The organism is Psychrobacter sp. AOP7-A1-24, assembly GCF_052376235.1.
In the GTDB taxonomy this organism is placed as follows: domain Bacteria; phylum Pseudomonadota; class Gammaproteobacteria; order Pseudomonadales; family Moraxellaceae; genus Psychrobacter.
In genome coordinates, this window is sequence record NZ_JBQSVM010000011.1 from 1 (window position 1) to 57,671 (window position 57,671).

Annotated in this window: 46 protein-coding genes (1 of these 46 running past the window's edge); 23 read left to right on the forward strand and 23 right to left on the reverse strand. The window is 43.4% G+C overall.

Annotated elements, in window-relative coordinates; genetic code table 11:
* Positions 1 to 31 precede the first annotated feature (31 nt).
* Complete coding sequence (locus tag ACT3QQ_RS05545; RefSeq protein WP_444522117.1) at positions 32 to 1,783, forward strand: multidrug ABC transporter permease/ATP-binding protein; 1,752 nt, start codon at positions 32 to 34, stop codon at positions 1,781 to 1,783.
* A gap of 208 nt (positions 1,784 to 1,991) precedes the next feature.
* Here ACT3QQ_RS05545 and ACT3QQ_RS05550 read toward each other — a convergent pair whose 3' ends face one another.
* Positions 1,992 to 3,497, reverse strand: a complete 1,506-nt coding sequence (locus tag ACT3QQ_RS05550) for a PepSY-associated TM helix domain-containing protein (protein ID WP_444527222.1) — start codon at positions 3,495 to 3,497, stop codon at positions 1,992 to 1,994.
* A gap of 431 nt (positions 3,498 to 3,928) precedes the next feature.
* Here ACT3QQ_RS05550 and ACT3QQ_RS05555 point away from each other — a divergent pair, with 431 nt between their 5' ends.
* Together ACT3QQ_RS05555 and ACT3QQ_RS05560 are read left to right on the forward strand one after the other, a co-directional pair.
* A complete protein-coding gene (locus tag ACT3QQ_RS05555) occupies positions 3,929 to 6,109 on the forward strand; it encodes a TonB-dependent siderophore receptor (protein WP_444522115.1) in 2,181 nt (726 codons plus the stop codon).
* A 69-nt stretch (positions 6,110 to 6,178) separates the two neighbouring features.
* Complete coding sequence (locus ACT3QQ_RS05560; protein ID WP_444519791.1) at positions 6,179 to 6,925, forward strand: siderophore-interacting protein; 747 nt, start codon at positions 6,179 to 6,181, stop codon at positions 6,923 to 6,925.
* A gap of 68 nt (positions 6,926 to 6,993) precedes the next feature.
* Here the strand turns inward: ACT3QQ_RS05560 and ACT3QQ_RS05565 are convergent, their stop codons facing one another.
* The 4 genes from ACT3QQ_RS05565 to hppD all read right to left on the reverse strand — a co-directional run bounded on the left by ACT3QQ_RS05565 (position 6,994) and on the right by hppD (position 11,153).
* Complete coding sequence (locus tag ACT3QQ_RS05565; RefSeq protein ID WP_444527223.1) at positions 6,994 to 8,409, reverse strand: Na+/H+ antiporter NhaC family protein; 1,416 nt, start codon at positions 8,407 to 8,409, stop codon at positions 6,994 to 6,996.
* A gap of 96 nt (positions 8,410 to 8,505) precedes the next feature.
* A complete protein-coding gene (locus tag ACT3QQ_RS05570; RefSeq protein ID WP_444522113.1) occupies positions 8,506 to 8,847 on the reverse strand; it encodes a 4a-hydroxytetrahydrobiopterin dehydratase in 342 nt (113 codons plus the stop codon).
* A gap of 138 nt (positions 8,848 to 8,985) precedes the next feature.
* The gene (gene phhA, locus ACT3QQ_RS05575; protein ID WP_444527224.1) at positions 8,986 to 9,921 is read right to left on the reverse strand and encodes a phenylalanine 4-monooxygenase; all 936 of its coding nucleotides are present in this window, start codon (positions 9,919 to 9,921) and stop codon (positions 8,986 to 8,988) included.
* A gap of 131 nt (positions 9,922 to 10,052) precedes the next feature.
* The gene (gene hppD / locus ACT3QQ_RS05580) at positions 10,053 to 11,153 is read right to left on the reverse strand and encodes a 4-hydroxyphenylpyruvate dioxygenase (protein WP_444527225.1); all 1,101 of its coding nucleotides are present in this window, start codon (positions 11,151 to 11,153) and stop codon (positions 10,053 to 10,055) included.
* Between the two features lie 161 nt (positions 11,154 to 11,314).
* Between hppD and ACT3QQ_RS05585 the strand changes: the two genes are divergently transcribed.
* The 5 genes from ACT3QQ_RS05585 to ACT3QQ_RS05605 all read left to right on the forward strand — a co-directional run bounded on the left by ACT3QQ_RS05585 (position 11,315) and on the right by ACT3QQ_RS05605 (position 17,119).
* Positions 11,315 to 12,262, forward strand: a complete 948-nt coding sequence (locus ACT3QQ_RS05585; protein WP_444527226.1) for a LysR substrate-binding domain-containing protein — start codon at positions 11,315 to 11,317, stop codon at positions 12,260 to 12,262.
* 157 nt (positions 12,263 to 12,419) lie between these two features.
* Entirely contained in the window at positions 12,420 to 13,616 is a 1,197-nt protein-coding gene (locus ACT3QQ_RS05590; protein WP_444527227.1) for an amino acid aminotransferase, read from the forward strand.
* Between the two features lie 282 nt (positions 13,617 to 13,898).
* Positions 13,899 to 15,200 carry a fumarylacetoacetase gene (gene fahA, locus ACT3QQ_RS05595; RefSeq protein WP_444527228.1) on the forward strand — a complete coding sequence of 434 codons (1,302 nt, stop codon included), beginning with the start codon at positions 13,899 to 13,901 and terminating at the stop codon, positions 15,198 to 15,200.
* A gap of 146 nt (positions 15,201 to 15,346) precedes the next feature.
* Positions 15,347 to 15,922, forward strand: a complete 576-nt coding sequence (locus tag ACT3QQ_RS05600) for a VOC family protein (RefSeq protein WP_444519783.1) — start codon at positions 15,347 to 15,349, stop codon at positions 15,920 to 15,922.
* Between the two features lie 144 nt (positions 15,923 to 16,066).
* Positions 16,067 to 17,119 (forward strand): TRAP transporter substrate-binding protein, encoded by a 1,053-nt coding sequence (locus ACT3QQ_RS05605; RefSeq protein ID WP_444527266.1) that lies wholly within the window; start codon positions 16,067 to 16,069, stop codon positions 17,117 to 17,119.
* Positions 17,120 to 17,185: 66 nt separating this feature from the next.
* On the opposite strand, the gene ACT3QQ_RS05610 is transcribed toward ACT3QQ_RS05605, so the two are convergent.
* Positions 17,186 to 18,040, reverse strand: coding sequence for an IclR family transcriptional regulator (locus tag ACT3QQ_RS05610; RefSeq protein ID WP_444527229.1), 855 nt, complete (start codon positions 18,038 to 18,040; stop codon positions 17,186 to 17,188).
* Positions 18,041 to 18,201: 161 nt separating this feature from the next.
* On the opposite strand from ACT3QQ_RS05610, the gene maiA reads away from it, so the two are divergent.
* Entirely contained in the window at positions 18,202 to 18,852 is a 651-nt protein-coding gene (maiA, locus tag ACT3QQ_RS05615; protein ID WP_444527267.1) for a maleylacetoacetate isomerase, read from the forward strand.
* Positions 18,853 to 18,884: 32 nt separating this feature from the next.
* Here the strand turns inward: maiA and ACT3QQ_RS05620 are convergent, their stop codons facing one another.
* On the reverse strand, positions 18,885 to 20,522 hold the full coding sequence (locus ACT3QQ_RS05620) for an ATP-binding protein (protein ID WP_444527230.1): 1,638 nt from the start codon (positions 20,520 to 20,522) through the stop codon (positions 18,885 to 18,887).
* A gap of 14 nt (positions 20,523 to 20,536) precedes the next feature.
* Positions 20,537 to 21,223 carry a response regulator transcription factor gene (locus ACT3QQ_RS05625; RefSeq protein ID WP_444527231.1) on the reverse strand — a complete coding sequence of 229 codons (687 nt, stop codon included), beginning with the start codon at positions 21,221 to 21,223 and terminating at the stop codon, positions 20,537 to 20,539.
* 367 nt (positions 21,224 to 21,590) lie between these two features.
* Between ACT3QQ_RS05625 and ACT3QQ_RS05630 the strand changes: the two genes are divergently transcribed.
* Entirely contained in the window at positions 21,591 to 22,106 is a 516-nt protein-coding gene (locus tag ACT3QQ_RS05630; RefSeq protein ID WP_444527232.1) for a Spy/CpxP family protein refolding chaperone, read from the forward strand.
* 139 nt (positions 22,107 to 22,245) lie between these two features.
* Here the strand turns inward: ACT3QQ_RS05630 and ACT3QQ_RS05635 are convergent, their stop codons facing one another.
* The 3 genes from ACT3QQ_RS05635 to ACT3QQ_RS05645 are packed head-to-tail and all read right to left on the reverse strand — an operon-like array spanning position 22,246 to position 26,865.
* Positions 22,246 to 23,124 (reverse strand): exonuclease domain-containing protein, encoded by an 879-nt coding sequence (locus ACT3QQ_RS05635; RefSeq protein ID WP_444527233.1) that lies wholly within the window; start codon positions 23,122 to 23,124, stop codon positions 22,246 to 22,248.
* Positions 23,125 to 23,168: 44 nt separating this feature from the next.
* Positions 23,169 to 24,755 (reverse strand): hypothetical protein, encoded by a 1,587-nt coding sequence (locus ACT3QQ_RS05640; protein WP_444527234.1) that lies wholly within the window; start codon positions 24,753 to 24,755, stop codon positions 23,169 to 23,171.
* A 55-nt stretch (positions 24,756 to 24,810) separates the two neighbouring features.
* A complete protein-coding gene (locus tag ACT3QQ_RS05645; protein ID WP_444527235.1) occupies positions 24,811 to 26,865 on the reverse strand; it encodes a hypothetical protein in 2,055 nt (684 codons plus the stop codon).
* Positions 26,866 to 27,183: 318 nt separating this feature from the next.
* Here ACT3QQ_RS05645 and ggt point away from each other — a divergent pair, with 318 nt between their 5' ends.
* The 5 genes from ggt (at position 27,184) to cysE (ending at position 35,591) form a co-directional block, all read left to right on the forward strand.
* The gene (ggt, locus tag ACT3QQ_RS05650; RefSeq protein WP_444527236.1) at positions 27,184 to 29,151 is read left to right on the forward strand and encodes a gamma-glutamyltransferase; all 1,968 of its coding nucleotides are present in this window, start codon (positions 27,184 to 27,186) and stop codon (positions 29,149 to 29,151) included.
* A 295-nt stretch (positions 29,152 to 29,446) separates the two neighbouring features.
* Positions 29,447 to 33,166, forward strand: coding sequence for a DNA polymerase III subunit alpha (gene dnaE / locus ACT3QQ_RS05655; protein ID WP_444527237.1), 3,720 nt, complete (start codon positions 29,447 to 29,449; stop codon positions 33,164 to 33,166).
* A gap of 72 nt (positions 33,167 to 33,238) precedes the next feature.
* Positions 33,239 to 33,619: an Hpt domain-containing protein gene (locus ACT3QQ_RS05660; protein WP_444519774.1), complete on the forward strand. Its 381-nt coding sequence runs from the start codon at positions 33,239 to 33,241 to the stop codon at positions 33,617 to 33,619.
* Positions 33,619 to 34,506, forward strand: a complete 888-nt coding sequence (locus ACT3QQ_RS05665; protein WP_444527238.1) for an RNA methyltransferase — start codon at positions 33,619 to 33,621, stop codon at positions 34,504 to 34,506. The genes ACT3QQ_RS05660 and ACT3QQ_RS05665 overlap by 1 nt, the downstream gene beginning before the upstream one ends.
* A gap of 215 nt (positions 34,507 to 34,721) precedes the next feature.
* Positions 34,722 to 35,591 carry a serine O-acetyltransferase gene (gene cysE, locus ACT3QQ_RS05670; RefSeq protein ID WP_444527268.1) on the forward strand — a complete coding sequence of 290 codons (870 nt, stop codon included), beginning with the start codon at positions 34,722 to 34,724 and terminating at the stop codon, positions 35,589 to 35,591.
* Positions 35,592 to 35,745: 154 nt separating this feature from the next.
* On the opposite strand, the gene ACT3QQ_RS05675 is transcribed toward cysE, so the two are convergent.
* The 6 genes from ACT3QQ_RS05675 to pheA all read right to left on the reverse strand — a co-directional run bounded on the left by ACT3QQ_RS05675 (position 35,746) and on the right by pheA (position 42,765).
* Complete coding sequence (locus ACT3QQ_RS05675; RefSeq protein ID WP_444527239.1) at positions 35,746 to 36,294, reverse strand: 2-amino-4-hydroxy-6-hydroxymethyldihydropteridine diphosphokinase; 549 nt, start codon at positions 36,292 to 36,294, stop codon at positions 35,746 to 35,748.
* The gene (gene folB / locus ACT3QQ_RS05680; RefSeq protein WP_444527240.1) at positions 36,269 to 36,694 is read right to left on the reverse strand and encodes a dihydroneopterin aldolase; all 426 of its coding nucleotides are present in this window, start codon (positions 36,692 to 36,694) and stop codon (positions 36,269 to 36,271) included. The genes ACT3QQ_RS05675 and folB overlap by 26 nt, the downstream gene beginning before the upstream one ends.
* A 44-nt stretch (positions 36,695 to 36,738) precedes the next feature.
* Entirely contained in the window at positions 36,739 to 37,701 is a 963-nt protein-coding gene (rarD, locus tag ACT3QQ_RS05685; protein WP_444527241.1) for an EamA family transporter RarD, read from the reverse strand.
* Positions 37,702 to 37,900: 199 nt separating this feature from the next.
* The gene (locus ACT3QQ_RS05690; RefSeq protein ID WP_444527242.1) at positions 37,901 to 40,234 is read right to left on the reverse strand and encodes a bifunctional prephenate dehydrogenase/3-phosphoshikimate 1-carboxyvinyltransferase; all 2,334 of its coding nucleotides are present in this window, start codon (positions 40,232 to 40,234) and stop codon (positions 37,901 to 37,903) included.
* 110 nt (positions 40,235 to 40,344) lie between these two features.
* On the reverse strand, positions 40,345 to 41,487 hold the full coding sequence (gene hisC / locus ACT3QQ_RS05695) for a histidinol-phosphate transaminase (RefSeq protein ID WP_444527243.1): 1,143 nt from the start codon (positions 41,485 to 41,487) through the stop codon (positions 40,345 to 40,347).
* Positions 41,488 to 41,592: 105 nt separating this feature from the next.
* A complete protein-coding gene (gene pheA / locus ACT3QQ_RS05700) occupies positions 41,593 to 42,765 on the reverse strand; it encodes a prephenate dehydratase (RefSeq protein WP_444522091.1) in 1,173 nt (390 codons plus the stop codon).
* A gap of 458 nt (positions 42,766 to 43,223) precedes the next feature.
* Here pheA and ACT3QQ_RS05705 point away from each other — a divergent pair, with 458 nt between their 5' ends.
* Both ACT3QQ_RS05705 and ACT3QQ_RS05710 read left to right on the forward strand, forming a co-directional pair.
* On the forward strand, positions 43,224 to 44,165 hold the full coding sequence (locus ACT3QQ_RS05705; RefSeq protein ID WP_444522090.1) for a transaldolase: 942 nt from the start codon (positions 43,224 to 43,226) through the stop codon (positions 44,163 to 44,165).
* Positions 44,166 to 44,270: 105 nt separating this feature from the next.
* Positions 44,271 to 44,738 (forward strand): hypothetical protein, encoded by a 468-nt coding sequence (locus ACT3QQ_RS05710; RefSeq protein WP_444522089.1) that lies wholly within the window; start codon positions 44,271 to 44,273, stop codon positions 44,736 to 44,738.
* Between the two features lie 106 nt (positions 44,739 to 44,844).
* On the opposite strand, the gene ACT3QQ_RS05715 is transcribed toward ACT3QQ_RS05710, so the two are convergent.
* Positions 44,845 to 45,411, reverse strand: a complete 567-nt coding sequence (locus ACT3QQ_RS05715) for an adenine phosphoribosyltransferase (protein ID WP_444522088.1) — start codon at positions 45,409 to 45,411, stop codon at positions 44,845 to 44,847.
* Between the two features lie 355 nt (positions 45,412 to 45,766).
* Here ACT3QQ_RS05715 and ACT3QQ_RS05720 point away from each other — a divergent pair, with 355 nt between their 5' ends.
* Both ACT3QQ_RS05720 and ACT3QQ_RS05725 read left to right on the forward strand, forming a co-directional pair.
* Complete coding sequence (locus tag ACT3QQ_RS05720; RefSeq protein WP_057759803.1) at positions 45,767 to 45,931, forward strand: rubredoxin; 165 nt, start codon at positions 45,767 to 45,769, stop codon at positions 45,929 to 45,931.
* Positions 45,932 to 45,958: 27 nt separating this feature from the next.
* Positions 45,959 to 47,008, forward strand: a complete 1,050-nt coding sequence (locus tag ACT3QQ_RS05725) for an alpha/beta fold hydrolase (protein ID WP_444527244.1) — start codon at positions 45,959 to 45,961, stop codon at positions 47,006 to 47,008.
* Positions 47,009 to 47,121: 113 nt separating this feature from the next.
* Here the strand turns inward: ACT3QQ_RS05725 and ACT3QQ_RS05730 are convergent, their stop codons facing one another.
* Positions 47,122 to 48,123 (reverse strand): WG repeat-containing protein, encoded by a 1,002-nt coding sequence (locus ACT3QQ_RS05730; RefSeq protein WP_444527245.1) that lies wholly within the window; start codon positions 48,121 to 48,123, stop codon positions 47,122 to 47,124.
* A gap of 482 nt (positions 48,124 to 48,605) precedes the next feature.
* On the opposite strand from ACT3QQ_RS05730, the gene ACT3QQ_RS05735 reads away from it, so the two are divergent.
* Positions 48,606 to 49,538: a DMT family transporter gene (locus ACT3QQ_RS05735; protein WP_444527246.1), complete on the forward strand. Its 933-nt coding sequence runs from the start codon at positions 48,606 to 48,608 to the stop codon at positions 49,536 to 49,538.
* Positions 49,539 to 49,683: 145 nt separating this feature from the next.
* Here the strand turns inward: ACT3QQ_RS05735 and ACT3QQ_RS05740 are convergent, their stop codons facing one another.
* Entirely contained in the window at positions 49,684 to 51,108 is a 1,425-nt protein-coding gene (locus ACT3QQ_RS05740; RefSeq protein WP_444527247.1) for a solute carrier family 23 protein, read from the reverse strand.
* Positions 51,109 to 51,602: 494 nt separating this feature from the next.
* Between ACT3QQ_RS05740 and ACT3QQ_RS05745 the strand changes: the two genes are divergently transcribed.
* Positions 51,603 to 53,036, forward strand: coding sequence for an L-serine ammonia-lyase (locus ACT3QQ_RS05745; protein ID WP_444527248.1), 1,434 nt, complete (start codon positions 51,603 to 51,605; stop codon positions 53,034 to 53,036).
* Positions 53,037 to 53,135: 99 nt separating this feature from the next.
* On the opposite strand, the gene ACT3QQ_RS05750 is transcribed toward ACT3QQ_RS05745, so the two are convergent.
* The 3 genes from ACT3QQ_RS05750 to xthA all read right to left on the reverse strand — a co-directional run bounded on the left by ACT3QQ_RS05750 (position 53,136) and on the right by xthA (position 56,097).
* Positions 53,136 to 53,534: a DUF4377 domain-containing protein gene (locus ACT3QQ_RS05750; RefSeq protein ID WP_444527249.1), complete on the reverse strand. Its 399-nt coding sequence runs from the start codon at positions 53,532 to 53,534 to the stop codon at positions 53,136 to 53,138.
* A gap of 324 nt (positions 53,535 to 53,858) precedes the next feature.
* Complete coding sequence (gene argJ / locus ACT3QQ_RS05755; protein WP_444527250.1) at positions 53,859 to 55,082, reverse strand: bifunctional glutamate N-acetyltransferase/amino-acid acetyltransferase ArgJ; 1,224 nt, start codon at positions 55,080 to 55,082, stop codon at positions 53,859 to 53,861.
* Between the two features lie 190 nt (positions 55,083 to 55,272).
* The gene (gene xthA / locus ACT3QQ_RS05760) at positions 55,273 to 56,097 is read right to left on the reverse strand and encodes an exodeoxyribonuclease III (RefSeq protein WP_444527251.1); all 825 of its coding nucleotides are present in this window, start codon (positions 56,095 to 56,097) and stop codon (positions 55,273 to 55,275) included.
* A gap of 207 nt (positions 56,098 to 56,304) precedes the next feature.
* Here xthA and ACT3QQ_RS05765 point away from each other — a divergent pair, with 207 nt between their 5' ends.
* Both ACT3QQ_RS05765 and ACT3QQ_RS05770 read left to right on the forward strand, forming a co-directional pair.
* Positions 56,305 to 56,883, forward strand: a complete 579-nt coding sequence (locus ACT3QQ_RS05765) for a hotdog domain-containing protein (protein WP_444527252.1) — start codon at positions 56,305 to 56,307, stop codon at positions 56,881 to 56,883.
* A gap of 12 nt (positions 56,884 to 56,895) precedes the next feature.
* Positions 56,896 to 57,671, forward strand: the 5' portion of a protein-coding gene (locus tag ACT3QQ_RS05770) for an ABC transporter ATP-binding protein (RefSeq protein WP_444527253.1). The gene runs 64 nt beyond the window's last position; the window shows 776 of its 840 coding nt (coding positions 1-776); it begins with the start codon at positions 56,896 to 56,898; the stop codon falls past the right edge of the window.

Sequence of the window (57,671 nt, forward strand, 5' to 3'; positions counted from 1 at the left end):
CATCAAAAATTTATTTTACTACTGAGTTATTATGTCTTCTCGTACTACAGCGTCCTCTCGCACGACCACTTCTTTGTACCATATGATCTGGGCACATTATCGCCTACCTTTTCTAAAAGTCATTCTGCTGAACTTGGTCAATGCCGCTGTCAGCGTCGGTATTATCGCTTACATCAATCACACTTTTATTAGTCAGCCTGTGTTTGATACCTTGTCTTGGCTAAGTTTGGCGCAGTTCTCGCTGCTAGTGATATTGTTACTAGTGACGACTTTTTTATCGCAGTATGCATTGACACGACTGGGACATCGGTTTGTTTATGAGCTCAGAACAAAACTGGTCAAACAAATTATCGATACCACCGTGCCACAGATAGACCATTTAGGTAGTGCGCGATTACTGGCCAGCCTATCATCTGATATCCAATCTATTACCGTAGCCTTCGTTCGTATGCCAGAACTGGTACAGGGCATTATATTGTCTGTTGGCGTGGGATTATATTTGGGCTGGCTGTCATTGCCATTACTGTTTATTGTTATGTTTTGGATTGTAATGACTATTTGGATAAGCACTATCTTAGTCAAGCATGTCTATACGCATTTAACAGAATTGAGAGAGATTAATGACGATTTATATCAAGACTATCAATCGATTATAGAGGGTCGTAAAGAGCTGGCTCTTAACCAGCATCGAGCAAAAAAACTGTATACAGATGATTTTTTAGCCCATGCCAAATCGTATGAAAAGACCGTAACCAAGTCTGATACCTTTCATTTATCAGCGGTGAACTGGTCCAATATTATGATGTTCGCATCAATTGGTATCGTGTTTGCTGTGGCCAATTATCTTGATATATCGATGGGAGTTGCTACTACTTTTTCTTTGACCATTTTGTTTATGCAGTCACCGCTTTTACATGCTGTAGGTGCATATCCAACATTGCAGACTGCTCAAGTTGCACTAGAAAAGATACAGTCTTTAGAATTGTCCGAGCATCAGCCGAATTTCGCGACCGATGCGGTTGCTAAGAACTGGCAATCTATCTCATTAAATGATATCAGTTATCGCTATGTAGGCAGTAGTAATGCATCGGACACAGCGATTAATGATAATGATCAAAATAGTGATAACAATCAGAATCCTGTCAATAATATCTTAAAGTCTGTCAATTTAACCCTACAACGAGGCGACGTGGTTTTCTTAATCGGTGCGAATGGTAGCGGCAAATCCACTCTTGCCAAAATAATAACTGGTATCTTCACCCCTACCATAGGGACGGTACAAGTCGATGGACAAGTCGTCAATTCAGAAAACAATACCGACTTTAGACAGCTGTTTTCTGCAATTTTTAGCGACCAGCATTTATTTAAGCAATTGATTGGAGATCAAGGCAATGAGCCTGATGCGGCCCTAGTCTCTGACTGGCTACATAAGCTCAATCTACAAGAAAAAGTTAGTGTGGCTGACCATAAGCTCTCTACAGATAAGTTGTCACAAGGTCAGCGAAAACGCTTGGCAATGCTAATCGCCGTCGCTGAACAGAAGGACATATTACTACTCGATGAGTGGGCAGCTGACCAGGACCCTGCCTTTCGCCGCGTGTTTTACCAGACGCTCATTCCTGAGTTAAAAGCCATGGGTAAGACACTGTTTATCATCAGTCATGATGATGGTTACTTTGAGCATGCCGATCGATTATTACTGATGAAAGAAGGCCGTCTCATTGAGCTAAATGCTGAAGAGCGACAGCGTGCTAGTAAAGATGCCATTGCTATGCTCAAGTAAATAAATAAAGCTATAACTGCATGTATTACTGACCGCTCAGTTTTAAGCCCATAAAACGTTTGATCAACTTTAAGCTAAATAGCAGTTAATCTGAGCAGTTTTTGAAATAATCCGTTCTTAAAATAAGCTATTTTTAAGCAAAAAAGGAGCGCCTGATATTAAGGCTCTCCTTTTTTGCTATAGAGAACAACAACACCCTACCATTCGTTTACTTCAACAACTTCTGTAAAATCCCAACACGAGAAATCACCAAAAAATCTAATAGCGCGATAGCCACAATCGCGATAATAGCAGTCGGGAATATGACAGCCACAACTAATAAAGGAATGGCAAGCGGCCACCAAACGGAAACATCTGAGCTGCGAGCTGGCGGGTTTAATCCTACGCTATCGCTTGCATGACGAGGGCGACGCTGCCACCACATAATATAACCACTGATACAGATAGCGATGACTGACAGACAAAACAAGACGTTGGCCAACACACTCCACCATCCGAGCGTCCCCATATGCAGCGCGATACCAGCCGCCATGAATTTACCAAACGCGTTGTAATCATCGAAATGAATATCAGCCAAAACATTACCCGAATAGCGGTCGATATGTACCGTACGATCTGCTGTCGGACTGCTCATATCATAGCTCATTGAATCTTGGCTAATGGTCCAGACGCCTGTATTACCTTGTGGTAGGTTAAGCTGATAACGCCCTACAAAACCGATTTCACGAGCGTAGCGATCCACCGTATCAATCATAATAGGTATGTTGGCGGCGATACCATCTTTACCCATCGTTGTGCCTGACACAGGCATCGGCGTCGACTCAAGTACCCAAGGAACTTCCTTAGTGTCGCCCGAGTTTAGGACGCTGCCATGCGTGGGTGCTTCAGTATGCGCTTCAGACGCTGCCGCGCCATGCACATGCGGCTCTGGTGTGGACTCTTGCATAGCAGCATGTTGACTGTGATCAATGGATACTGGAACAGGTGCAACGCCCCACTTACCCGCAGGAAACTGGCTCCATGATTGCACCACTCTTTCGCCCCATATACCTGCCCATGCCATGCCTGATATGCAGAAAAACAGTAGCAGCACAGAGATCCAGCTGCCCAATGTCGCATGAATAGTACGGATAAAAGAGCGTTTTTTCTTGTTGGTTACCCTCTCGTTAGGTATCAACATGGCTTTAACTGACTGACGTTTTTGCCCCCACAAATACCAACCAGACAAAATCATTAAAATAGTCAATGAGGCAGCGGTTTCTAGTAGATAGTCACCAACCTTACCAATTAACAAATCACTATGAATATTATTGAACGTATTATAAAGACCGCTACTAGTAGGCTCACTTTGGACGATGTCAGCTGTATAAGGATTAACTGCCACCATATTACTTTGGTCGTCTGATTTTATCTGAAACAAAGCCACTGTATCGGTATCACGAGGAGCGATATATTTAACCAGTGTGCTATCAGGCAAGGTGCTCAGCGCGTTCTTTGCTTGAGTAGAGACAGGTGCCTGAACCGTAGACTCTGGCACAGCAATCGTCAATCGGTCGTTGTCACGTCCTGCTGTGTTAGACATAAACAGCATACCGAGGGCTGTGACAGCCAAAACAATTAAAAAAGGCGCTACAAACATGCCTGAATAAAAATGCCAGCGCCATACCGTGAAATAGCGCTGGTTACTGGTGGATTGGTTGGATGGTGTGTCCATAAATGTGACCTTAAACAATCTTTGGTTGCTCAATGAACAACGTAAACCTATCGATAATAGTGATATATCTGCTTGCCAGACCAGTTTTAAGTAGTCTTAAAGCGAGCTAGAATGAAATCGTACAGTGACATCAATACAGCAATATAAAACGTTACTGTAAATAACTGTGTTCGGAATGCTGCTGCATAATACGAGAAAAATCTGACAAAAACCATCGTTTAAAACGCATTGTTTAAAACAGTAAGTCTGCGTGACACCATTCGCAACACTTTATCTCCAATCTTTTTTAAGCCCTACAAATACTTCTAAAAACTGTCCCGTTGTAATTTTTTAATGATAGTAATTATCGTTAGTGTTATCATTAGCGACGTTATAATATGCTTCAACTGTTACACATAATATTTAATTATTTTAGTCCAAAAGGAAATCTGATGCGGTCTCAGCTAACTACCAACGTCATTCGCAAAAAATATCTCACCACCGCAGTACAAATTGGCTTAATCATGGGTATGAGTCATGCCGTTTACGCTGCAGAGACAACAAACAATATTGAAAACGATGAGGTTGCTACACCGTCAGCGACCTTAGACGCTATTACCGTCTACTCAGATGGCTATCGTAGTACTGGCACCAAGACTGCATTGGATCCAAACGATGCACCAATGAGTTATACCAGAATCGATCAAGAGCTATTACAAAAGCGTCAGGCAGACAGCGTCGATGCTGCACTACGTTATGAGCCGGGCGTAAGCTCTGAGAGCCGTGGCACAGTATCTGTCTTTGATGAGTACAATATCCGCGGGTTTAAAACTTATTCAAACTTCTATGACGGGCTAAGACTACCTTATGATGGTGCATGGAATCTAATGCCTCAAGTAGATATCTATGCGACTGAAGCAGTAGAAGTCGTGAAAGGCTCTGCCTCTTCCCTGTATGGCTATGCCGCACCAGGTGGTATGGTCAACCAAATAGCCAAAGCGCCTAAAAGCACTCAAGAGAATGAAGTACAGCTACGACTCGGTAATCAAAACCTAAAAGAAGTGGCTGTCGATAGTACAGGCCCAATCACAGATAATTTAGATTATCGATTTGTTGCGCTAACGCGCCAAAAAGATGGTCAGATGGAAACCACGGAAGAAGAGCGTTTATTGGTAAACCCATCGCTCAAATGGCAAGCGACAGATGATGTGTCCGTGCTTGCTAATCTTTATTATCAAGACGATCCTGATATGGTTCCCTCTACCCCCTTACCTGCTGTCGGCACTGTCTACAATGCAAGCTATGGCAAGCTCGATAGCGATGCCTATGCAGGCGATGAATGGAATAAATTTAGCAAAGAAGTATTTATGCCAAGCGTCACCGTAAACTGGGATATCAATGATCAATTAACTTTTAAACATATCACGCGCTATACCGATTCTGAAGCAGAGCAGCGTAATATGTATAACAGTGAAGGTTTTGTAGAGGGTAGTGATACGATTCTCAATCGCGTGGCATATACCACGGATGAGAGCATGAATAACTGGACTACTGATAACCAGCTTGCCTATAAATTTGATACCGCTAACACTTCGCATAACTTATTGTTCGGTGTTGAGTATCAAGAGACAGATAGCACTGCTGATTACTATGATGCTGGTGCAGATGGCACACCAAATCTTGATCTATCTAATCCAGATTTCTCACAAATCAACGCTAATACTCTGCCATTAGATGCTTATCGTCAAGAGGAAGATATCGAACAAAGCCAGCTTGGATTTTATGTGCAAGATGAGATGAAGTGGAAAGATCTAACAGTCGTAGCAGGTCTACGTCATGACAATTTTGACAGTAATACTGATCAAACCAAAGCTACTGAAGGCGTCATCTATAGCGACAAAACGATTGACAATGATGCGTCAGAAACCAGTGGTCGCTTCGCTGCCATTTATGATTTTGATAATGGTCTATCGCCGTTTGCAAGCTATTCTCAGTCGTTCCAGCCAGTGGTCGGTAGTAACTTTATTACTGATGAGCCGTTTGAGCCAACCACAGCCGATCAATTAGAAGCTGGTGTTAAATATTTGTCTCCAGATCGTGCCACTCAAGGAACGCTTGCGATATTTGATATCACACAGAAAAATGTTGTGGTATCAGATTACGTCAACTATAGAGATCAGACCCAAACTGGTGAAATTGAATCGAAAGGCTTTGAGATATCAGGTAGTCGCATGCTCAATGACTGGGTAGACGTGGCCGCAAGCTATAGCTACACCGATGCTGAAATTACAGAAGATGAATTCAATCCTGATGTGGTCGGCAATACTCCTGCTCAAACCGCCAAGCACAAAGCCACGCTATGGGCAGACTACTATGCGACAGACAAACTCACGCTCAACGCTGGTGTTCGCTATGAAGACGGTATGCAGATTGATAAACAAAATACAGATGAGCTACCAAGTGTGACCTTGGTCGATATCGGCGGCAGTTATCAAATCAACCCTATGCTGGCGGTAGGAGCTAGTGTCAACAACCTGTTTGACAAAACCTATGTCGGTGCGTGTTACGACATCAATAACTGCTGGATGGGACCTGAGCGCCAAATGTCAGTCAGTCTAAAAGCAAGCTTCTAATAAATTTTACAAACAGTGGGTTGGTTATAGTATTAGCAGGCCAATCCGCTGTTCGAAGGAAAGCACAATATGGCAAAACCTACTCCAAGAGTACTAGAGGTTATCGACACTAAATACATTACGCCAAATATGTGCCGTATCACATTTGGTGGTGCTGGTATGGTTGATTTTCCGACTGATCAAGAAAGCGCTTATATCAAACTGATATTTCCTCAAGGTGACGATATCAAGCCATTGATGCGTACTTATACCATCATTGCCCAACGTGATACTGAGATTGATGTTGATTTTGCTTTACATGAGACAGAAGGACCTGCATCGGTATGGGCACGAAATGCGCAAGTCGGTGATCAGATTCTGATAGGTGGCCCAGGACCAAAGAAACTCATCAACAATGAAGCAGATTGGTTTTTGTTAGTCGGCGATATGACCGCGCTACCTGCAATCACCGTCAACTTAGCTCAGTTGCCTATGGATGCTCGCGGTTATGCAGTACTTGAAGTGACGACTGAGGCAGATCGTCAAACGCTCAAAAAACCAGAGAACGTCAAGGTACATTGGGTGATTAATGCTCACCCAAATGCAGACGATAGTCCTTTACTGAATTGCGTCAAATCATTGAGCTGGCTTGAAGGGCAACCTGCCGTTTGGGCGGCGTGCGAATTTCATAGTATGCGTGCACTGCGTCAGTACTTCAAAGTTGAGCGCGCAATACCAAAGACGCATTTATATGTGTCTAGCTACTGGAAAGTCGATAGCACAGAGGATCAACATAAAGTCGTCAAAAGTCAGGATGCGCAAACGGAAGAACAGTAAATACGTATTTCGCAACAAAAAAAGGTGGAGCTAATATTAGCCCCACCTTTTTTATCACTTGCTGTTTATCACAACTCAGCAGTCTTCATACTATCTACTTTTCCATCACTCTTACTAATCGTCAGTCCCGTAAACCCAAATAACAGCGTCAGCAATAATGACAAATAACAGAAGAACGCATAAGGCAAGTAATCTAATACCGGCACCCCTAATGCCTGACTGATAAACACCCCGCACACACTCCACGGTACTAATGGATTAATCACCGTCCCTGCATCCTCAATCGTCCGTGACAAATTCTTTGGATCTAAATGCAAGCGCTCAAACGTTGAACGAAAGGCCGTACCTGATAAAAGAATACTCAAATACTGCTCACCGATTAATACATTGATGCTCAGCGCCGACATCGCTGCCGCAAAGATAGCTCGTCCTGATGTCGTCAATGTGTCTTTAATACCAGATAATAGTGCTGGCAGAATCCCTAGTGCCGTTAATAGACCACCTAAGCTTAATGCTAGTATCACAATCGCTTGGGTAAAGAACATACTCTGTACACCGCCGCGTGACAGCATACCACCTACTTCACCTAACTCTAATGACTCAGCAGGGGCATAGCCTGCAAACAGATAGCCGCCTAACTGACCAAAGCTTGGTGAGCTATGTACATAAGTAATGACAAGTGCCGCTGCTATGGTACAGATAATCGTATAGATCGCATTAACCCGAAACAGTGCCAATCCTACCAATATTACAAAAGGCAGTACCGAATACCCATGTACCAACCCACTGTCTATCAGCTGACCTTGTAGTATAGTCACTTGACCAAGATCAGAGCCTGACGTCTGTCCTGAGAACATCCAAAACAATATCACTGTCAGTATCCATGCAGGGACTGTTGTATACATCATATTGCGAATGTGCTCAAACAGATCGATACCAACAACGGAAGAGGCAATCGTACAAGTATCAGACAAGGGAGACATCTTATCACCGAAGAATGCGCCTGATACCACTGCCCCTGCTGCGATTGCCACATTGGCATCAAAGGCATTACTCATGCCAATAAAAGCTACACCCAAAGTCGCTGCAGTGGTCAAACTACTGCCCAAGGCAATACCAATAATAGAGGTCAGTACAAAGGCAGAGATATAATAATACTCAGGAGAGATGAGCTGAAATCCTACATACATGAGGGTAGGAATCGCCCCTGACATCATCAGAGCAGCGACCATAAGGCCAATAAAGAAGAACAGGTAGATGGCACCGATACCACGCATGACACCTGAGGCCATTTGGGCTTGTAGGTCATCAAAGCTTAGACCTTTAACCATACCAATAGCCAGTAGCACACAGATAGCTAAGATAAGAGACAAGTGTGGCACCCAGCCAAAGCCGATCATGGTGATGCCCATAATACCGATGACGATGGTAGATATGATAAAGGCAAGCTTGGCGCTGATGATGGTGAGAGGGGTTGGTGGCATGACACATCCTTAAAATGCCAGCAGACACTGGCACTAGATTGGGTTTAATTTTGGTGGTGAAAGTATGAATAAATTGGTTTGCTAACCAAAAACCGACTACTTACCCAGTAAGTCATCGGTCTTAGCTGCCATGATAAAATCATTGCGATGCAAACCTTTGATACTATGCGACCACCAAGTGACCGTAGCCTTGCCCCACTCTACTAATATACCCGGATGGTGCCCTTCTGCTTCAGCGACATCTGCCAGTTGATTGGCAAATGCCATCGCTGCGACGAAGTTTTTAAATTTATACTGACGCTGTAACTGCTGAATCCCATCCACCTCAATCAATGACCAATCAGGAATTTGCGGTAGTAGTTCCTGTGCTTCGGCTTCATCAACTTTCGGTGCGCCAATTCGGCAAGCTTCGCAGCTGTTTTGTGATAGTGCTGTCATAATAAGTTCCTTTTAAGTTGTTTGTTTTTGATAGCTGTTTTTTTAATACTCGTACATCCGTGTTGAAATATCTGTACCGCTATTTTAATACTCCGTACTGAAATGCTGGTTTTCATGTTTGATTTTGCATTGACGTCTTTAACGAGTTTTTTCTGGATAGGTTGGCTCAAACAGTCCAAGCGACATAGCCTGTTTGACCGTCCCCATGATGTCACTATTGACGATATCAAATAAGATATCTAGTTCATCTATAACATAGTAAATTGGTTGTATCTGATCGATACGATAAGGCGTACGCAATACATCGAGCAAATCAAACGCTCGGTGTTCTGGTTGGCGCTCTACTTGATGTGGGCTTTCACCTTGCTGATCAGAATGCTCTTTAAGCGCGTAGACCGTTTCAGAAGGTGAACTCAATATACCGCCGCCATAGATTCTACGATTTTCCACGCGACTGCCGACCAATCCAAACTCAATGGTAAACCAATAAAGCCTTGCTAAAAACCAGCGCTCCTCTTTGGTTGCGCTAAGACCAAGCTTGCCATACGTCTCATTAAAAACTGCAAACGCTGGATGAGTCAATAGTGGACAATGCCCAACGATTTCATGAAAGATATCAGGCTCTTCGATGTAGTCCATGTCATCGAATCGACGAATGAAGGTCGCTACAGGAAAGGACTTATTGGCTAATAATTTAAAAAATTTACCAAAACTGATGAGTGCAGGTACAGCTGCGGTCTGCCAACCTGTGGTCGCTTGTAATATCTCATCGATATCATGCAGTTGCGGGATATGCGTCGTCGGTAGGTTTAACTTGGTCAAACCATCTAGATATGCGGTACACGCACGATTAGGCGTTTGTGCCGCTTGACGTGCAAGCAGCGCTTGCCACATCGCATGCTCATCCTTACTATAGTGAATATGACCATGACTATCTGGCTGGTGCGAGATGTAGGGCTGCTTTTTATTTGTCGCGTTAGAATGACTGGACGCATCATCGCTTTGTTTATTAGTAGTAACGCTATTGGCACCGATGGCGGTATTGAGAGAATCTATCTGTGATAGGCGTTCCATGCCTGTATTCCTTTTATCGCAATGAGGGCATTACCTTGTATTCGTGCTTGTAGGTAATGCACTTATTAAGGACAACACAAACTCCTTTTGTCTTGTCCATTTATGAAACGTGGTCTAAGCGTTAGACAATATTATAGGGTTTCAGTCTCTGACTGCCCGACTGTACCGCGACGTACTTGGTCACGTTCTATCGACTCAAATAATGCCTTAAAGTTGCCTTCACCAAAGCCATCCGCATAATCGCCTTTACGCTGAATGAACTCAAAGAACACTGGGCTACCCAAAATAGTTTCAGAGAAAATCTGTAGTAGCAGGCGCGGTGCACCGCCTTCTGTCGTACCATCTAACAAAATACCGCGCGTTTGCAAGTCGGCGACATTTTCACCATGATTTGGCAAACGCTCGCTGAGCATTTCATAATAGGCAGCATTTGGTGCAGTCATTAGCGGAATGCCAGCCGCTTTTAGCTTATCGATACTGGCAAACAAATCATCACTGGCTAGAGCAATATGCTGAATACCTTCACCATTGAAGTGCATTAGATACTCTTCGATTTGACCACCACCCTGCTTGGCTTCTTCATTTAACGGAATGCGGATTTTGCCATCAGGTGCGGTCATGGCTTTACTGGTCAATCCTGTGTACTCACCTTTGATATCAAAGTAACGAATCTCGCGGAAATTAAAGATACGCTCATAGAATTTTGCCCAGTACGCCATGCGTCCACGATAGACGTTGTGGGTTAAATGGTCGATCACTTTGAAACCATAGCCGACAGGGTTTCTGTCGATATCTGCAAAGAACTCGAAATCGACATCATAGATAGATTCGCCATCTTTATAACGGTCAATCAAATAGATCAATGAGCCACCGATACCTTTGATAGCGGGCAATCTAAGCTCCATTACACCAGTTGGTACATCTACTGGCTGCGCACCCATTTCCACGGCACGCTCGTACGCTTTTTTGGCATCTTTTACCCGAAAGCCCATGCTACAAGCACCAGCACCATGCTCTTCAACGAAGTAACTGGCTTGGCTTTTTGGCTCACGGTTTAGAATAAGGTTGATATCACCTTGGCGATATAGAGCAACGTCTTTTGAGCGATGATTGGCGACATGAGCAAAACCAAGCTGCTTAAACAATGCGTCGACCGCATCAGGTTGTGAAGAGGCGAACTCGACAAAATCAAATCCATTTAGTCCCATTGGGTTGTCAAATAAATCTGCCATTGTAATTATCCTTAATTTCAATTGGTAATAGAAAGTCGATGAGTAGTAAAAGTCGATAAAACGATTGGTAATCAATCTTTATTGTTGACGTTGTATTTATATTAGATTAGCTTTATTTATAAGACTAATTGTTTTTTATGATTTATTTATTAGGTTTACTTATGAATATCAGCATTCGCCAATTGACCGCATTTATCAAAGTCGCTGACAACGGCAGCTTTACTCGTGCCAGCGAACAGATGTATTTGACCCAATCTGCTGTCAGTGGATTGATTAAGGAATTAGAGACTGGCCTAGGTATCGTGTTGTTTGATCGCACCACTCGCCAATTGTCATTATCCGCAGTGGGACGGCACCTGCTACCACAAGCGCGCCGCATCTTAAATGAGATGCAGCTGTTTGAAAATGAAGCAAGTAGCTTGACCAGTTTGGCGCAAGGTCAGGTGCGCTTGGCTGTGTCACAGTTCGTGGCGTCTTCCCTACCTGCTGTCATCGCCCAATTTTCTAAAGAATATCCAAATATCGGCGTCTCACTATTGGACTGCTCAGCAGAGAATTTGCTCAAGCATGTCCAAGATATCGAAGTTGATTTGGGCGTTGGTACCGAGCTTGGTATCTTCGAGGCAGAAGATGATATCGGTGCTGACTTGTTGTATCAGCTACCATTTTGTGTGGTTATGCCAGACAATCATGCACTGACACAAAGAGACGAAATTACTTGGCAAGATTTATTAGAGACGCCGCTAATTACCTTACAAGGTCCATTCCTTGATCAAGTAACCGCAGAGCTTGATGACGCTATATCCGATCACGTCCATCAGGCCCGCTACAAGGTGAACTTTATGTCCACCGCGCTTGAGATGACGCGACAAGGTTTTGGTATCACGCTGTGTCTGCCCTATATGCCTGAAGTTATTGATTGGGTTAGTGCCAATGGCCTGTTGATGCGCCCGCTCACTCAACCGGTCAAAATGCGTCAATTTTTTATCTATCAGCGTGCTTCAAGGGCGCTTTCTCCGGCGACGATTGCTTTTAAGCAGTTTTTGCAAAATTATTTTGCTACCCATTATAACGACCTGCATCACTCTGAATCATCGTCTACCGAATGACCGATAGCATTTAAAATGTGTTTAATAGACAGATAAACAATCTATTTGGATATTTATTTTATTAATTGCGTCATATAACTCACTATCGTATTGAGTTCGGCCGCAATTTGCTCTATGATTTTCTGCTGCTCGATTTATATTTTTATAAGGAAATGGCATGTTTGAACGTATCGATTATTACGCTGGTGATCCAATCTTAGGTCTTATGGAAAAATACTCAGCAGATAACAATCCTAATAAGGTCAATTTAGGCATTGGTATTTATTACGATGAGAATGGCGTATTGCCTGTACTTGACTGTGTAAAAACAGCCGAAGAGCGTATTGCGGATCCAATCGCACCGCGTCCGTACTTGCCAATGGCAGGTCTACCAGGTCACCGTAAAGGCTGTCAGGAATTATTATTCGGCAAAGACGCACAAGTTTTAAAAGATGGCTTAGTAGCCACTATCGCCACAATCGGTGGTTCTGGTGCGTTGAAAGTTGGTGCTGAATTTATCCATACATGGTTTCCACAAGCTAAGTGCTATGTGAGCGATCCTACGTGGGGTAACCATATTGCTATCTTTGAAGGCTCTGATGTAGAAGTGGGTAAATACCCGTACTACGACAAAGCTAACAGCAGCATCAAATTTGATGAAATGATTGCGTTTTTTGAGACATTGAACAAAAACGACGTTATCTTGCTACACCCATGCTGCCATAACCCAACTGGTATGGATTTAACCCAAGCGCAATGGGACACCGTACTCGATGTCGTTAAGGCTCGTGAGCTGATTCCATTCATGGACATCGCTTATCAAGGGTTTGGCGAAGACATGGATAGCGATGCTTACGCTATTCGTAAAGCGGTTGAGATGGGCTTGCCATTGTTTGTCAGCAACTCATTCTCTAAAAACTTGTCGTTATACGGCGAGCGTGTCGGTGGCCTATCAGTTGTCTGTCCAACTGTAGACGAAACCGAACGCGTATTCGGTCAACTCAATGCAATGGTACGCCGTATCTACTCAAGCCCACCGTCGCACGGTGGTCGCGTGGTTGATATCGTCATGAACGACGACCAACTACATGAGCAATGGGTCAGTGAAGTTTACGCCATGCGTGACCGCATCAAAGCCATGCGTCTAAAGCTAAAGTCAGTATTAGAAGCTAAAATTCCTTACCGTAACTTTGACTACATCACTCGTCAAAACGGTATGTTTAGCTTTACTGGCTTGACGCCTGAGCAAGTCGAACGTCTACAGACTGAGTTTGGTATCTATATGGTTTCTAACTCACGCATGTGTGTGGCTGGACTAAACACCAGCAACATCGATTATGTGGCAAATGCGATGGCAGACGTCTTAAAAGACTAATTAAGCTAATCTGCTTAATATCTTGCTCAAGATGTAATTTTATAAAAAATAAACGCGGACAAGAAAGGCTGAGCGATTGCTCGGCCTTTTTTTGTGCCTAGCATTTCGTCAACACCATTTAGTTATAACCATTCAATCACAACGCTGGCAATAAATTTTCAAAGAAGCTTTTTGCAGAAGACATTGCACAAAAAACTTGCAATCCACATATCAATAAATTACATTATACGTAAGTAATTAACTATAACGTAATTAACAATTTATATTAGCAAGGAGCAAATCATGTCAACGATTGACAGCACCCTCACCTCTTTTATCGATATCGCCACTGACTCTGACTTTTCTATTCATAATCTTCCTTATGGCATCTTTAGCGAGACCAAAGATGCTGCTGGTGATAACCAGTGTCGTGCAGGCGTTGCCATCGGTGAGCATGTACTTGATTTATCTGTATTAGAGACAGAAGGGTTATTAAGTTTGGATGGAGGTCCTTACTTCAACCAGCCTACTCTAAACGCTTTTATTGACTCTGGTCGAGACAATTGGACCAAGGCACGCAAGACTATTCAGACATTATTGTCTAACGACAATGACACCTTACGTGACAATGCAGACTTGCAAAAAAAGGCATTGATTAAACAAGCTGACGTCACCATGCATTTGCCAGTTCAGGTACCGGGCTTTACCGATTTTTACTCCTCAAAAGAGCATGCAACCAACGTTGGTACCATGTTCCGTGACCCAAATAATGCTCTGCTACCTAACTGGACCGAAATGCCAGTTGGCTATAACGGACGTGCCAGCACCGTCGTCGTCAGTGGGACTGATATCGTACGTCCATCAGGTCAGCTAAAGCCTAGCCCTGATGAGCGTCCTATTTTTTCTGCCTGTAAGCGTTTAGATTTTGAGTTAGAAACAGCTTTTGTCGTTGGTAAAGGCAATCATATCGGTCAGCCAATTGCCGTAGATGAGGCCGCTGACCATATCTTTGGCATGGTGCTACTTAATGACTGGTCAGCCCGAGATATTCAAAAGTGGGAATATGTACCTTTAGGTCCATTTAATGCCAAAACATTTGCTTCTGAGGTTTCCCCTTGGATTGTCACCATGGATGCATTAGCACCATTTAGCACGGCTTGTCCAACGCAAGAGCCAAAGCCACTGGCTTATCTAAATGAAAAAGCGAGCGACAACAGCTTTGATATCAATCTGTCAGTCGAACTACTACCCAAAAATGCAGAAACAGCGACGGTCATTTGCGAGACCAATTTTAAATACATGTACTGGTCAATGGCACAGCAACTTACTCACCACACCATCACTGGCTGCAAAGTAGACGTTGGTGACATGATGGGCTCAGGCACGATTTCAGGGCCAACGCCTGACTCTTATGGCTCGATGCTTGAGATCGCTTGGAATGCTACCAAACCAGTCACACTAGAAGGCGGCGAGACTCGCAGCTTTATCGAAGATGGTGACACCGTCATTATGAAAGGCTATAGCGAAAAAGATGGCATACGTGTTGGCTTTGGTGAAGTGCGCGGCAAAGTACTACCAGCGCTTAGCTTTGATTTTGATAAATAGCATTGAAGAAATAACACATACAGAGAAATGGCAAAATAGGCGTGAAAACTCTCATGCAGGCTGATAGGAAGACAAACGCATTCACCTACTCATTGTTATGTGAATAAAGCCAAATGAGTGACACGCCTTATCAAAAGGATATTGATATGAGCTTTCAAATTGAGAAAATCCATCATGTGGCTTATCGCTGCAAAGATGCCAAAGAAACCGTTGAATGGTACAAAAAAAATCTAAACATGGATTTTATTTTGGCCTTCGCAGAAGACCATGTGCCTTCGACCAAAGCCTTTGACCCTTATATGCACGTCTTTTTGGACGCTGGTAATGGCAATGTTTTAGCGTTTTTTGAAGTACCCAACCAACCTGAGATGGGCTTTGATCCTAATACCCCAAGCTGGGTGCAGCATTTAGCACTGAAGGTTAAAGATCGTGACGAGCTAATCGTTGCCAAAGAGCACCTAGAAAATGCAGGCATCGATGTCATTGGCGTGACCAATCACGGTATATTCCACTCTATTTACTTCTTTGATCCCAATGGTCATCGTCTAGAGTTAACCTATGATGATCCCACCTCAGAAGATAAAGTCTCGATGATTACGGATACCATCAAGCAAGACATGCTAGACGAATGGTCTCGTACCAAACGCGCCCCAGCACATACTCAGTTTTTGCATAGTGATGAGTTGGCAGAAGCACGCGAAGTTGCTCCTGTCGGTGAATAACTAATTTTTCACTCCGTTTACTGTCTTTTTACCTGATCAATCAACCAACGCTTTGAACCTAAGTGTACTGATTGACGACTCGACCTATGCCTTAGGTATCAATAAGTAGTAAATAATATCTCCCCATCATGAAAGGACTCTATGATGAAAATAAGAACCCCTCTAGGAATATTTTTAGCCGCCTCGATTGCGATGATTGGCTGCTCTAATAACGACCAAACAGCAGGCACGTCTACAGATGCAGGTGAAGTGACAACGTTACGGTTCTCTCATTTTATGACCGCCACTGACAATATAAACACCGAAGCATTAGAGCCATGGGCAAAGAAAATTGAAGCAGACTCAAAAGGCCGCTTAAAGGTTGAGATTTACCCTTCTGCGACACTTAGCAAACCAGGCGCTACCTATGACGCTACGGCGAAAGGTAGCGTGGATATTGGTATGCAAGCACAAGGATATACAGCAGGGCGATTCCCTTTGACTCAAATTGTAGAGCTGCCAGGTATCACACATACCGCACAGCAGCAGAGCTGTATACTTCATAAACTATATGATGAGGATGTCATTAAAGACGAGTATGCAGACACTCACTTGCTCGCTTTAATAGGGACTGGACAAGGCGCGCTTCATACGGTTGATAAACCGATTCGCACGCCAGCTGATATGAAGGGTCTGCGTATTCGTCAGCCTTCTGCGGTTGCAAGCCACATTATCGAAGCGACTGGTGCTGCACCTGTCGGCATGCCTGCCAGTGATACTTATACCTCTCTACAGCGCGGTGTCATTGACGGGCTTAGCTTTACTTGGCAGCCCATTCAAGCGTTTCGCCTTGATGAGCTGATCAATACGCACACCAACATCCCTTTTTATAACTCCACCTTTGTGATCAGTATGAACAAAGAGAAATATAATAGTTTGCCTGATGACCTTAAAAAAGTAATCGATGACAATTCTGGCGCAGAGATGGCAGCAAGTGTCTCTAAAGTATTTGACGTCAGCAATGCCAAAGCAATGGCGGCTGCCAAAGAAAAAGGCGATATTATGATTGATATCCCTGACCCACTTAATGATCCAGATTGGAAAGGCCCGTTAATGGAAGGTTCTCAACATTACCTTGATGAAGTAAATGCGACTGGCCTAGATGCTGACAACGTATACGAAAAAGCAAAAGCGGCCAGTAGCAACTGTATGGTCTAAAGAATAGATATCAGATGACTAGTGCGTGAATTGAAGCCATGTCCTAGCTTAAAGCGCAAATACTGGCTAAGCAATTTGATAACGCTGCGCTATCGCCAGTATTTGCTCAACCACGTTATGTTGCTCGCTTATTGGCAGTTGCTCTGTCGTTCCAATAATAGTGATAGCGTATTCTAACGATAAATTTTCGCTAGTAGCTTTATCACTACTTATGGGTGGTTTAGCAGTAATATTGGTAAGCTGTGGCAATATCACAGGTAACGTAATGGCATTAATACCCATAAGCATATCGCCAGTCACTACTGCATAACCCTGAGTACGAATTTTGGCTTGCAGCTGGGTAAAATCCTGCCACTTCTCGGTCACATCTGCTGCATTGTTCGTATGCCATTCAGCTGTGACCAGTGGCTGAATGACAGCATCAGGTTGATAACTGGCAAATAACTGTCCTGTAGCCGACGTCGTCAGAGGCATACGCGAGCCAATGCGAGTGATGATGCTAATCGGGCTATCTGGCTCAACGGACTGAATAATAATGGGACCTTCGCTAAACCACTTGGCAATTTGCACACCGCAGTTTAAGGTGTCTTTGATTTCGTTAGCCACCTGCGTGAGACGTGCCAATAGATTGTTTTGGTTGAGTTCAGTATGTCCTAATGATGCCAATGCATTGACTCTATCGCCAAGCCCATAGCGACCATCATCAAGCTTACGCGCGTAGTTTTTACGGATGAGACTGACCAAGTAACGATGGGATTTTGCTGGGTGCATTTGCATGGATTCAGCGATATCTTTTAACATCATGGGCTCATTGCGATCGATTAGCACATCGAGTATCGACAGCCCAATCTCAAGCGACTGAACCCCACTTTGGTTTTTATTGGTAATAGAACTGTCTACAAGGGTTTTATCTGCTGGCATGATTTGCTCGATTCTGATGTACTTGGTTATTTTTAATGATGGTTTACTTGTTAATAGTTTTTCGATAGCGGCTTGCTCGATCAAATATCAATGAGACACAGATCCTACTTCAGTAATATTTATCTTTATAAAAACATATCAACATAAGGACATGGACAATGATGACACTTTATGGCTACTTTCGTAGCAGTACCTCTTACCGTACTCGTATCGCTATGAACCTAAAAGGCTTAGATTACGATGATATCACGGTCAATTTGGCACAGGATGAACAGTTAGAATCTGCTTTCAAAGCGATTAATCCGCAAGGATTAGTGCCTGTCCTACAAGCTGATGATTTATTATTATACCAAAGTCCAGCTATCTTGGAGTGGTTAGAAGAGATCTACCCTGAGCATCCATTATTGCCTGACGATGCTGCTGGGCGTATGCAGGTACGAGCGCTGAGCGCCATGATTGGTTGCGACATCCACCCCATTAATAACCGCCGCATTTTACAGTACCTACGCAATGAGCTATCGGTAGATGAAGAAGCTGTGATTGCATGGTGTAATCGCTGGATCAGTGAAGGGTTTGCCGCTTTAGAGACACGCTTAGCGGCGGATAACAATCGCGGACAATTCTGCTATGAAGACAGCCCGACTCTCGCAGATTGCTATTTAATCCCGCAAGTCTCTTCTGCTCGCCGCTTCAAAGTAGATTTGAGCGCGTACCCCAGTATTGTCGCTATTGACACTCATTGCCGTACGCTGACAGCATTTGCAGATGCCGATCCTATGATGCAGCCTGATGCACCGAAACGTGATGCCTAGTTTTAGACAGTTTTTATAGGATACTTATCTTTTTATCTGCTAGGTAGCACTATCTGAACCACCAACCCTTGAATACCATCTTGGCGGTTATGAGCAATGATATATCCTTTGTGCGCCATAACTACTGCATGGACAATAGCCAATCCAAGACCATAGCCGCCAGTATCACGGTGCCGAGCAGTATCGAGCCGCACGAAGGGATGGAAAATACGCTCTAAGTCTTTGTCTGCAACACCGCCACCTTCGTCTGTTATATTAATCTGAACGGCTGGTACCTTGTTGTCCATCTGTATTGCCTTTATTTCAGCAATCACTGTCGAACCCGCTGCCGTGTGCATAAAGGCATTGCGAATGACGTTTTCAAGTGCGCTATATAATTGCTCTGCATTTCCTTGAACTGTCCAAAATCCTTCCGAACCATCTAGTGCTGAGCCTACAGGCGGTTTCCATTGCCAATACACGTCTTTATGTTGAAACTCGAAGCAGACATCCTCTCCGATATTACTAATAATATCCGATATATCGACTGCCTCACTCTCCAGATTATCAACGGTATATCGCTGCATTTGTAGAGACTGAATATGGATAATCTGTTCAATTAGCTCATTCATCCTTGTAGACTCTTTGTCAATACGGTCTAAATAACGATTGGCATTGGGCGCAAAGTCCCGAGTCAGTTCAGTCGCTACATCCAAACGAGCAAGTGGCGAACGCAGCTCATGTGAGATATCACTAAGCATTTGCTTGCGTGCCAGCTCACTGTCAACCAGCCTCGTCGATAGATGGGCAACGTCCTTTGCCAGTAGACCTAGCTCATCCCCACCCATCTTAGACAGTTCTGGGTTGGCTTGGTAATTACCATCAATCATACGATGTACTGTATTTTGTACACGGCCAATTCGCTTGGTCAGCGTACGACTGAGCCATATACAAACCAATACGCTAAAGATAACGATCAATAGCAAACGTATCGGAAAATTACCTTGATGTAGCTCTACCACGTCTGAAAAACGCAATTGCGGGCGCAACTGTATGATGATTGACTGACCATCAGGTAGTTCAACAGACATATCGGCCAGTTCAGGACGAGTATTGATATCAACTTCTGCTGCACTACTTGCTGTTTTTGGCTTTAGGAATTCTCGCCAAAAAGGCGGCTCATTTCTTGGTCTCTCATTATCATGTTCATGTAGTCTATTGTCAGCGTTGAGACTTTCCGCGCCATTAGAGTGATCATCAACGCTAGGTGATCTAGGCGACGCTGGTCGCATCGGTTGTATCGCATGATCCATTATTTGCCGACCAGTTTGCAACGGTCTTTGCGCACGATCGTCTTTGTCACGATAACGCGGGAATATGATAGCGCCTCGCTCATCATAAACTCTGATTTGATTCATCAACTGGCGGTCTTGACGATACATCTGCCTTACAGACTCTACATCACCAGCCCGTAACGACGCGACCATCTCTTCACGCTTTATCAATAGGCTATCGATTTGTATATCCATACGAGAAATCAGATCTTTTTCAACCAACCAGCGCTCTACCACGATAGACAATACAGAGGTAATTAGAATCGTCAATAGTAGGCTCAGAAACAGACGCCAAAATAGAGTAATTCTCACCTTAAACTTAGGTGTTTTTTTGAGGGTCTGCTCAGAATCTTTCATCGATATGTTCGTCATTACAGCACCAGTTGATAACCTTTTCCGCGCACCGCTTTTATTGGCTCATCGTGAAAAGGTTGAAGTTTTTTGCGTAAGCGAGATACATGCACATCAAGGCTACGATCAAATGGCTGCAACTCACGCTGCAAGACATTTTCTGACAGCCATGCCTTGCTCACCACCTCCCCTTTCTGTTTGAGTAAGGCCACGAGCAGATCAAACTCAGTACCAGTAACTTGTAACGGCACCCCATCTATCTGACAGGCACGTTGGTTTTGATCAAGGTGCAAACGACTCTCAGGTAATGGGGTATGCTCTGATGCGGTCGTATTAGTCCGTTTAATCACTGCATTGATACGCGCCAGCAGCTCTCTAGGGTTACAAGGTTTGGTGATATAGTCATCAGCACCAAGCTCTAGACCAATAATACGGTCAATCTCTTCCCCTTTTGCCGTCAGCATAATGACAGGAATATCGATAATGTTTGGTAATTGACGCAGGACACTCAGCCCATCCAGTTTCGGCATCATAATATCGAGCACGAGTAAATCATAGACCGTATCTTCGTGTGCCAATGCTTTGAGTCGTTGTATGACTGCTGCGCCATCATGCACGCAGTCGCAACGAATGCCGTGATTGTCCAAATACTCTTGCAATAACTGGGTTAGCTCTTCATCGTCATCACCTATCAGAATGTTTGGCATGCTTTGCTCCTTTAATTTTTATTTATCTCTATTTAGCCCAATTGATCTATAACAATCATAATATAAGAAAACCGTATACAAATGACGCTGTGATGTGGTCAGCAGATCGATGTCATAATATTTTATTATTAGTAGACTGTAGTTAACCACATTATCAGGCAAGCACTTGCCAATTTACCGAAAACGTTACTTTTCTTAATACTTCATAAATGTTCGTAACCTTCAACTGTCGTAATATACTTCTATCAACTGCAAGTAGTGCATCTCTAAGATATTGATCATGACAAGTGATAACGTTCAACAGATGATACTTGTGAGATAAAAATTTAGTGTTTATTAAATCAAACTCAACACAATCAAGGATATTATGATGAAAAAATTACTATTAGGCTCAGTATTAGCAGCTTCTAGCATATTGACAGTGACTGCTTGCACTAGTGTGAATGCGACCACTGATACAACGCCAACAGCGCAAATGCAAAAGAATCACAAAGATGGCGCGATGAAAGGCCCAATGTCCAAGCTAGATCTAACAGCGACACAGCAAGCGCAAATCAAAGCCATCATGCAAGACAAACGTAGCGATCGCACTGCTAATCGTGCAAAGCATCAAGCAGAACGCGCGCAAATGGGTCAGCAGATAAAAGCGCTAACCAATGCCAGCACTTTGAATACTGCTGCCTTGAACCGTTTGGCTGATCAACAAGCAGCAAAAGAAAAACAGCGCTTTATCGAGCGTGTACAGACACAACATGCCATCGCTCAAGTGTTGACCGCTGAGCAACGTGCGAAGATGGAACAGATGAAATCAGAGAAACAAGAAAAAGGTCGCAAGCATTCAAAAGATCGTAAAGGCCATGGCAAACAGCATCAAGGTATGTAGATTGTCATCCATAGGCTGATTGGTCGTAACCTTTATTCATCAAGCCTATCGCTTTACTACCTATCACTTTAATTATAGAAAAAGCGCATCGTGTAAACGGTGCGCTTTTCGATTTCCTATATTTACTTTCAAACTAATCTTAAATTTTGATTAATTTTAAGAACTCTTTTTCTGCAAGAATTTTAATATCCAGCCCACTCTGTATCAACTCTTCTACCTTTCGATGCTTACTGCTTTTTTCATGACCTGCTAGTAATGTTAGGTCCTGAGAACCAACTACAAGATAATTTAACTTTTTTGAAGCACCTGCTTTGACATTAAAACCATTTTTAGCTGCTATGTCAGCAATCTCTGCTCTACTAATACTAAGATCTCCTGTAAAACAAATATTAAGACCTGCATACCTTCCTGACTCACTCCCTACCTTCGTTATATTACTTGGATAACTTCTACTATTAAGACGTCTTTTCTGGTGAAAAATACGATTATAGTTACTATCTGTCAACCAATCATGAATTGATAGACTATTTTCTCTGAGGATAGTTACCGTTATAAAGCCGCATGCTTTAGCATCTTCAAGTGCATCGTGATGGTTAAATTGGTAATTCCACTCTTTACATACATTTGCCAGACTATAGCCTTTTACTGCGAAACGATGACATGTTCTACGTACTAATACAGTTGCATCTACCCACTGTAACTCTGGTACTGGTAGTTTGTGAGCTTCTAAGCTTTTGATCAAAGCTCTTTGATCAAAATTAGTGTAGCTAACGAGAATGTTGTCGCCAATAAACTTTAGTATCTGTCCATATATATCGTACATAGACGGCGCATCTCTTACCATACTGCTAGTAATCCCATGTACTTCTACATTTTGACTACTAAAAGAAGTTTGGGGTAATACTAAAGTGCAGTAGGTATCAATTAACTTACCGTTTAAGTATTTTGCTAGACCTATTTGACAGATAGACCCTACATCGCTATTAGCGGTTTCAACATCAATGGTAACAAAGTTCACTATATATTCCTCAATACATTAGGCCCACTCTAAATTACCTTTAACTACTCGACCGAACTAAAACTTTCTTTAACCATCGGCAACATGTTAAATACCATTTTACCTACTCCCGTGCCATTTCCGTCTTGGTAATACTGCAACAGCTCTGGAGCATACTTTCGTAAATCAATACTATTACTAGCGTTCGGCGTCTGCACATCACTTGGCAGATTGGGGAATGCCAGGTCCTTAGTGCTAATAGCGGAATACTGCTGTAACACATCTATCCTCATACCTTCTTTGTTGTTCGCTTCGCTAGTATTATCTAGCTGACGACGTAAGTGCTCCCATTTAAGTTGACCGCGTTTATTAAACCCGTACATTTCCTGTACTTCTGTACTGGCAATGGCCTCGCCTGTCGTTGCTTCCTCGTTCATTTGGCCTTTTATCATAGCCAGTATTTTTTGCACAACAGACTTACTGGTAAATGCCTCTGGATTTTGAATCGACTCAAACGCTGTCATCGGTTCGGGTTCTTGTACCAGCTCTGGATATTGTGCACTGATTCGATTGTAGAAAATCTGCATATATTTCTGTTGCGACGCTTGATAATCCTCAAAGCTTTGTACTCGGCGGATGATTTGAGCGCTTGGTAGCATAGCCGATAACTGGTGCGCGGGCAGTTTTGGAGACAGTGACGCAAGCGAGCTAGGGGCAACATAATTAAATTGGCTAACAGGGGCCGCGTCATAAGTTGCATCTAACGCTGCAAAGTGACTTTTGATCACCTCACCACCAAACCCTTTAGGCAACGTACCATCGTCAATAGCTATTTTTAACCACTTGTTTTGCCATTTTGTACCGAGTTTATCGTCTAATAATTCTGAGTTTAGAATCGCAAAATTATCTGCCCAGAGATAAATATCGCCGTTTTTAAAATCTATATAAATAGGCTGATTGATACTGCTGTGATGGTTGCGTGCTTGATACTGCGCACTAGCGAGCATCGTAGCCTTACCTGCCATCGGTTGGTAGATACCTTGAGAATCGATAGAGAGCGGCTTTAATAGATACTCATCTAATAACTGTGCTTCCTTTTTATCTAGCGGTCTCTGCGTATCCTCATAATTGTCGAATAGCGCTTGATAATCTGGTGCTACTTTTACATCGCTATCGTATTGATGGTCATCCCATGCTTGATAGGCATCTGCGCATTCAAGATATGACTGCTTTATACTATCACGCTTAGTATCGTAATCTGCCGCTAGAATATCTTTGTTTTGCTGTTCGGCTTGCAAGACTAAAGCAGCATACGCTTGGTCATGTGCTTCTTCGCAGTGTTCGCCTACATAGTCTGCAGCCGCCATTTTCTCAGTACCAGCATCAGCATCTTGAAATTGTTGATTATTAACAATTTCAAGATTGCCATGGTAGCTAAGGGATTGACGACGCTGTTTTTGTAGTGCTGTCTCTAATGTTTTTTTAGCAACGCTGGGTGCTTGTTTTACAGCTACTGCGTTAGACTGGCCCAAGTTGGTAGACTGGCAACCTGTTAACAACAGAGCCCCTGTCAAAAATGTGCTGGTTATCAGCAGATTGCTTTTATTCTTTAACGGCAGACGTTGTGCAATGGCATGATGTACTGTTTTCATTTTTTATCCTTAATAGGTATGAGCGTAAATGCAATGAGATGATGTCTTTCGATTTCTATTTTTCAGTCATATCATTTTGAACATCGTCAACTTGGCTCTCATCGACAGAATCTGCGCCATTATTATCGTTGCTATACTCATCACTACTATATCCATCACTGCCATAAGCGTCCTCGACACCGCTATCTTGATAGTCGTAGCGTGCATAACGAGCCGTTTGTAATCTGTCTTTTTGTGCGCGCTGCGTTGCTATCCATGCATTGCCATCAATAGGAGGCGTAGCGTCTGGACCAAAGGATTCTGTAAGCAATGGTGTCAAGGTATTATGATTGAAGCTGGCCTTGTCGTAACGTACTTGGTTTAGCACGGTTGTGGTCGACCCCATCAAATCACCACCGATATTGGCACGTTGCTGCTTGGCAAGCAGTCGATCTGAACTGTCTAAGTAATAGTAGTTGATTTGATTAAATGAGATAGGACCGATAGCTTCGATAAGCTGCAATAGCGAACCAACATCCGCGCTTTGATAGCCTTTATTGTATAACTGTACTTTAGCAAGCGCCTTCTTCAATGCAACACTATCAGGATATTTTTCTGGATTGGCATCTACATATTCTTGCAGTGATTTCGTGACATACTTGAGCGTCTTGCCGATCATTTCACCGCTTTGTTGACTACCAAAATAAACTTTCACTACTCGGGTCGCACCGACTTCTTTAGCAAATGCATCACCACTGATATCGACTGCGCTAAAATGCTCAGGCGCGAGCTCAGCCATGCTGCTCTGTATCGCGTTAATCACCGCATCGTAGAGTACAGCTGGTGGCAACTGTGCCGTGATGCTGTCAGGCAAACCAAAGCTCACCGTATGTGAAGCCATCTGTGATGGTAATGGCGTATTCTCAGGATAAACGAACGCAACGATCGGCATGATGGCCGATGGATCAACGACGACATTGCTGTTATTGAAATCAAATGCTAACGGTATCTGTATCGACGAGCTAATCGTTGGTGTGGCATAGTCGTAGCTATAGACACTTTGTATTTGGCGCTGCTTCGGACGGTATTGACTGACACTATTGAATGTTAAATGCTCATACTGATAAGCGTTTTTTGCGGCTATCTGCTCAGGCGTACGGTGGAACATATCCAGTATATTGCTAACCATACCTTTAGGTGACATTGGTAGGCTGCCACGATTTACTGGCTCTGTCTTAGCTTGCTGTTTTGCCATTTGCATGGCTTCATATTTTTCGACCATTGTCTTTGGACTTAAATCCGACATCCCTGAGAGCATACCTTCAGTATTTCTGCTGTACTCATCATAGTCATCACTACTGTAATCATCACTACTATAGTCATCACTATCATAGTCTGCTATATCGTAAGCGTACTCGTTATCACTGGTGGCATCACTGCTCGTAGGCTGATTCTCTCCTGCTTCAGCCAATATAGCAGCAATAGCTCTTCTTTCTGCTTCAGATTCTGCTCTAGACTTATCATAGTCACTAGGATAGTCAGACTCTATCGAGTCCTCGTCATAATCGTTATAGTCATCATTGTATGGCTCATCATCACTTCTACTATATGCACTTTCAGGCTGATATGCATAGGTCTCTATAATCGTTCTAAGCAAACTACTCGAGCCTGCATCGATACTATCGGTATCGATAAATGGTGCTGATCGATAATTAGCTGTGGCGACTGCAACATGCTCGGTGGCTAAGTGCTGACGAACGGCGGCAAGCAGGTGTGATTTTGCTTGGTTTTCGGTATTTGGGTATTTTTCTTGATCAAACAATTTCTCATAACGCGCGGCCTGTGCGTTTTGACTGGCGGTAAAGGCTTGACCCTGTGCGTCATCTGCAACACTAAAGTCTATCATGGTACTAGAGTTTGAGGACGAGCTGGCTGGAGTCGATTGGCAACCTGCAAGTACAAGCGACGCACTACCAACCAGCAAAGCAATAGACGTCAATTTACCAGTTTGACATAGGTAACCATTGTTGTTTTTAATATTGTTGTTTTTATGGTTATGATCAGAAAAATCAGCAAGCGTAGTCTCAGAGTGGCGCTGTCGATTGCAGTTATTAATATGGTGTGATGACATAGGAATCTCTTTGTATAAATAGACTGTCGGCAATGAGTGTACATTAGTACCGTTATTTATATCACAAGACGTTACTATTTAGTAATATTAGCGAATATTTTTAAAGACTCTCTTTATTCATAGATAATGCTATCTATACAAAAGCTATCTTATGATTCGCTTTGTGTATTTGAAATATAGCTGATACAGCTAAACTGTATCAAAGCGCACGCTATGAAATTTGATAAACAACTTTCTACTATTTCATATTTTCGTTACTATTTAGGCTTATCTACTTCTTAGCTCTATTCTTTCCACTCGCGTAAAAAGGACTTTGCGATGTCACAATTATTATCCCGCCATCATCGAACCGCTCAGCAACGTAAACCAAAAATTAATACTCTATTCAAATCTAGTGTCTTACTCATTACCAGTACGCTGTTACTATCTATATCCGCACACGCTGTAGAGCCATCAGGCTCAACAAGTAACGCGATGGTCAATAACACAGGCATCAATACCAGTGCGATAAATTTGGCCATCATGGCTGATAGTCCAACGGTACTGTCTGAAACCAAACGCATCACGCGAGCGAAGACCAACACACTCAATATCACCTCGAACAATGCTAATACCGCCAATACTGCTAATAGCGACCAAGCTATTTACTCTGAAGATGCTATTCATCATCCAGTGTGGGCAAAGAACGGCATGGTCGCTACCCAAGAAGCGCTTGCCTCTGATATCGGTCTACAGGTTTTAAAGGATGGCGGTAATGCAGTGGATGCTGGCGTTGCAGTGGGTTTTGCCTTAGCTGTAACTTTGCCGCGTGCAGGTAATATCGGTGGTGGCGGTTTTATGATGATTTATGATGCCAAGCAAGGAAAAACGGTGGCGCTTGATTACCGTGAAAAAGCACCGAGTAGCGCCTCACGCGATATGTATCTTGATGAAGCAGGCAATGCTGTTAGCGATTTATCTCGTTATCATGGCTTAGCCGTTGGCGTGCCAGGTACAGTAGCAGGACTGTTAAAAGCACTAGAAGAGCATGGCACGATGAGCCGCGAGCAAGTCATGGCACCAGCGATAGCACTGGCTGAAGACGGTATAGAAGTCACCGCTGGCCTGTCCGAGTCGCTCACTGCGTTGAGCGATCGCTTGCAGAAATGGCCAAGTACCAAAAAAGTGTTTTTTAAGCCTGATGGTAGCGCTTATCAGCCAGGCGAACGTTTAAAACAACCTGAGCTTGCGCGGTCGCTAAAGCGGATTGCGGTACAGGGTGCTGATGGATTTTATAAAGGTGAAACGGCTCAAAAGCTGGTCAAAGCAGTCAATGAAGCAGGCGGTAGCATGAGCCTGCAAGACTTAGCCGATTACGAAGCCATCGCTCGCAAACCTGTCAAAGGTGACTATCGTGGCTATGAGATTGTCTCTATGCCGCCGCCCTCCTCCGGTGGTATTCACATTATTGAAATATTGAATATCTTAGAAGGCTATCCACTGGGTGACTATGGACAAAACAGCGCACAGACTATTCACTTAATGGCGGAAGCAATGCAGTTAGCGTATGCAGATCGAGCTGAGTATCTGGGAGATGCCGACTTTATCGATGTGCCTGCCAGCGGCTTAACCTCACAAGCCTATGCGGATAAACTGCGTACGTTGATTGATCCCAATAAAGCTACGCCAGCAGCCACTATCAAAGCAAACAATCCTCTGCCGTACGAGAGTGATCAGACCACGCATTTCTCTATCGTCGATAAAGATGGTAATGCGATAGCCAACACCTATACGTTGAACTTCTCTTATGGTACTGGTCTTGTTGCGGACGGTACGGGCATTCTGCTCAACAATGAAATGGATGATTTCTCTGCCAAACCGGGCGTACCAAATGGCTACGGTCTACTTGGTGGCGACGCCAATGCAGTGGAAGCCAATAAGCGTCCACTATCCTCTATGAGTCCGACACTGGTATTCAAAGACAGTAAACCTTACATCGTCACAGGCAGCCCAGGTGGTAGTCGAATCATCACAACCGTTACCCAGATTATCTCTAACGTCATCGACCATGATATGAATATCGCTGAGGCAACACATGCGCCGCGTATCCACGATCAATGGCTACCTGATGAAATTCGAGTGGAAAAAGCACTGAACATTGATACTGTTAAAAAGCTCGAATCGATGGGTCATACTGTCAGTCCAAAATCCGCGATGGGATCCACACAGTCGATCATGCTTACACCAAACGGTGTTTACGGATCGTCTGATCCACGTATTGTCGATGCAGCGGTGGTTGGTTACTAAATAAACTGACTTTAATTATCAATAACATAGCCCTCTATACTTTGTTGTATTGAGGGCTTTTTGATGTTATTTATCACCTAACTCGTATGACGTAATGACTCAACTCACTTAGATTAAACCCTTTGAACCAGTGGCTGTCTGCAGCAAATAATGCTATTATTGACGACCCCATTTAAAACGTATCAATATGGCTATCGAGGTCTTATCCGCCGCTAGATATCAGTATAATTGATTGATAATAATCAATTATTTTATCGGTAGCTTGTTCTTTTGATCGTACCAGTAAGAGTCTTCTATGGCATTTGTACACCTTGGCATTCACAGCGAATATTCCATCACCGATTCTATCGTACGTATCAAGCCGCTGATAAAAGCGGCTGCAGCTGATAATCAGCGCGCGTTGGCATTGACCGATTTGTCCAACTTATATGCCACGGTGAAGTTTTATCGTGCCTGCTTAGGTGCTGGCATCAAACCTATTATTGGTAGTGACGTCATCATGGATGGTGAGGACACACGCCTCACCCTACTTGCAATGAATAACGAAGGGTATCAAAACATTACCCGTATCGTATCGCTTGGTTTTACCGAAGGTCGCGCTGATCCTGCCAATCATGGTACGCCAGTTATCAAGCGTCATCATATCTTAGAGCATGCGGCAGGTGTGATTGTGCTACTCATGGAGAAGTCAGACGTGGGTCAAGCATTGGTCGGCTCGATGCCAGAAAAAGCCGATGAACTACTCACAGAATGGCAAGCAAAGTTTGACGACCGCTTGTACTTTGCGATTAAGCGTACCAATCGTTCAGGCGAAGATGCTTTTATTAGAGCAGCTATTCATTCAGGTGCCAAACATAACATTCCTATCATTGCGCATAACGATGTGCGTTTCTTAGAGCAAGATGACTTTGATGCCCATGAAGCCCGTGTTTGTATTGCAGGCTCTTATGTCCTTGCTGACCCGAGCCGTCCGCAGACTTACTCAGATGAGCAATATCTAAAAACTCAAGAACAAATGGCACAGCTATTTTCTGATATCCCGCAAGTCATTGACAATACCTTGCGCTTGGCAACCCGCTGCAATGTGACTTTGACGCTCGGTATTAATGTTCTACCTGATTTTCCTGTGCCTGAAGGCGAAACGATTGAGACGTTCTTTCGCGCAGAGTCGCAGCGCGGTCTTGAACATCGCTTAGATAAGCTCTTTCCAGTGGAATCACGTACTGATAACTGGAGCGATTTTCGCCAAAGATACGATGAGCGCCTAGAGTATGAGTTGGATATTATTTTATCAATGGGCTTTCCGGGTTACTTCCTGATCGTCATGGACTTCATCCGCTGGGCAAAAGCCAACGGCGTGCCTGTTGGACCTGGACGTGGTTCTGGTGCGGGTTCATTGGTTGCATACGCGCTAAACATTACCGATCTTGATCCGATTCATTACGACCTGTTATTCGAGCGATTCTTGAACCCAGAGCGGGTATCCATGCCCGATTTCGATATCGACTTTTGTATTGAAGGTCGTGATCGTGTCATTGATTATGTCGCGCAAACCTATGGTCGTGATGCTGTATCACAGATTATCACCTTTGGTACCATGGCAGCGAAAGCGGTCGTGCGAGATGTAGCGCGCGTACAAAGCAAATCATATTTTTTGGCCAATAAAATATCCAAGTTAATTCCAAAAACCCCTGGTATTACCTTGAGCCAAGCGCTTGAGCAGGAACCTCAGCTCAAAGACTTGATCTCTAATCCTGATAATATGGATTATGAAGATGCCATTGAGATTTGGGAGATGGCAATTAAACTTGAAGGCGTTTGCCGAAATGTCGGCAAACATGCGGGCGGCGTATTGATTGCGCCGCACAAAATCACGGACTTTAGCGCCATTTATTGTGATGATGAAGGTCACCGTGTCAGCCAGTTTGACAAAGATGATGTCGAAGCTGTCGGTTTGGTAAAGTTTGACTTTTTGGGTCTACGTAACTTAACCGTCATTGATGCTGCTGTTGAAAACATCAATTTACGCCGTGCAAAAGAAAACGTACCTGCCTTAGTTTTAGAAGACTTGCCATTAGATGACAGCAAAGCCTATAAGCTACTACAAGACGCCAAAACCACTGCCGTTTTTCAGCTAGAAAGTATGGGGATGAAAAAGTATCTTGCCAAACTGCAACCGACCAATATCGAGGACGTCATCGCCATGTGTGCGCTATATCGTCCTGGCCCGCTCGATGCAGGCATGGTAGAGATGTATATTGACCGTAAGCATGGTCGCGAGGAAGTCATCTATGACCATCCCAACCTTGAGCCGATTTTAGAAAACACCAACGGCGTTATTGTCTATCAAGAACAGGTGATGCAGATATCACAGGTGATGGCAGGTTATAGTTTGGGCGGTGCTGACATGCTACGCCGCGCTATGGGTAAAAAGAAACCTGAAGAGATGGCAAAGCAGCGCGATATTTTTGTCACTGGCGCGACCTCACAAGGCATCGATGAAGTCACGTCAGGCGGCGTGTTTGACTTGATGGAAAAATTTGCAGGTTATGGTTTTAACCGATCGCATTCTGCAGCTTATGGCGTATTAGCTTATCAAACGGCTTATCTAAAACAGTACTACCCTGCTGAATTTATGGCAGCGGTCTTAACCTCAGATATGAACAACACCGACAACGTTGTATTTTTTATCAATGACTGCCGTGAAAACTTTGGGCTAACCGTAGTCAATCCTTCGGTCAATCGCAGTGAATGGCATTTCGTTGCCGATACTCCGACCAATATCATCTATGGTCTTGGCGCTATCAAGGGCGTGGGTGAAGGCGCGGTAGAGTCTATCGTCGATGCACGCCGACGCGAAGGGCCGTTTAAAGACTTATATGACTTCTGCCGCCGCGTCGATATCAAAAAAGTCAATAAGCGCACGCTTGAAGCGTTGGTTAGCGCGGGCTGTTTTGACGACTTTGCCGCCACCCTACGCCCTGACTTGCCAGCCGATGAGGCTTACGAGATTCGCGGCGCGTTAATGAGTCAGCTGCCAAGCGCGGTACAGGCCGCTGAACAAGACCGTCAAAATCGCGAAATCGGTATGATGGATTTGTTTGGTGAAATGGATGGTGTGGTCGCAGCACCGCCGTTGGTTATGACACCAGAGCTCATTTGGGGTGATAAACACCGCCTAAAAGCTGAAAAAAACACATTAGGGCTGTACTTAACGGGACATCCAATCAATGAGTATTTGGATGAATTGAAACGTTATACCTCTGGCGCGCGTCTCGACAAGTTAACTGATACTGGCTATAACGGCAGCTGCTATTTCTCAGGGCTTATCATAGATATTGCCAACTTTGGTAATCGCAACGTGATTACCTTGGATGATGGCACATCGAGGCTTGAGGTTAGCTGCTATGCTGAGCGTTTTAATCGTGTCAAAGAGCAGTTAAAAATCGATGAAGTCGTCATCATCAAAGGCAGTATACGAGAGCGTGATGGCCGTTTGTTCGCACGTCTTGATAGTGCTATGAGTATGGTAGATGCCAGATTACGTTGGCTCAAAAAAATCAGTATCAAAGTTCACGGTAGTGATATTAATTTGCTCACACGTCTACAGCCCCTACTCAAATCGGCCCAAGCTGACATCATTCCCGAGCCGCGTCTGGCCTATAACCAAGAGCAAGACGAGCAAGGTAGCAACGGTAACAATACCTACGATCCTGCAATGGGTGGTAGCTTATATGATGAAAACGGCAATGATTTACTAGCATTAGAGAGCGACATGGGCCATGACGCAGCCAATCAAAATGGCATGTCAGCCAGTTATGCTAATAATGCTCTAAGTAATACTGACGCTTCTATCAATGATAATTGTTTGCCACTTGGCATAAGCATTTATGAGGTCTACGGCATCGCAAATGTCGGACTATCTGAGCACTGGCGCGTTTACCCAAATGACGATAACTTGCAGGCATTAAAAACTTTGGTCAGTGAAGATAACTTACATTTCCATTACAGCTAAGACGTACATTACGTTTTAAAAATTCATTATAGTAATCTTATTGCTTTAACTTTTATAAATTGGACAACCACCATGGATAACACGACAAATAATAATACGCTCGGACAAACTGATGAAGAAATTATCAATCATGAACAGTTCGAGGACATGCGTGACCTTCTTGAAGAAGACTTTGTTGATTTGATACAAGTGTATTTTACTGATAGTAAGCAAAGAGTTGCAGCGCTACGAGTTGCCCATCAAAAAGACGATAATGCCAATGGCTTTGAAACTGCTCATGCTTTAAAAGGTGCTAGCGCCAACTTGGGTGCGACTCAATTAGTCCGCCTTAGCAGCCAGTTACAAGAGTATTGCCGTGAGCGCCGTATCGATGAGCAAGCCGTTCTTATCGAAGAGATTGCCATTGCATTACACCGTGCTGAACAAGAAATCAATCAAAGACTGGGACAATAATGAGTAACGACGCTTCATTAGCAGTATCATCACATGCCCACACCGTAAGCGACTACCTTGATTGCCTGCAAGTGGTCATGGTCAATACGACTTTGCCCGCCAATATTGGTTCATCTGCCCGTGCGATGCATACGATGGGTTTATCTCGTTTGACAGTTGTCGACCCCAAACTACCGATTGATGAAACCAGCGTGTCTCATGCAGCAGGTGGCAATGATCTTTTGTCGTCCGCTTCAATTACACCTACTTTAGAGGCTGCTATCTCAGACTGTCAATTGGTATTTGCCGCTAGCAGTCGAAGCCGTCACTTACCTCGTCCTGTTGTGACACCTACGCAAGCCGCTAAGATTATGTTTGACTTTATCGATGCACAGACGGCTTTAAGTACAGGCGATGGTGATGTTGATAGCTCATCTGCCGTTACTTCTAGCAAACCAAATATCGCTATCTTATTTGGACGTGAAGATCGTGGATTGACCAATGAAGAATTGGCTTATGCCGATTATCATATTCAAATCGATGCCAATCCTGCTTACCCTGTATTAAATGTTGCATCAGCCGTGCAAGTCATCGCTAGCTTTATCTTCGCTTACGTTCAAACGCATACTCAGACAGTGGATAGTTTAGACTCGGATACAAGCACAGACGCCCAATCGACAATCAATGTGAATTTACGTCAGCAATGGGATGAACCTGCTATTAATCAACAGCAGCTACAACAGCTGACTCAGCGTACTACTGACCTTATGGTACAGCGAGGTTTAGCAAATAGTGAACATCTAAAGTCACTGCCATCACGCTTGTCTAGACTTGGGTCACGCCTACAGCTTGATCAAAAAGAATATCAGCTATTAAGCGCTTTGATTGCAAAACTATCAAAAGACTAAAATAAGTAATAGTTTGTTTGACAGCTTTTTACTATATTTTGCCGTATAAAGCTGTTATAACTTGCAGAAGCTTAGCGAAAATATATACTCCTGATTCTCTGAACTTTACGACCACAGATTATAGGTATCGCTGTTTTCACAAACGACACTCTACCGACGAATAAATAGGACGCTTTATGTCATTGCCATCCAAATTTTTCAAATCACTTATTACTATTAAGAACGATTTGAAAGAAGATATTGATGCAGTATTTACCCGAGATCCTGCGGCACGTAATAGTCTAGAAGTTGTCCTAACTTATCCAGGCATTCATGCGCTTGTTTTGCATCGCGGTGCGCACTGTCTTTGGAACAATGAACAAAAACTAGCCGCTCGCGTGGTCTCTTACGGCTCACGTATTATGACAGGTATCGAGATTCATCCTGCGGCTAAGATTGGTAAGCGCTTTTTTATCGATCATGGTGTCGGTGTCGTCATCGGTGAGACCGCTGAAATTGGTAACGATGTGACCTTATATCACGGTGTCACTTTAGGCGGTGTGTCTTGGAATAATGGCAAACGTCATCCAACGCTAGAAGACGGTGTGACAGTTGGTGCTGGTGCAAAAGTATTAGGGCCATTCACCGTCGGTAAAAATGCTAAAATCGGCTCAAATGCTGTAGTGGTCAAACCTGTACCAGCCGGTGCTACGATGGTCGGTAATGCGGCACGCATGATCTCAGATTATCACGATGAAAAAGGCAATCCAATCGCGACAAAAGTACAAGATACTAAGCAACAAGAGAAAGTTGACCACGCTGGCGAGAGTAAAGATCAGACCAAGGACACTAGCGCTACTACAAAACGCACCAATACTTTCCGTGCTTATGGGATCGACCCTCATTCACAAGATCCTGTCGCAGAAGCCTTTTCTAAGATGCTTGAGCATATTCAGCAATCAGAGAATCGCCTCGATCAATTGCAGTCAGCGATGTGCGATATTGATCCTAATTTTTGCAAAAAGGAATACGATAAACTTTGTCTAGAAGATTTGGATGTGATTGGTCGTGCTGATATGAATGAAGCAGATAGCGAGCAAAAGTGAGTACTAGAATTTTAGTAAAAAAAACAAAACTAAGGGAAGTACAATATATTGTACTTCCCTTAGTTTTATCTACCACAAAAACATCGGTTAAAATAAACAACTTTATTAACTATCTATCTATTACTTAACTTTCGCTTAAATATTATTCAAATGGTTAATAATTAGTTTCAGTCAGTTCTTCGATTCCTGCTTTCTCATGTTCTTTAAATGGATAACGATCTGCCATTACTACCCAATCAGACATTGGTTTAGATATAATATTATCGCTTAGGCTATTTTCTGTGTTGGCCAATCTAATCATCAAGATATCAATATCCATCGTCACTCGTCTCACCTGATTCGGCTCAGTCTGTCGACATCTATTACAGTCCCCTTCAAGGGTTTTAAAGGTTTGCTGTAGCTGCTGCAGGCTCATTGGAGTGTTCAATGTTAAATGGACACACTGATTGCTATAGTCGGGCTTTGGCTGTACCAAGGTTGCCGTAAAGTCAGGATTTTGAAACGCTGTAGACAATCGCATCTTACCTAACGCTGTCAAGCTCTTGCGAGCAAGCGGTAAATATTTTTCAGCTTGATAGTTGCTACCTAGCGCTAATACAACTTCTACCACAGGCTGCGTTTGCACAGTCTCAGGTACGCATTGTGTCAGTGTTCCCAAATCTGACTCAACTGATATTTTATGCATCATTAGCTTGGCTATCATCAACTTCTTTGGCAGCTAGCTCTTTGGTTGATGCTGGCGCATAGCGCGTTATTTGCACTCCTACTGCATCGGCCTGAGCAATGGCAGTGGGCTTAGCAACGCTCAGTGTTATTTTTTGACAGGCATATTTTGCAAATATCTTATCAGATATCTGACCAGCTAAATGCTCAAGCAGCTTTGCTTGTATTTCTTTGCACCACTTGCTCACATCATCGCAGACTTCTTTATAGCTCAGTGCATCGCTGACATCATCTGATATAGCAGCAGCGCTGATGTCCGTCTCCAGCGCGATGTCTATGAGTAACGGCTGAGTAATGGCTCGCTCCCAATCAAACACCCCTATCACGGCCTCAACTTTTAGACCTTTTATAAAAACCACGTCAGACTGAGTATGGAGCATGCCTTCTTCCTTGTTTGCTAATTTTTTATTCACATTTCTAATGTTTATTTAACCGACTGTAGAGCTTCTTCACGTTGGCGCGCTGCCTTCAACACTTTACTCGGACGATGTCGCCATAAGTCAATACTGAATAATAGCAGACCTAGCCAAATCAGACCAAAGACTGCCAAACGACTTAAATCAAATGGTTCTTTATAATAAAATACTGCCAAGAAGAAAATAAATGTCGGCGTCAGATAGTTCATAAAGCTAAGGATACTATAAGCAACGAGCTTAGTAGACTTATTAAATAACAAAAGCGGTATTAGCGTAATTGGGCCTGCAATCATAAGTAGCCAAATATTTGAGCTAAACCAAAAGCTCAACTGGCTACTGACCACATCCGATTGCCAAAACCACCAAAGGAAGATAGGAACGAGCATGGTAGTTTCGACAAACATCGCATCAACAGGCGTGAGCGGCGTTTGACGCTGAATCGTACCATAGGTACTGAAACTAAAGGCTAGCACAAGCGATAACCATGGTAGACTACCTATCATCACCACTTGAATGACCACAGATAACAGTGCAAACCCGATTGCGACCCACTGCAAGCGTCGCAAGCGCTCTTTGAACAAAATCATCGATAGTGCAACACCAACGAGCGGGCCAATAAAGTAGCCCAAACTGGCTTCAAGGATACGGTCATGATTGACCGCCCATACGTAAGTAAGCCAGTTAGTTGCAATGATAATACCTGATATAAAAGTTAATGCGATCCATCTTGGATTCTGCTTCAGCGTATTTATCCATTGCCAGCGTTTGGTCGCGACTACTACAATTAGCAAACACGCAAACGTCCAAATAATACGATGACCAATAACTTCTGTCGCGTTATAAGCAGCCAATTGCTTGAAATAAAGAGGAAAAGCGCCCCAAATACAGAAAGCGATGAGTGCAGTAATAATACCACTTCTCGTCGTTTTGATGGGAACTACGGGTTTTTTGACAACATTTTGGGTGGTCATAATACAATACAACGTGTTAGAGCAAAGCGCACTCTCACCTAATTCTGATTATTATTGTCGATTGAATAGTGAGAGCGCAGGGTTACTACAGTGAGATTATAAGGTAAAAAGCAATGTACTTATGCCAATAATGACACGAGTACATTGCTAACAATGTTAGATTAAATCTTTAATTAAGCGTTAATGGTGGTTTAGTGACTTACTCAGCACCAGTATCCACTTGGATAGACATACCGATTTGATTGGCAAGTTCAGCGAATCCTGGGAAGCTAGTATTAACCGTTTCAACCCCTTCAATAGTGATTTGCTTAGATGCACGCAGACTGGCTACAGAGAAGCTCATCGCAATACGATGATCATGATGCGAGATAATATGACCGCCACCAAACACAGGCTGACTATTATTTATGTCGCCATTTTCAGTAGCAGTGCCTTTGCCTTCAATAATCAAACCATCATCAGTAACAGTACAATCAATACCAAGCGTATGCAACCCTTCCGCCATCACAGCAATACGGTCTGATTCTTTAACACGCAACTCCTTGGCGCCAGTCAGCACTGTACGGCCTTGCGCACAACTAGCCGCGATGAATAGCACAGGAAACTCATCAATGGCCAGTGGTACGAGATGCTCTGGTATCTCAATACCGACTAGGTTTGAGCTGCGAATCGTAATATCAGCAACTGGTTCGCCGCCCACATGCGTCTCATTGCTTAGGCTAATATCCGCCTGCATAAGCTTTAAAATGTCAATAACACCAGTACGCGTAGGATTGATACCTACTTGCGTCAAGGTCAGCTCACTATTTTGACTGATGGCTGCTGCCACCATAAAAAACGCTGCAGATGAAATATCAGCAGGAACAGCGATATCGCCGCCTGTCAATGTACCACCACCAGTGACACTGATACGGTTGCCTTCTACGGTTACTGGATAACCAAAGGCCGATAACATACGCTCGGTGTGGTCACGGCTGACCTCAGGCTGTGTGACTGTTGTTGTACCCTCGCTCCACAGTCCTGCTAGTAACAAGCAAGATTTTACCTGAGCTGAAGAAACTGGCATATCATATTCATTACCTTGTAATGGCTTGCCAGCTGTATCACGACCAGTGATGCTAAGCGGTGCGGTACCACTATGACCAGTACTCTGTATAACCGCACCCATCGATCGTAGCGGTGCAGCCACACGCTCCATCGGGCGCTTATTTAAGCTCGTATCACCTGTCAATACGCTATCAAATGATTGTGCCGCCAAGATGCCAGATAGCAGACGCATACTGGTGCCAGAATTGCCCATATATAAAGGTGTTTTGCTAGGTTTAAGACCGTTCATTCCGACACCATGAATGGTTAACTTACCATTATCAGGACCTTCGATAGTCACACCCATATCACGGAATGCCTGCAGCGTCGCTAACGCATCTTCTCCTTCCAAAAACCCAGTAACGTTTGTCACGCCTGTGGCAAGACTACCGAGCATAATGCTGCGATGCGAGATAGATTTGTCACCAGGAATCGCGATGGTGCCAGAAACGGTATTGCTAGGGGTAATATTATAAGAAGCTGACATGGCAGAAGTATCCGTATAAGGGGTGCTGGCTAACATATGGCCAAAATGTCGCCGTGCGGCTTGCGCGCGGCCCAAAAGTCCCATCAGGGCAGTTGAATCTTTATCGATGATAAGCTGGCGCATTGTTTGTAAATAGACACCATACTCATCAAGGGCGCTGACAATCGCGCTTTGGTTGGCAAAAAATATATCATGCCACATTTTAGGGTCACTGGCGGCGATACGGGTAAAATCGCGAAACCCACCAGCGGCATAACGAAACATATCTAAATTATCATCATGGCTTGCCAATTGCTCAACCAAATTAAAGGCCAGCAGATGTGGCAAGTGACTGGTATGCGCTAATATACGATCATGGTGCTCAGCATCCATTGACATGACATTTGCACCTACTGATTCCCATAACAATCGCAACTTCGCAATAGAGGTTGGACTGGTTGTCGGTAATTCACAGATAATAACGCTATGATTGACAAATAAACTGGCGCGGCGAGCATGATACCCTGAATTTTCAGCCCCAGCAATTGGATGCGCTGGCACTAATCCTGTCGGCAGCGAGCCGAACACCGATTTAGCAGCATCAATGATATTGACCTTAGTACTACAGACATCCGTCATGATGCAATCACTGGTAAGCTGTCCATTATCCATCGCTTGTTTGATATCCACAAATACCGTTTGGACCGCTTGGACTGGCACTGCAATAATAATTAAATCACTACCATCAATAACGTCCTTTAGATTTGCACTACCTGCATCTAGTAGACCATGCTCAATAGCTTCTGTAATACTTGGCGCATGTCTATCGACTGCTACCAGTCGCTCACTTAAGCCATTATCTTTAATGGCTTGAGCAAAACTGGCACCAATCAGTCCAAGTCCAATCACACAGACTTGTTTAAATATAGGCGGCGTAGTATTTAGAAACGATTGAAGTTTATTATTTTTCTGACTACTCACGGCTTTTCTCGTTGGAAACACTAAAACATGGATAGGTCCAGTCTTAGTGTTATAAATTTTAATGGCTAATTCAGAACAGTTTTTAAATTAAAAAGCACTTATGGTTGCGTTTAGTCTTCAGTCAAAATAGAGCGCAAGGTATCAATCAAACGCAGATTGTCTTCAGCCACACCTACTGTAATACGCAGCCAGTTAGGTAGCCCATAAGCATCCAGTGGACGGACGATCACACCTTGTTCAAGTAGCGCCTGATGAATGGAAGTAGCAGTTATGTCTTCCATCTCAACCTGCACCTCGACCATAATAAAATTGGCATGCGACTTCACAAAGCCCAGCCCTAGCGCGTCGAACTGCTTTTCTAGCCAGCGCATTTGCTCGTCATTTATTAGGCGAGTTTTTTCGATAAAGTCTTGATCAGCCAGTGCAGCGGCAGCGGCGGCTAAACCAACACGGCTAACGTTAAATGGCTGACGAATGCGGTTTAGTAAATCCGCCACTGCCACCGAGCTTAGGGCATAACCTACGCGCAAACCTGCCAGCCCATAGGCTTTGGAAAAAGTGCGCACAATAATGACATTGTCAAACTCGTCTAATAGCGCACGATTATTACTTTCAGGACTATACTCGATATAGGCTTCATCTAATACTACCAAGACTGAGCTTGGTACACTGGCAACGAACTGGCGTAGCTCTTTTTGCTCTAGCTGCGTACCCGTTGGATTGTTTGGATTGGCGATAAAGACAATTTTGGTGTTCGGATTGTCTTGCACCGCTTGACTCATGGCTTTTAGGTTGTGACCAAAGCGCTGAGCAGGCACTTCGATATCTATCGCACCTTGCATCTTCGCTAGCATCGAATATACCACAAAGGCATACTGACTATAGACGATAGCATCACCCTTACCCACAAAACTACGCGCTAGAATGTCAAGCAAATCATCAGAGCCATTACCCAAGGTAATTTGATTAGCACTGACATCGTTAAAGTCAGCCAGCGCTTGCTTTAGATAGTAACCATTGCCATCAGGATAACGCGACAACTGCCCTAGCTGCTCAGTCACTGCTAATGTCACTCGTGGTGAGCATCCCATTGGATTTTCATTACTAGCCAGCTTTACCACATCTGAGACACCATACTCACGTGTCAGCTCCTCAATTGGCTTACCTGTTTGATAAGGTGCCAATGCCAAAATACTGTCGTACGCTGGTGTTAACGGCAATAGATCTGACGCGGTCAATTGAGTAGTCTGCATAGTTTATCCTTAGATGCTATCTGTAAATGCTTTTCGTGGATAATATTTCTAAAAGCTAAGACCCATCTATTATGTATGAATACCTGTGAGTAAGCCTATAATCGTCTATAGGACAGCTTTTGGATATGAGCCCAATATGCGTAAATCTTTGACTAATGGACGAATATCATTGATGGCGGCACTAACGTTTGGATCATTAACATGACCATTCATGTCAATAAAGAATACGTAGGCCCATTTATTAGGACGCTCAGGACGCGTCTCAATACTGGTCATTGAGACGCCGTGATATGACAAAGGTTTCAATATTTCGATCAGTGCGCCTGCTTTATCATGAGCTGAAACGACGATCGAGGTTTTGTCTTGACCAGATGGCGCAATCGCCTCATGACCGATAATAAGGAAACGCGTGGTATTACTTGGGTTGTCTTCGATATTTGAGTAAAGCTTATGTAGATCGTATTCTGCAGCAGCAACGTCACCTGCAATCGCAGCTGAGTGCCATTCGTTTTTGAGACGGCGAGCAGCTTCACCATTGCTCGATACGGCAACACGTTCAACATTAGGGAAGTTTACATCTAGCCAATGACGGCACTGAGCAAGCGACTGCTGATGCGAATAAATACGGCTTAAGCCGTCAATTTTGGTATGTTCAGCAACCAAGAAGTTTTGATGGATTGGCAGCTCAACTTCACCAATGATCTTTAAGGTAGAAGATAAGAAGCCATCTAGAGTATGGTTGACGACACCTTCTGAAGAGTTTTCAACAGGGACCACGCCATACATCGCTGTACCGGCTTCAACTTCGCGGAACACATCTGTAATGGTAGTCATTGGTACGGTATCAGCTGCTTTACCAAAGTGCTTTAGCGCAGCGGCATGCGTAAAGGTACCAATAGGACCCAAAAAGGCAATACGCTGCGGTGCTTCTAAATCCAAGCATACTGACATGATTTCACGGAATAGGCGCGCCATTTTTTCATCAGCGATTGGACCTGCATTGCGTTCCATGACTGCTTTTAGTACCTGCGCCTCACGCTCAGGACGATAAAAGATAGGATTGCTACTGTCATCAGCGGCAGTATGATTTTTCTTGACCATCGCTACTTGCTGAGCCAGCTTTGCACGGTTATTGATTAACGTTTGGATTTCACAGTCTACTGCGTCAATATTTTGGCGAATATTGTCTAAAAACTCTTTTTCAGTTGCGATATCGCTAGCGCCTGTAGTGGTTTGATTTAGATTATCCATTGTTTGCTCTGGTGACTGCTCGCTCATTACCGCCCATCCTTTTTAGATTTTATCGCTGATCGCTGTTAGATATTACTGTTATTCAAATATTGTTGTTACTTAGGTAGCATCATTGCCAAATCTCACTGTTTTTCAGTTAAAGAGTGATGATAGAAACCCTATCCAAAATTGAGCTTAAAATAGTCTATCAAAAACACCTTATACTGCTAACGCTATTTGGCGTTAATGCTATATTTACTGCCAAATACAGCAGCTTGATACATAGTCGGCTCTACTATAGCAAAAACTGAGGTCAGTGCCCATTCGTAAATGCGTATAAATATACTAATTGTTATTAATATTAGCAAAGTTAAGCCAAATAACAGCGACGTATAGCACAACTATGAGGCAACACTGGCTCAAAACTGTGTTACAGTCTCAGTTCAGCTCCCTACCCGTTATATATAAGAGGAGCATCATGTGATTAATAAGAAAAAGGATACCTGATGAGCGCATTACAACAGCTACGCACTATGACTACCATTGTTGCTGACACTGGTGACCTTGCCGCTATTGCCCGTTTAAAACCTATCGATGCGACCACCAACCCAAGCCTTATCACTAAGGCCATGACTCATCCTGATAACCAGGGCATGCTGTCAGAAGCGATGAGTCGTCATAATGGTGACGTTGATGCCGTGATCGATGCGCTGACCGTTCAAGTCGGCTGTGATATTTTGGCGCTGATCGAAGGCCGAGTCTCTACCGAAGTCGACGCTCGTCTATCTTACGATACTCAAGCGACGATAGATAAGGCACTGGCCTTTATGGATGCTTACCAAAAAGCTGGCGTCGACTCAGAAAGAGTATTGATCAAAATGGCGGCGACTTGGCAAGGTATCGAGGCGGCGCGCTATCTTGAGACCCAAAACATTCACTGTAACCTAACCCTACTGTTCGGACAACATCAAGCAATTGCCTGTGCAGATGCTGGCGTAACCCTAATATCGCCTTTTGTTGGACGTATTTTAGATTGGCAAAAACGCCAGCAAAGCCGTCAACACGTACCAGCCTCTGACGACATGGGCGTGCAGTCAGTCAAGCTCATTTATCAGTACTACAAGCAGCACGGTTACCAGACGCAAGTAATGGGCGCTAGTTTCCGCTCTACCGAGCAAATTCTAGCATTGGCAGGTTGTGATTTATTGACCATAGCTCCTAATCTCATTGACGAGCTGGCGGCTATGGACACTGAAGTAACTCGCCAACTGTCTCCAAGCATGTCAATGGATATGAAGGCGATGACTCAAGTGAGCTTAACGCACGAAGAGTTTAGCGCTGCATATCAGCAAGATAAGGTTACGCAAGACTTATTACCTAAAGGCATTGATGGCTTTATCGGAGCGCGTGACGAGCTAGCTAAGACATTAGCAGCCATCCGCGGGTAATAATTCACACACAACGGATACTGGGCTGGCACAAAAGATATTTGCCTGCTAATAGTAAGTTGGCTATCATTACCTACTTCAAATGACAAGAAGCAAGGCTTAAGTATGAAACGGCTATCAATATTATTGGCAGGCAGTGCTTTAGCGATCAGCGCCCAGGCGGTCAACTGGGCAGAGGTGTCCGAGAGCAGCTCTGGATCAATTTTTAGTATAGATTTGGATTCTATTGAAAGCTCTGACATCCGTATCATAGATGAAAAAGACGTCGAAAATATCACAGTATCTGTTCTCAGAACCTATCCTAAAGACAAAGATACTAAAACCGATGACTCGCAAGAAGAAAAAAGCAGTATTGACCATAGTGAGCAACAACTACTGATTTCGTGTAAAGACGCCAGTTACTACAGACGAGCCTTTGTTAACTACGATGCCGAAGGCAAAGTAACCAAATCATGGCAATCAGAAAAGCCAATATTGACCACAAAAGATTTTAAAACCACCACACCAAAGACAGTCGGTCGCACAGTGATAGAGCAGTCTTGTACAGCCTACGAGCAGAGTGAAGAGCAATAAATATAGCCTACTCAACACACATTTAAAAAAGCGCCCTGATTATATGTCAGGGCGCTTTTTTATCGTAAGAAATGTTTAAAGCAGTCAAAAAATATAGTGGTTCACTCTAAGCTTTTAATACCGTATAAACAGGTACTGGGAACTCGCCATGCAAATCGACCAAGTCCAATAACACTAGCGCACCAACCACAGTATGATCAGCTGATTGACACAACTCATAAGCAGTGGTCAACGTACCACCAGTCGCCAAAATATCATCAACTAATAGTACACGTTCAGGCGGTAGATTGTTTTGCATCTCAAGCGTGTCTTTACCATATTCCAATGCATAAGCCTTATTGGCAACAGGTGGTGGCAGCTTACCTGGTTTGCGTAGCAAAATCATTCCTTTGCCCAAGCGACCTGCTAGCATACTGGCAAATACAAAGCCGCGCGCTTCTACCGCACCCAGACAATCCACTTCATCCATAAGACCTTCTGGCAAGGCAGCAAGCAGCGCATCGATAACAGCATCAACATGACTGCGCAGTAACGGAGTAATGTCATAAAAATCAATGCCAGCTTTCGGAAAGTCTGGTACTGTGCGAATAATCTGCCAAAACGGATGGTCAGTATTAAGCACATGAGACGTCTCATGGTCGGTGGCGGATGTGGCGGCGGCATTGGTACTCATGATGACCCTTAGCTTATGTATTTAGGTGGTTTAGTTAGTTTAGATAAGACAACAACTGAATGACATATCAGCGATAAATGCTGAGCATTACGGTGAATTTAGCGGCAATTATTATAGCATAATTGGTTTCGTATGATGGGCTGGCGTCTGGGCTTGTTATTAGGCGCTAATAAAGGAACGTATGTGATTGACTTGATAAAAGAAAAGTCATCTCAATATACAAGTGTAAACTTAACTATGAAAACTGCGGTTATATGCTAAACTACGTGCGTTTTTGCAGTCTAATATAATAGCTGTAAGGTTAAAAATGAGCGTTTGTAGCACGCTACAACTGTAATGATCGATAGGACTATTTATGAAACGTTATGAATGTATTGTCTGCGGCTGGATATATGATGAAGCGCTTGGCTGCCCAGAAGAAGGCATCGCACCTGGTACTAAGTGGGAAGACATCCCTGATGACTGGACTTGCCCTGAGTGCGGCGTCGGCAAACTTGATTTTGAGATGCTTGAGCTGTAGTAGATGACTCTCTAATTAGGACACTTCATGACAAAATCAAATGACATCAATAGTGCCAAATTGCCTGAAACGCTAGATAGCAATCTAGAAGAGCATCTGAATAACTACCCTACTCCTGAGTGGCTCAGACTTGGGGAGCATCAATGGCGCGACTCTGACTTGAGTAAGCATCTTTACCAAGCGATGATTGACATCGGTGATGGTATTGAGTTGTGCGTCGAAGCTGGCGGCAATCCTAATAACCCGCCACTGCTGATGATTATGGGGCTAGGCTCACAGATGGTATTTTGGCCAGACAATTTTATTAAGCGCTTTATCGATGCTGGTTTTTTTGTGATTCGTTTTGATAATCGTGATATTGGCTTGTCCTCTAAAGTACAGATAGAAGGGCTGCCGCGTATTAGCCAGCTCAAGATGATGTTACGTCTACAAACTGGATTGTCTAATAAAAGCACACAGGTCGCTTATAACTTGACTGACATGGCTGAAGACACCGTACGTTTAATTAAAGCACTCAAACTCGGTAAGACACATCTGCTTGGTGCCTCTATGGGTGGGATGATTGCACAAATCGTAGCAGCACGTTATCCAAGTCTGGTGCAGCGGATGGCGCTTATGTTTACCACGACCAATCGTGCGTTTTTAAAGCCGCCTAAACCCAAACAGCTATACACCCTTATCAACCGTCCAGAGAGTCATTCTGAACGTGATATCGTGCGTCACAGTGTTTGGTTCATGAAGACGGTCGGCACACCAGGCCATGTCAATGTGCGTATGGTGCGTGAAATTGCTAAGATTCGCTATCAGCGCAATTTCCACCCGCTTGGTACGGTACAGCAGCTCAATGCTATCTTGGCATCAGGCTCTATCAGCCGATTTAGTAAACAAGTCAAAGCACCAACGATTGTATTACATGGTAGCGCTGATGGATTAATACCTGCCTCGCAAGGTCGAGTCGTTGCCAAAACTATTCCTAATGCCACCTTCCATCTCATCGAAGGTATGGCACATGATATTCCAGAATATTATCAGCCATATATGGTCGATTTGATTAGTAATCATTTATCAGGCAAATAGCTTTAAAAATTAGGTTCGTAAAATCTTAGCGTTGTAAAAAAGAGTGTAAAACCTATTGCTAACTTGTAGGCTTTACACTCTTTTTGATTATTTTTTCAATCTGGGGAATTGCATCAATCACAAGCCACGCCAGCCCCTTCCTTATCAATACACATCTTATTTCCATTCTTCAGGTTACCAATCCACGCCTTACCATCTGTAAATACAAAAGATGGCTTACCTTGATAGCTATCGTTAGCGTTAACACCGCTATTAGCAAAGCGAAAAGGAATCACCAGCTCACCGCCTAAGTTGACAAAACCCCACTCTTCACCGATACGCACGCCAGCATATCCCTCAGAGAACGGACGTACTTCATCAAATGAGTACGTAATCATAATGACATCATTATCATCGACGAAACCCCATTTACCATCCTGCTGACGCGATTGAAGCGTCGTAAAGCGCGTTGGTGCAGACTGTGATGCTGCGCTAGATTGATTCACTGCCTGAGTATCATTCTTTGCATTTGGGTCACTCACTGCATTGCCATTTTTATCCACCCAACTGGTTACACGGCCTTTGCGCATACGCGCCACCCCATTACGATAATTATCGATATCATCAATCGCTGCCGAAAAAGAGACAACGGTACTGTTGGCTGTATTGATCACACCATAGCTACCATCTTTTTTTACCACAATACGCCCATTCGATACAGGCCGTGCCCATCCTTGACTCTCTGTCAATATATCGTATATGGCTGGTACGACTTCACGGCCCTGCATATTAAGATAACCAACTCGATTGTTACGCGTTACAGGTAACAGACCGCCCGATAGTTTATCGGCACCGACCTTTTGATAACGCAATAAATCAACAGCTCGTTTCCCCTTTTTGTCAATTAACGCCACTGGTGCACCATAGTCTTTGATCGCCAAAAAGTAATGACTACTGGATGTGCAGGACACGTTTTTGTAATAACTTTTTGGGATTTTACAACTGGCAGCTTGGGCGCTAGGCATCAGAAGCAATGTGCTGGATAGAACCGTCACAATAAAACTGTATTGCGATATTTTTGGTAATAAATCAAACAATGTATGTGGCTGTTTTTTTGATAGCAATCGTTGAAGCATAAATAAACCTAGACAAATGATATGTAGATTGTTTGGTATAACAAATGAGACGTTAAGTACATTGAATAAACGTTGCATTATATCGTCAATTCACTATACATGTGTTGCAACGTTAGTGTCGCTTAGAATGCTACACACATACCATCTCTATAAAGAGATCATTTGCATACTTTATTCTTCTTTAAGTACTCATACACTGATGCTTTGATACAAATAGTTTGATATAACTGCCTTTATTTAACGATTATAAGTTAATTAAAAAGTTAGCTATATCAATCACCTTGGCTACCACCTCCCTTCTAGCATGCCCAGCAATTTCTTTCACAGCGATAGTTTCTTCATTCACCATAATAAATTATGATTTTGCCATTTCATTTCACGCTCAAAACCACGACAATATAGCTTCATGTCAACATAAGTTCTGACATAGACCAATGATAATAAGAATGCTGTTATTCAAAATAATACTATAAGGACAAATTATGGCTATTGCTTCAACGCGATCTGCACCTATTGGCTTAGTCATTGGTTGTATCATTTTTGGATTGGGCAGTTTGATTGTCGCTCACGTCGATATTGGCGGATGGGCCATGTCATTTTGGCGATTGGCTGTTTCGGGTATTGTATTTGCTATATTGGCTAAGATAATGGGCCAACGTATGCCCAAATCAAGACGCGCCATTTGTTATGCGCTACTATCGGGGGCGTTTTTAGGATTAGATTTGGCGTTGTGGCATGAGAGTATTTATGCGGTTGGGCCTGGTATTTCGACGCTACTTAACAGTCTGCAAATATTCTTCTTGGCCGCGATTGGATTTTTGTATTTCAATGAGCGCCAGTCTATCGTGCAGCTTATTAGCTTATTTTTAGCCATGATAGGCGTGGCGATGATAGGCAGCCCTGAATTTGCACATAACACCGCTGCGACTTGGGGGTTTGTCACTGGTCTTGTATCAGGAGCGATGCTGGCTGCATCCATGACATTTATCCGTAAAACGCATGACACTGAACCGACGCCTATATTTATGCTGATGCAGCTGATCAGTGTTGGCGGCGTCTTAGCCATGATTATACCGATGTTTGTCTTTGATACAGGCAATATCCTACCAAACACATGGTCTGAGATTGGCTGGGTGCTTATCTATGGTACGGTGATGCAATGTCTGGCGTGGGGATTGATTGCCTACTCTATCCCTAAGCTTTCGTTGGCATTGACCGGATTATTGTTATTGTCAGAGCCTATTGCAGCATTAGTCATTGACTATAGCTGGCTGGACAAGCCGATTAATACTTTACAGTGGAGTGGCGCACTATTAACGATGCTTGCTATTTATTTAGGCTCACTTAAACCAAAACCACGTGCGCTTCGCCGCTATCGGTTTTTTTCCAGATTCTATAAGCGAGACTACAAATAATTCCGACACTGTTATCCGTTACTATTGCTGTTCAAAACTGCTAATAAAAAGCGTCCATACTATTGATAGTATGGACGCTTTTTATTAGAGGAGATATATTTTGGCTGCTTTTACTCGATAAATTCAAGCTTTAATCTCATAGAATTTATTTAACCTCAGAACTTTTATTAAACAACGCGTTCAACACGATAGCCGCTAAAGTAGCCGTACCAATACCGCCTAAATCAAAACCGCCTAAGTGCAAGCTAAAGTTACCAGTGCCCATAATGACAGTGACTGCCGCGATGATTAGATTGCTGTTTTTACTAAAATCAATATGGCTATCGATCCAGATTTTTATCCCAGCAACAGTGATAAGACCGAAGACAACAATAGAAGCACCGCCCAGTAGAGCCGCTGGTATAGTCTGAATGATAGCACCAAACTTTGGTGAAAGTCCCAGTATGATAGCCACCAAACCTGCTACGACAAATATCGTCGTGCTATAGACTTTGGTGACAGCCATGACGCCAATATTTTCGGCATAAGTGGTAACACCTGTACCACCAAACCCTGCTGAAAAAGTCGTTGCCAAACCATCGGCCAAAAATGCTCGGCCCATATAAGGCGTCACACGAGACTTGGTCATACCCTCTACTGCTTTAAAATGCCCTAGGTTCTCAGCGACCAAAATAAAGGCTACAGGCGCAATTAGGATAATGGCGCTCATCTCAAAGCGCGGAGTATGGATGCTCGGTAGTCCAAACCATGAAGCGGCGGCTACCGTGCTAAAGTCAATCGCTGTACCAAAGCCTAAAACATTGGTCATGACAAAATAAGCAACGTACGACAACACTAGACCAACGAGTAACAATAAACGACGTAACATACCACGAGTAAATACCGCCACTCCACTAATGAGCAATACGGTCAAAGTCGCCATCCAAGCATCAAACTGATTGGTAGACACACCTTGAATGGTTACTGGCGCCAAGTTAAGACCGATAATCATGACAATCGCACCTGTCACGATCGGCGGCATCAAACGCTCAATCCAACCTGTACCCGTTTTCATCACTAGCAGACCAATCAATGCATAAATAATTCCGCAGGCCATAATACCGCCTAGCGCAACGTTTAGGTTGTCATTGAAACCTGCACCTGCATAAGCGGTCACCGCGATGACTGGACCAATAAAAGCAAAGCTTGATCCCAAGTAGCTCGGCATGCGCCCACCGGTAATCATAAAGAACATTACCGTACAGATACCAGACATCAAGATGGCTAAGTTAGGATCGAACCCCATTAATAGAGGCGCAAGAACGGTTGCACCAAACATCGCAAATGTATGCTGTATACCGAGCAATACACTCTTTGACGGGGGTAAATAGTCATTGATGCCGACTGGGTCCCGGTCTAAGTCGCCCTTATAAGGACGCCATGTCGGAAACCAACGGCCATTTTCAAAGTCTGGATTGTGCGGATAATTGATAGCTGCTGAATCAATGCCTGCAGATTCTAGGGAATTTTGAGTCGATAGATCTTGAGCACTATTGTCTGAAGCTGATGAAGGGTCTTTTTGAGATGCCATGCGCGCTTGTCCTATGTGAGCTAAGCTAAAGTAATAGGCTAGAATAACTGATAAAATAAGTACATCAATAAATAGCAGAACCTTAAGTTCTTCTATCTATAATATGTCATCCCAATTCATTCATTTATGTTGTAATATGACAAACCAAAAGTATTATTTGGTATGATAACTATATCTCGCTAAATGTATGAACCCGAATACGTCTGACTAAAAAACTCAGTCTTTCTTAATTCGTCTTATTTTACGATGATAACCAACTTACAGGATGTTACATAGTTGTTGACTGCGAGCATGATAACGGAGTTTCAAAATAAATAAAAGTTATTATTCAACTGCTCTCTGTGCTCATTTACCTTACTACCTTTATAAATAGTGTCTCGCGCCCACCTGCCAACGGTGACTAGGCGTGATGGCTGTTTATTATATTTTTCACACAAGTGCCCAATGCAATAAATAAAATATGCTAAAGCACTTAAAATTTTTGGTGACTTATTATGATTAGTGTTTTTGACTTATTTAAAATCGGCGTCGGCCCATCCAGTTCGCATACAGTCGGACCGATGGTAGCTGCAAACTTGTTTTTGACCTCACTAATTGAGCAGATAGAACTAACTGCCGTTAAGACCATTGAAATTGAGCTGTATGGCTCGTTGGCAGCGACCGGCAAAGGTCATGCAACAGATACTGCTATTTTATTAGGACTGCTTGGACATACGCCTAGCACGATAGACACACGTTTGACCAGTAGCTACCTATCCCCTATTTTTTCTGACAAAATTCTCAATGTATCAGGTACGCATACGATTGATTTTAATACAGAACAAGATATCTACTGGTATGACGATACTGTGCTGCCTTATCACCCTAATGCATTGACATTACGCGCTATCTCGGCTGAAGGCGCTCGCTATCAGCAGACTTATTATTCAGTCGGTGGCGGCTTTGTCATTAATGAAGAAGATGCGACTAACCCTGACGAAGATCATGCTAGCCCAACCATCGATAGAGTTCCCTACCCGTTCAATAACGCAGCAGAGCTACTAGAGCAGTGTCGTGAACATGACTTGAGCATCAGCGAATTGGTATTAGCAAACGAATGTCATTTTCATACAAAAGAAGAAGTGTTTGCTTACCTAGATAGCATTTGGGAAGTGATGCAAGATTGCGTCAAACAAGGCTGTGAAAACGGTGGTATCTTGCCAGGCGGTTTAGATGTAAAGCGCCGTGCTCAAGATTTGCATACGCAGCTGTGTGCTGAAAAAGATCAGCCTATCACCAAGGATGACAAATTAGCCGCTATGGACTGGGTCGATTTGTACGCGCTTGCTGTCAATGAAGAAAATGCCAATGGTGGTAAAGTAGTCACGGCTCCAACCAACGGCGCAGCAGGTATCATTCCTGCAGTACTCCATTACTATCGTGACTTTTTGCCTAACTACAGCCAAGATGGTGTTCGTAAATTTTTGCTAAACGCTACTGCTATCGGTAGCCTTATCAAGCAAAATGCCTCAATTTCTGGTGCTGAAGTTGGTTGCCAAGGTGAGGTGGGTTCTGCATGCGCGATGGCAGGCTCTGCACTAGCAGAAATTATGAATGGTACACCGGCTAAATGCCTAAATGCGGCAGAGATTGGCATCGAACATAACCTAGGTCTTACTTGTGATCCTATTGGCGGTTTGGTCCAAGTACCGTGTATCGAACGTAATGCAATGGGTGCGGTCAAAGCCATTAATGCAGCACGCTTAGCCTGCAGAGGTAACGGTCAGCATTTCGTATCTCTAGACAAAGCGATAGAGACCATGAAGCAGACAGGTGCAGATATGTCTGACAAATATAAAGAAACAGCACGTGGCGGTCTGGCTGTCTATGCCGATAATAGAATCCCTACGGCAACGCGCGGCGTTAGTGTCAATTACAGTCAGTGTTAATTGCATTTTTTGGAAAATAGCTTAGTAACAACAAAAAGGCCTCTAACGAGTTAGAGGCCTTTTTGTTGTTACTAGTTTCGATACATATCAGTGTCAAAATTATTCAGCAGTTTTTGATACCACTTCGTTTAGAATCCATACTGGCTGTACTACATTAGAGCCTTCTGCTGTCATTGCTTCTTGGCGTACGTCTAGAACATAACGGTAATTCGGCTCATAAGTAAAACCTTGAATATTACCATTTAACGTAGAGAAGTTTTTCTGATAGGTCTGACGGTATTGTAAGCACTGTGATTCAACCATGCTGCCATCAGTAGCAGTCAAGTCACATACTGCTTTGCGTGGTGCAACTTCTACTTCGAAACTTGGGATGTTTACTACCTTGACGTTCATTGGTTGTCCTTCAACAACCATAGTGCGCTCGTTATCCATACCCATAGTAGAGCAACCAGAAAGTGCAAAAGTCGTCATCAATGCTGCAAGTGCTAATTTTTTCATTATTCAATCCTCAGATAATTGTTATTGCTTATTTATTACTAGTTCGCTGTTGTCTAAACAAGCTTATTATTTTTAACACCTTATCTCACTTTGGTTAAAGCTAATAAGGCTGTTTGCTATTTACTGAGACCAGTATAGGTCGTAATTTGTCTTGCTCTCTATGACTGCTTTGTAAAGTAACGTCAGCTTTTGCAACTGATGTTAATAAAGCGTATTAAATAACAGAGTGATTTGCTACTGAGCAGATGTTTGACATTAAAAAGCCAGAACAATATTTGTTCTGGCTCTTATATAACTACGTAAACTTTGTATTATTAAAAATTACTAGCTACGATAATCAGCGTTTATTTTGACGTAATCATATGATAAATCGCAGGTATAGACAGTATCGCTCGCATCACCACGTGCAAGGTCGATATGTATGGTAATTTCAGGTCGACTCATAACGGTCTTGCCCGCCTCTTCTGTATAATCAGGTGCGACACCGCCATTTTGGCAAATCATCACTTCATCCAAGTACACATCGACTCGCTCTGTGTCTAGGTCTTCGATACCAGCATAACCCACTGCTGCTAATATACGTCCCCAGTTAGCATCACTGGCAAAAAATGCCGTTTTTACTAAGGGCGAATGTGCGACTGCATAAGCCACATCGCAGCATTCTTGCGTGATTTGACCGCCAGTCACCTTGACCGTCATGAATTTGGTCGCGCCTTCGCCATCACGTACAATCAATTGTGCTAAACGAACAAACACGTCGGCTAATGCGTCAAATACTGGCTGATAATGTGGATGCTCTGGGCTGTCGATCATATCTGAGCTAGCAGCACCTGTTGCAATCAACACACAACAATCATTAGTTGAGGTGTCACCATCAACAGTAATACGGTTGAAAGACTGCTCGTTGATAGCGCTTAGCATCTCTTGCAGTAGATCAGCAGCGATATTAGCATCTGTCGCCACATAGCCCAGCATCGTCGCCATATTTGGGCGTATCATTCCTGAACCTTTAGACATACCAGTGATGTGATAGTTAGTACCTGCTACATCAATTTTTTGGCTGGATAATTTGGGAATAGTATCCGTCGTACGAATGCCATTAGCAGCAGCCAGCCAGCTATCAGTCGCTAGATTAGCCAATGCATCATCTAGACCTGCAATGACCGCATCACTATTTAATGGTTCACCAATCACGCCAGTGGAAAAAGGCAATATCGTATTGGTATCTACATCAGCCTTTTCAGCCAATGCTGTACAGATATCAATAGCACGGCGTTTGCCATCAGCACCCGTACCTGCATTTGCATTACCTGTATTAGTAATTAAATAGCGCGGACTGACCTTAGCAAAGTGCTCACGCAATACTCGCACTGGCGCGGCGCAAAAGGTATTTTTAGTAGTGACAACCGCAGTAGTGGCTTTATCAGATATTTCGATGACGACTAGATCATCGCGGTCTTTATAACGAACACCTGCCGCTGTAGCACTGAGCTTAATGCCCTCGATAGGATAGATAACATCAGGTACTGATACATTTCCAACAGCCATAATAAAATCCTTATTTCTCAATTTTTATCGTTATTAACGGAATACGAAGTGATAAATAGTACAGTCCATTTCAAAACTATTCAGATACCAAAAGAACTGGCTTCAGCTCTATAACTAGTAAACTGAGCAAGCTGATTGTCGTACCTAGTTTACATAAGATTGACCATATAGGTATCACGGTATATGAGTATTACGCTTTATTTAAGTCAAATGCTGACCAAATCGGTGCATGATCAGACGGTTTTTCCATAGCACGAAGCTCATAACTGATACCAGCATCGATACATTTACCAATTAGGTCTGATGTACATAGAATATGGTCAATACGCAAACCGCGCTTAGGTTCATCATTGAAGCCGCGACTGCGATAATCAAACCAACTGTATAACTCGGCGCTTTCTGGATAGTGAAGTCGGTAAGTATCTGTCAGCTCACGTGACATCAATGCTGAGTACCATTCGCGCTCTTCTGGCAAAAATGAGGTTTTTCTATTTTTTAACCAGCGTTTGGCATTAACTTCTCCAATACCAATATCGATATCTTCTGGTGCAATATTCATATCACCCATGACAATAATCGAACGGCCTTCCGCTTTTAACGTATCAATATAAGCAATCAAATTGGCATAATAAGCGCGCTTCATCGGAAATTTGGTCGGGTGATCTTGGCTCTCTCCTTGCGGGAAATAACCATTGAGTACATCCACTTCACGACCTTCAAACTCATAGCGTGCATGAATAAAGCGCTTTTGGGCTTCTTCATCTTCGCCAGGGAAACCTTTTTGTACAAACACAGGTGCAGCTTTTGATAATAGTGCAACGCCGTAATGCCCTTTTTGTCCAAAATACTCTACGTGGTAGCCTAGGCTTTCGATATTGCCAAGCGGAAACTGATCATCATGAACCTTGGTTTCTTGTAGGCCCATGACATCAGGATCGATTACCTCGCGCACCGCCTCAAGCTGATGCTGACGTGCACGGATACCATTGATGTTAAAACTGACAAAACGGGTCATAAACTGTCCTATACTGATTGGTTAGAATATAGCGCTCATATAAGAAGGTGAAATATAAACGACTATGATAACAAATGTAAGCGGCTCTAGCGGTTGCGCGGCCTGATATCTTGAGCTAGAGTAACTCTTATTATAAGCACTATCTATTATTGGTCTATCTGAAACACTTTTATTCAACAAAATTTATCAAAAATATCGAGCATCGCTATGACAACAACTGAGCAAAAAAATAAAACATCAGCCCTAAATAATGATATCAAACCGTTATTTGCTAAAGACTACAACGTCTATATTAACCATACTGATGCTGGCGGTATAGTCTATCACGCCAATCATTTGGTATTTTTTGAAAACTGTCGACGCGACTGGTTTACTGAACTAGGTTTAAATGGGTATTTTTTGCAAACTGACAGCGGTGACGTGCAGCATTTTGTCGTGAGTCAGGCAGACTTACAATACAAAAGAGCGATTCTGTTAGATGAGGTGATTAGTGTACGTATTGATAAAGTTGAGCTAAAACCTGCCAGCATTATATTTTATCAAAGCATTCATCGCCACTTACCAAATCATGGATCTACCGAAACAGACAACAGTCAGCTACTAAGCAGCACCAAAATCGTTATTGCTTGCGTGCAAAACCTTGTCAAACCAGAGCCAATGGCTGATGACAAAATAGACGGTGAATCAGACAATGCAATGACTACTATACCAATGCGTCCTATTCGTGTACCGAAAAAACTGCACGATAAGATCAAACAGGCCATCGATGAGCAAGTAAATGGTTAACAGTGAAACGCTATGAGTCTGGATACGGATAGAGTGTTACTTAAATTTGATCATCTATGGGTACATAGCAGACGAACGATAAGTACTCATAGCATCAAGAATAGCAAAGAAGCCTCGAATAAAACTTCTATACCGTCTAGCATTTATCAAAAGTGGACAAATAAACTAGCCACAAACACATCACTGGATAAAGAACTACCAACTCATGATCGAGCGCTAATAAGAGGGGCAAGTGGCGCACTATTGTCAGGACAAGTCACTGTTTTGACTGGCGCATCTGGTAGCGGTAAATCAGTACTGCTGCGAGTATTAGCAGGATTATTACCATTGAACAGCGGCACTGTTCGTTTGCACGGTGATGATAAGCTGAGTAATACTTATCGCGATATTCATGAGACTGCACCTGTACTGTGGCGCAAGCACGTTGCCCTACTCGCTCAGCATCCGCAGTTGTTGGACGGTAGTGTCCTTGAAAACTTAAAAATGCCTTATCAATTGCGTGCTCATCAGTCGCAAACTTTTGATAGAGACTGGCATATTGCTCAGCTTGAGCATTTGGATAGAAACGCAGATTTTTTGCAACAAGACTCTAAGCATTTATCTGGTGGCGAGCGCCAACTGGTCAATACGTTACGTCTACTACAACTAAACCCGCAGGTTCTATTGCTAGATGAACCAACGGCCGCTTTGGATATTGACACCTCAGCACAGCTAGTGAACTTACTCATCAACTGGTTGCACGCAGATGCACAGCGCACACTGCTATGGGTGACGCACGATACCAAAGA

What these genes read in the sequence shown, in the direction of transcription:
- ACT3QQ_RS05640 (WP_444527234.1), bottom strand. Translation starts at nt 24,755, where the DNA reads ATGAAAACAGTACATCATGCCATTGCACAACGTCTGCCGTTAAAGAAT.
- ACT3QQ_RS05590 (WP_444527227.1), top strand. Translation starts at nt 12,420, where the DNA reads ATGTTTGAACGTATCGATTATTACGCTGGTGATCCAATCTTAGGTCTT.
- ACT3QQ_RS05745 (WP_444527248.1), top strand. Translation starts at nt 51,603, where the DNA reads ATGATTAGTGTTTTTGACTTATTTAAAATCGGCGTCGGCCCATCCAGT.
- ACT3QQ_RS05735 (WP_444527246.1), top strand. Translation starts at nt 48,606, where the DNA reads ATGGCTATTGCTTCAACGCGATCTGCACCTATTGGCTTAGTCATTGGT.
- ggt (WP_444527236.1), top strand. Translation starts at nt 27,184, where the DNA reads ATGTCACAATTATTATCCCGCCATCATCGAACCGCTCAGCAACGTAAA.
- ACT3QQ_RS05605 (WP_444527266.1), top strand. Translation starts at nt 16,067, where the DNA reads ATGAAAATAAGAACCCCTCTAGGAATATTTTTAGCCGCCTCGATTGCG.
- ACT3QQ_RS05740 (WP_444527247.1), bottom strand. Translation starts at nt 51,108, where the DNA reads ATGGCATCTCAAAAAGACCCTTCATCAGCTTCAGACAATAGTGCTCAA.
- phhA (WP_444527224.1), bottom strand. Translation starts at nt 9,921, where the DNA reads ATGGAACGCCTATCACAGATAGATTCTCTCAATACCGCCATCGGTGCC.
- ACT3QQ_RS05560 (WP_444519791.1), top strand. Translation starts at nt 6,179, where the DNA reads ATGGCAAAACCTACTCCAAGAGTACTAGAGGTTATCGACACTAAATAC.
- folB (WP_444527240.1), bottom strand. Translation starts at nt 36,694, where the DNA reads ATGCTCCATACTCAGTCTGACGTGGTTTTTATAAAAGGTCTAAAAGTT.
- ACT3QQ_RS05765 (WP_444527252.1), top strand. Translation starts at nt 56,305, where the DNA reads ATGACAACAACTGAGCAAAAAAATAAAACATCAGCCCTAAATAATGAT.
- ACT3QQ_RS05705 (WP_444522090.1), top strand. Translation starts at nt 43,224, where the DNA reads ATGAGCGCATTACAACAGCTACGCACTATGACTACCATTGTTGCTGAC.
- ACT3QQ_RS05725 (WP_444527244.1), top strand. Translation starts at nt 45,959, where the DNA reads ATGACAAAATCAAATGACATCAATAGTGCCAAATTGCCTGAAACGCTA.
- ACT3QQ_RS05730 (WP_444527245.1), bottom strand. Translation starts at nt 48,123, where the DNA reads ATGCTTCAACGATTGCTATCAAAAAAACAGCCACATACATTGTTTGAT.
- maiA (WP_444527267.1), top strand. Translation starts at nt 18,202, where the DNA reads ATGACACTTTATGGCTACTTTCGTAGCAGTACCTCTTACCGTACTCGT.
- xthA (WP_444527251.1), bottom strand. Translation starts at nt 56,097, where the DNA reads ATGACCCGTTTTGTCAGTTTTAACATCAATGGTATCCGTGCACGTCAG.
- ACT3QQ_RS05585 (WP_444527226.1), top strand. Translation starts at nt 11,315, where the DNA reads ATGAATATCAGCATTCGCCAATTGACCGCATTTATCAAAGTCGCTGAC.
- pheA (WP_444522091.1), bottom strand. Translation starts at nt 42,765, where the DNA reads ATGAGCGAGCAGTCACCAGAGCAAACAATGGATAATCTAAATCAAACC.
- ACT3QQ_RS05675 (WP_444527239.1), bottom strand. Translation starts at nt 36,294, where the DNA reads ATGATAGCCAAGCTAATGATGCATAAAATATCAGTTGAGTCAGATTTG.
- ACT3QQ_RS05645 (WP_444527235.1), bottom strand. Translation starts at nt 26,865, where the DNA reads ATGTCATCACACCATATTAATAACTGCAATCGACAGCGCCACTCTGAG.
- ACT3QQ_RS05630 (WP_444527232.1), top strand. Translation starts at nt 21,591, where the DNA reads ATGATGAAAAAATTACTATTAGGCTCAGTATTAGCAGCTTCTAGCATA.
- ACT3QQ_RS05610 (WP_444527229.1), bottom strand. Translation starts at nt 18,040, where the DNA reads ATGCCAGCAGATAAAACCCTTGTAGACAGTTCTATTACCAATAAAAAC.
- ACT3QQ_RS05600 (WP_444519783.1), top strand. Translation starts at nt 15,347, where the DNA reads ATGAGCTTTCAAATTGAGAAAATCCATCATGTGGCTTATCGCTGCAAA.
- ACT3QQ_RS05750 (WP_444527249.1), bottom strand. Translation starts at nt 53,534, where the DNA reads ATGAAAAAATTAGCACTTGCAGCATTGATGACGACTTTTGCACTTTCT.
- ACT3QQ_RS05555 (WP_444522115.1), top strand. Translation starts at nt 3,929, where the DNA reads ATGCGGTCTCAGCTAACTACCAACGTCATTCGCAAAAAATATCTCACC.
- ACT3QQ_RS05550 (WP_444527222.1), bottom strand. Translation starts at nt 3,497, where the DNA reads ATGGACACACCATCCAACCAATCCACCAGTAACCAGCGCTATTTCACG.
- fahA (WP_444527228.1), top strand. Translation starts at nt 13,899, where the DNA reads ATGTCAACGATTGACAGCACCCTCACCTCTTTTATCGATATCGCCACT.
- hisC (WP_444527243.1), bottom strand. Translation starts at nt 41,487, where the DNA reads ATGCAGACTACTCAATTGACCGCGTCAGATCTATTGCCGTTAACACCA.
- hppD (WP_444527225.1), bottom strand. Translation starts at nt 11,153, where the DNA reads ATGGCAGATTTATTTGACAACCCAATGGGACTAAATGGATTTGATTTT.
- ACT3QQ_RS05625 (WP_444527231.1), bottom strand. Translation starts at nt 21,223, where the DNA reads ATGCCAAACATTCTGATAGGTGATGACGATGAAGAGCTAACCCAGTTA.
- argJ (WP_444527250.1), bottom strand. Translation starts at nt 55,082, where the DNA reads ATGGCTGTTGGAAATGTATCAGTACCTGATGTTATCTATCCTATCGAG.
- ACT3QQ_RS05620 (WP_444527230.1), bottom strand. Translation starts at nt 20,522, where the DNA reads ATGAAAGATTCTGAGCAGACCCTCAAAAAAACACCTAAGTTTAAGGTG.
- rarD (WP_444527241.1), bottom strand. Translation starts at nt 37,701, where the DNA reads ATGACCACCCAAAATGTTGTCAAAAAACCCGTAGTTCCCATCAAAACG.
- ACT3QQ_RS05565 (WP_444527223.1), bottom strand. Translation starts at nt 8,409, where the DNA reads ATGCCACCAACCCCTCTCACCATCATCAGCGCCAAGCTTGCCTTTATC.
- ACT3QQ_RS05715 (WP_444522088.1), bottom strand. Translation starts at nt 45,411, where the DNA reads ATGAGTACCAATGCCGCCGCCACATCCGCCACCGACCATGAGACGTCT.
- ACT3QQ_RS05665 (WP_444527238.1), top strand. Translation starts at nt 33,619, where the DNA reads ATGAGTAACGACGCTTCATTAGCAGTATCATCACATGCCCACACCGTA.
- ACT3QQ_RS05545 (WP_444522117.1), top strand. Translation starts at nt 32, where the DNA reads ATGTCTTCTCGTACTACAGCGTCCTCTCGCACGACCACTTCTTTGTAC.
- ACT3QQ_RS05710 (WP_444522089.1), top strand. Translation starts at nt 44,271, where the DNA reads ATGAAACGGCTATCAATATTATTGGCAGGCAGTGCTTTAGCGATCAGC.
- ACT3QQ_RS05570 (WP_444522113.1), bottom strand. Translation starts at nt 8,847, where the DNA reads ATGACAGCACTATCACAAAACAGCTGCGAAGCTTGCCGAATTGGCGCA.
- ACT3QQ_RS05720 (WP_057759803.1), top strand. Translation starts at nt 45,767, where the DNA reads ATGAAACGTTATGAATGTATTGTCTGCGGCTGGATATATGATGAAGCG.
- dnaE (WP_444527237.1), top strand. Translation starts at nt 29,447, where the DNA reads ATGGCATTTGTACACCTTGGCATTCACAGCGAATATTCCATCACCGAT.
- ACT3QQ_RS05660 (WP_444519774.1), top strand. Translation starts at nt 33,239, where the DNA reads ATGGATAACACGACAAATAATAATACGCTCGGACAAACTGATGAAGAA.